The organism is Haloarcula sp. H-GB5 (assembly GCF_054850705.1).
On the sequence record NZ_JBTWBG010000002.1, the window covers coordinates 166,420 to 221,015 of the forward strand.

58 protein-coding genes (2 of these 58 only partly in view) are annotated in these 54,596 nt (G+C 63.7%); 37 read left to right on the forward strand and 21 right to left on the reverse strand.

All coding sequences use genetic code 11. The annotated features are described in order from the left end of the window. On the reverse strand, positions 1–414 hold the 5' end (the start) of the coding sequence (locus ACYJ11_RS08770; protein ID WP_461647510.1) for a helix-turn-helix transcriptional regulator. The gene continues 681 nt to the left of window position 1, outside the view; only the first 414 of its 1,095 coding nucleotides appear in the window; the start codon lies at positions 412–414; its stop codon lies off the left edge, out of view. Positions 415–568: 154 nt separating this feature from the next. On the opposite strand from ACYJ11_RS08770, the gene ACYJ11_RS08775 reads away from it, so the two are divergent. After that, a complete protein-coding gene (locus ACYJ11_RS08775) occupies positions 569–1,801 on the forward strand; it encodes a DUF7096 domain-containing protein (protein ID WP_188851983.1) in 1,233 nt (410 codons plus the stop codon). A 184-nt stretch (positions 1,802–1,985) separates the two neighbouring features. Here ACYJ11_RS08775 and ACYJ11_RS08780 read toward each other — a convergent pair whose 3' ends face one another. After that, positions 1,986–2,606 (reverse strand): methyltransferase domain-containing protein, encoded by a 621-nt coding sequence (locus ACYJ11_RS08780; RefSeq protein WP_461647511.1) that lies wholly within the window; start codon positions 2,604–2,606, stop codon positions 1,986–1,988. A gap of 115 nt (positions 2,607–2,721) precedes the next feature. On the opposite strand from ACYJ11_RS08780, the gene ahaH reads away from it, so the two are divergent. The 11 genes from ahaH to ACYJ11_RS08835 all read left to right on the forward strand — a co-directional run bounded on the left by ahaH (position 2,722) and on the right by ACYJ11_RS08835 (position 13,029). Continuing rightward, positions 2,722–3,054, forward strand: coding sequence for an ATP synthase archaeal subunit H (ahaH, locus tag ACYJ11_RS08785; protein WP_005536224.1), 333 nt, complete (start codon positions 2,722–2,724; stop codon positions 3,052–3,054). Then, on the forward strand, positions 3,041–5,269 hold the full coding sequence (locus ACYJ11_RS08790) for a V-type ATP synthase subunit I (protein ID WP_461647512.1): 2,229 nt from the start codon (positions 3,041–3,043) through the stop codon (positions 5,267–5,269). Before ahaH ends, ACYJ11_RS08790 begins: the two co-directional genes overlap by 14 nt. 218 nt (positions 5,270–5,487) lie before the next feature. Beyond that, complete coding sequence (locus tag ACYJ11_RS08795) at positions 5,488–5,748, forward strand: F0F1 ATP synthase subunit C (protein ID WP_004518385.1); 261 nt, start codon at positions 5,488–5,490, stop codon at positions 5,746–5,748. A 22-nt stretch (positions 5,749–5,770) separates the two neighbouring features. Next, on the forward strand, positions 5,771–6,355 hold the full coding sequence (locus ACYJ11_RS08800) for a V-type ATP synthase subunit E (protein ID WP_005536220.1): 585 nt from the start codon (positions 5,771–5,773) through the stop codon (positions 6,353–6,355). Continuing rightward, positions 6,352–7,425, forward strand: coding sequence for a V-type ATP synthase subunit C (locus tag ACYJ11_RS08805; RefSeq protein WP_170097609.1), 1,074 nt, complete (start codon positions 6,352–6,354; stop codon positions 7,423–7,425). The genes ACYJ11_RS08800 and ACYJ11_RS08805 overlap by 4 nt, the downstream gene beginning before the upstream one ends. Next, complete coding sequence (locus ACYJ11_RS08810; RefSeq protein WP_004593990.1) at positions 7,422–7,745, forward strand: V-type ATP synthase subunit F; 324 nt, start codon at positions 7,422–7,424, stop codon at positions 7,743–7,745. Before ACYJ11_RS08805 ends, ACYJ11_RS08810 begins: the two co-directional genes overlap by 4 nt. Before the next feature lie 2 nt (positions 7,746–7,747). Beyond that, entirely contained in the window at positions 7,748–9,508 is a 1,761-nt protein-coding gene (locus ACYJ11_RS08815; RefSeq protein ID WP_004964538.1) for an ATP synthase subunit A, read from the forward strand. Positions 9,509–9,510: 2 nt separating this feature from the next. Beyond that, positions 9,511–10,932, forward strand: coding sequence for an ATP synthase subunit B (locus ACYJ11_RS08820; RefSeq protein ID WP_005536214.1), 1,422 nt, complete (start codon positions 9,511–9,513; stop codon positions 10,930–10,932). Positions 10,933–11,025: 93 nt separating this feature from the next. Beyond that, complete coding sequence (gene cop3 / locus ACYJ11_RS08825; protein WP_170097607.1) at positions 11,026–11,778, forward strand: cruxrhodopsin Cop3; 753 nt, start codon at positions 11,026–11,028, stop codon at positions 11,776–11,778. 111 nt (positions 11,779–11,889) lie between these two features. Continuing rightward, the gene (locus tag ACYJ11_RS08830; RefSeq protein ID WP_421642814.1) at positions 11,890–12,582 is read left to right on the forward strand and encodes a V-type ATP synthase subunit D; all 693 of its coding nucleotides are present in this window, start codon (positions 11,890–11,892) and stop codon (positions 12,580–12,582) included. 54 nt (positions 12,583–12,636) lie between these two features. Then, positions 12,637–13,029, forward strand: coding sequence for a DUF6276 family protein (locus ACYJ11_RS08835; protein WP_461647513.1), 393 nt, complete (start codon positions 12,637–12,639; stop codon positions 13,027–13,029). Between the two features lie 119 nt (positions 13,030–13,148). On the opposite strand, the gene prf1 is transcribed toward ACYJ11_RS08835, so the two are convergent. After that, positions 13,149–14,405, reverse strand: a complete 1,257-nt coding sequence (gene prf1, locus ACYJ11_RS08840) for a peptide chain release factor aRF-1 (RefSeq protein WP_188977633.1) — start codon at positions 14,403–14,405, stop codon at positions 13,149–13,151. Between the two features lie 434 nt (positions 14,406–14,839). On the opposite strand from prf1, the gene ACYJ11_RS08845 reads away from it, so the two are divergent. Then, positions 14,840–15,658, forward strand: a complete 819-nt coding sequence (locus ACYJ11_RS08845) for a MinD/ParA family ATP-binding protein (protein ID WP_170097603.1) — start codon at positions 14,840–14,842, stop codon at positions 15,656–15,658. 53 nt (positions 15,659–15,711) lie between these two features. Here the strand turns inward: ACYJ11_RS08845 and ACYJ11_RS08850 are convergent, their stop codons facing one another. Then, a complete protein-coding gene (locus ACYJ11_RS08850) occupies positions 15,712–16,410 on the reverse strand; it encodes a helix-turn-helix domain-containing protein (RefSeq protein ID WP_461647514.1) in 699 nt (232 codons plus the stop codon). A gap of 132 nt (positions 16,411–16,542) precedes the next feature. On the opposite strand from ACYJ11_RS08850, the gene ACYJ11_RS08855 reads away from it, so the two are divergent. Continuing rightward, positions 16,543–17,334: an alpha/beta fold hydrolase gene (locus tag ACYJ11_RS08855; RefSeq protein WP_461647515.1), complete on the forward strand. Its 792-nt coding sequence runs from the start codon at positions 16,543–16,545 to the stop codon at positions 17,332–17,334. 65 nt (positions 17,335–17,399) lie between these two features. Here ACYJ11_RS08855 and argS read toward each other — a convergent pair whose 3' ends face one another. Both argS and ACYJ11_RS08865 read right to left on the reverse strand, forming a co-directional pair. Continuing rightward, on the reverse strand, positions 17,400–19,139 hold the full coding sequence (argS, locus tag ACYJ11_RS08860; RefSeq protein ID WP_461647516.1) for an arginine--tRNA ligase: 1,740 nt from the start codon (positions 19,137–19,139) through the stop codon (positions 17,400–17,402). A gap of 44 nt (positions 19,140–19,183) precedes the next feature. Then, positions 19,184–20,950 carry a site-2 protease family protein gene (locus tag ACYJ11_RS08865; RefSeq protein ID WP_461647517.1) on the reverse strand — a complete coding sequence of 589 codons (1,767 nt, stop codon included), beginning with the start codon at positions 20,948–20,950 and terminating at the stop codon, positions 19,184–19,186. 103 nt (positions 20,951–21,053) lie between these two features. Here ACYJ11_RS08865 and ACYJ11_RS08870 point away from each other — a divergent pair, with 103 nt between their 5' ends. Then, positions 21,054–21,944: a universal stress protein gene (locus ACYJ11_RS08870; protein ID WP_461647518.1), complete on the forward strand. Its 891-nt coding sequence runs from the start codon at positions 21,054–21,056 to the stop codon at positions 21,942–21,944. A gap of 61 nt (positions 21,945–22,005) precedes the next feature. Further along, positions 22,006–22,182 (forward strand): hypothetical protein, encoded by a 177-nt coding sequence (locus tag ACYJ11_RS08875; protein ID WP_188977646.1) that lies wholly within the window; start codon positions 22,006–22,008, stop codon positions 22,180–22,182. A gap of 52 nt (positions 22,183–22,234) precedes the next feature. On the opposite strand, the gene lysS is transcribed toward ACYJ11_RS08875, so the two are convergent. Both lysS and pyrH read right to left on the reverse strand, forming a co-directional pair. Then, a complete protein-coding gene (gene lysS, locus ACYJ11_RS08880; protein ID WP_461647519.1) occupies positions 22,235–23,872 on the reverse strand; it encodes a lysine--tRNA ligase in 1,638 nt (545 codons plus the stop codon). Further along, the gene (gene pyrH / locus ACYJ11_RS08885; RefSeq protein ID WP_005536188.1) at positions 23,873–24,559 is read right to left on the reverse strand and encodes a UMP kinase; all 687 of its coding nucleotides are present in this window, start codon (positions 24,557–24,559) and stop codon (positions 23,873–23,875) included. A gap of 419 nt (positions 24,560–24,978) precedes the next feature. On the opposite strand from pyrH, the gene ACYJ11_RS08890 reads away from it, so the two are divergent. Beyond that, entirely contained in the window at positions 24,979–25,227 is a 249-nt protein-coding gene (locus ACYJ11_RS08890; RefSeq protein WP_004518404.1) for a DUF7123 family protein, read from the forward strand. 95 nt (positions 25,228–25,322) lie between these two features. Then, positions 25,323–26,567 carry a site-2 protease family protein gene (locus ACYJ11_RS08895; protein WP_461647520.1) on the forward strand — a complete coding sequence of 415 codons (1,245 nt, stop codon included), beginning with the start codon at positions 25,323–25,325 and terminating at the stop codon, positions 26,565–26,567. 30 nt (positions 26,568–26,597) lie between these two features. On the opposite strand, the gene thiL is transcribed toward ACYJ11_RS08895, so the two are convergent. Further along, positions 26,598–27,464: a thiamine-phosphate kinase gene (gene thiL, locus ACYJ11_RS08900; RefSeq protein WP_461647521.1), complete on the reverse strand. Its 867-nt coding sequence runs from the start codon at positions 27,462–27,464 to the stop codon at positions 26,598–26,600. 96 nt (positions 27,465–27,560) lie between these two features. Between thiL and ACYJ11_RS08905 the strand changes: the two genes are divergently transcribed. The 4 genes from ACYJ11_RS08905 to ACYJ11_RS08920 all read left to right on the forward strand — a co-directional run bounded on the left by ACYJ11_RS08905 (position 27,561) and on the right by ACYJ11_RS08920 (position 30,222). After that, positions 27,561–28,595: a lysylphosphatidylglycerol synthase transmembrane domain-containing protein gene (locus tag ACYJ11_RS08905; RefSeq protein WP_461647522.1), complete on the forward strand. Its 1,035-nt coding sequence runs from the start codon at positions 27,561–27,563 to the stop codon at positions 28,593–28,595. A 115-nt stretch (positions 28,596–28,710) separates the two neighbouring features. Then, positions 28,711–29,172 carry a 30S ribosomal protein S19e gene (locus ACYJ11_RS08910; protein ID WP_188977655.1) on the forward strand — a complete coding sequence of 154 codons (462 nt, stop codon included), beginning with the start codon at positions 28,711–28,713 and terminating at the stop codon, positions 29,170–29,172. A gap of 87 nt (positions 29,173–29,259) precedes the next feature. After that, a complete protein-coding gene (locus ACYJ11_RS08915) occupies positions 29,260–29,604 on the forward strand; it encodes a DNA-binding protein (RefSeq protein ID WP_170097591.1) in 345 nt (114 codons plus the stop codon). Continuing rightward, positions 29,605–30,222 carry a DUF7411 family protein gene (locus ACYJ11_RS08920; RefSeq protein ID WP_461647523.1) on the forward strand — a complete coding sequence of 206 codons (618 nt, stop codon included), beginning with the start codon at positions 29,605–29,607 and terminating at the stop codon, positions 30,220–30,222. Positions 30,223–30,257: 35 nt separating this feature from the next. On the opposite strand, the gene ACYJ11_RS08925 is transcribed toward ACYJ11_RS08920, so the two are convergent. Next, complete coding sequence (locus ACYJ11_RS08925) at positions 30,258–30,923, reverse strand: RAD55 family ATPase (protein WP_461647524.1); 666 nt, start codon at positions 30,921–30,923, stop codon at positions 30,258–30,260. Positions 30,924–31,179: 256 nt separating this feature from the next. On the opposite strand from ACYJ11_RS08925, the gene hisS reads away from it, so the two are divergent. Together hisS and ACYJ11_RS08935 are read left to right on the forward strand one after the other, a co-directional pair. Next, positions 31,180–32,487, forward strand: a complete 1,308-nt coding sequence (hisS, locus tag ACYJ11_RS08930) for a histidine--tRNA ligase (RefSeq protein WP_461647525.1) — start codon at positions 31,180–31,182, stop codon at positions 32,485–32,487. A gap of 61 nt (positions 32,488–32,548) precedes the next feature. Then, the gene (locus ACYJ11_RS08935) at positions 32,549–32,971 is read left to right on the forward strand and encodes an SHOCT domain-containing protein (RefSeq protein WP_461647526.1); all 423 of its coding nucleotides are present in this window, start codon (positions 32,549–32,551) and stop codon (positions 32,969–32,971) included. 68 nt (positions 32,972–33,039) lie between these two features. On the opposite strand, the gene ACYJ11_RS08940 is transcribed toward ACYJ11_RS08935, so the two are convergent. After that, the gene (locus tag ACYJ11_RS08940; protein WP_461647527.1) at positions 33,040–33,546 is read right to left on the reverse strand and encodes a GNAT family N-acetyltransferase; all 507 of its coding nucleotides are present in this window, start codon (positions 33,544–33,546) and stop codon (positions 33,040–33,042) included. Positions 33,547–33,641: 95 nt separating this feature from the next. On the opposite strand from ACYJ11_RS08940, the gene truA reads away from it, so the two are divergent. The 6 genes from truA (at position 33,642) to ACYJ11_RS08970 (ending at position 40,157) form a co-directional block, all read left to right on the forward strand. After that, a complete protein-coding gene (gene truA / locus ACYJ11_RS08945) occupies positions 33,642–34,469 on the forward strand; it encodes a tRNA pseudouridine(38-40) synthase TruA (protein WP_461647528.1) in 828 nt (275 codons plus the stop codon). A 45-nt stretch (positions 34,470–34,514) separates the two neighbouring features. Continuing rightward, the gene (gene pepF / locus ACYJ11_RS08950) at positions 34,515–36,305 is read left to right on the forward strand and encodes an oligoendopeptidase F (protein WP_461647529.1); all 1,791 of its coding nucleotides are present in this window, start codon (positions 34,515–34,517) and stop codon (positions 36,303–36,305) included. Between the two features lie 148 nt (positions 36,306–36,453). Beyond that, positions 36,454–37,674 carry a proteasome-activating nucleotidase Pan2 gene (gene pan2, locus ACYJ11_RS08955; RefSeq protein WP_461647530.1) on the forward strand — a complete coding sequence of 407 codons (1,221 nt, stop codon included), beginning with the start codon at positions 36,454–36,456 and terminating at the stop codon, positions 37,672–37,674. Between the two features lie 320 nt (positions 37,675–37,994). Beyond that, on the forward strand, positions 37,995–39,209 hold the full coding sequence (locus ACYJ11_RS08960) for an outer membrane protein assembly factor BamB family protein (protein WP_461647531.1): 1,215 nt from the start codon (positions 37,995–37,997) through the stop codon (positions 39,207–39,209). Between the two features lie 42 nt (positions 39,210–39,251). Then, on the forward strand, positions 39,252–39,722 hold the full coding sequence (locus tag ACYJ11_RS08965) for a pyruvoyl-dependent arginine decarboxylase (RefSeq protein ID WP_461647532.1): 471 nt from the start codon (positions 39,252–39,254) through the stop codon (positions 39,720–39,722). A gap of 81 nt (positions 39,723–39,803) precedes the next feature. After that, on the forward strand, positions 39,804–40,157 hold the full coding sequence (locus tag ACYJ11_RS08970; protein ID WP_004593952.1) for a DUF5811 family protein: 354 nt from the start codon (positions 39,804–39,806) through the stop codon (positions 40,155–40,157). A 54-nt stretch (positions 40,158–40,211) separates the two neighbouring features. Here ACYJ11_RS08970 and ACYJ11_RS08975 read toward each other — a convergent pair whose 3' ends face one another. The 3 genes from ACYJ11_RS08975 to ACYJ11_RS08985 form a co-directional block, all read right to left on the reverse strand. Further along, positions 40,212–40,406, reverse strand: coding sequence for a hypothetical protein (locus tag ACYJ11_RS08975; protein WP_461647533.1), 195 nt, complete (start codon positions 40,404–40,406; stop codon positions 40,212–40,214). 70 nt (positions 40,407–40,476) lie between these two features. Beyond that, entirely contained in the window at positions 40,477–42,282 is a 1,806-nt protein-coding gene (gene infB, locus ACYJ11_RS08980) for a translation initiation factor IF-2 (protein WP_188977676.1), read from the reverse strand. A gap of 94 nt (positions 42,283–42,376) precedes the next feature. Further along, on the reverse strand, positions 42,377–42,937 hold the full coding sequence (locus ACYJ11_RS08985) for a plastocyanin/azurin family copper-binding protein (protein WP_461647534.1): 561 nt from the start codon (positions 42,935–42,937) through the stop codon (positions 42,377–42,379). A 202-nt stretch (positions 42,938–43,139) separates the two neighbouring features. Between ACYJ11_RS08985 and ACYJ11_RS08990 the strand changes: the two genes are divergently transcribed. Together ACYJ11_RS08990 and ACYJ11_RS08995 are read left to right on the forward strand one after the other, a co-directional pair. Continuing rightward, a complete protein-coding gene (locus ACYJ11_RS08990) occupies positions 43,140–43,379 on the forward strand; it encodes a PRC-barrel domain-containing protein (protein ID WP_004518435.1) in 240 nt (79 codons plus the stop codon). After that, positions 43,380–43,838 (forward strand): NOB1 family endonuclease, encoded by a 459-nt coding sequence (locus ACYJ11_RS08995; protein WP_004518436.1) that lies wholly within the window; start codon positions 43,380–43,382, stop codon positions 43,836–43,838. On the opposite strand, the gene ACYJ11_RS09000 is transcribed toward ACYJ11_RS08995, so the two are convergent. Genes ACYJ11_RS09000 through ACYJ11_RS09010 form a run of 3 tightly spaced genes read right to left on the reverse strand, consistent with a single transcriptional unit; the run spans position 43,835 to position 46,514 of the window. Then, positions 43,835–43,981, reverse strand: coding sequence for a CopG family transcriptional regulator (locus ACYJ11_RS09000; RefSeq protein WP_188977680.1), 147 nt, complete (start codon positions 43,979–43,981; stop codon positions 43,835–43,837). The two genes, ACYJ11_RS08995 and ACYJ11_RS09000, sit on opposite strands and share 4 nt — an antisense overlap. A gap of 56 nt (positions 43,982–44,037) precedes the next feature. After that, positions 44,038–45,180, reverse strand: a complete 1,143-nt coding sequence (locus ACYJ11_RS09005; protein WP_461647535.1) for a lysostaphin resistance A-like protein — start codon at positions 45,178–45,180, stop codon at positions 44,038–44,040. Between the two features lie 23 nt (positions 45,181–45,203). Beyond that, positions 45,204–46,514, reverse strand: coding sequence for a glucose-6-phosphate isomerase (locus ACYJ11_RS09010; RefSeq protein ID WP_461647536.1), 1,311 nt, complete (start codon positions 46,512–46,514; stop codon positions 45,204–45,206). 126 nt (positions 46,515–46,640) lie between these two features. Between ACYJ11_RS09010 and ACYJ11_RS09015 the strand changes: the two genes are divergently transcribed. Both ACYJ11_RS09015 and ACYJ11_RS09020 read left to right on the forward strand, forming a co-directional pair. Beyond that, on the forward strand, positions 46,641–47,183 hold the full coding sequence (locus tag ACYJ11_RS09015; RefSeq protein WP_461647537.1) for a hypothetical protein: 543 nt from the start codon (positions 46,641–46,643) through the stop codon (positions 47,181–47,183). 95 nt (positions 47,184–47,278) lie between these two features. After that, positions 47,279–47,746, forward strand: a complete 468-nt coding sequence (locus ACYJ11_RS09020) for a DUF5812 family protein (protein WP_461647538.1) — start codon at positions 47,279–47,281, stop codon at positions 47,744–47,746. Positions 47,747–47,768: 22 nt separating this feature from the next. Here ACYJ11_RS09020 and ACYJ11_RS09025 read toward each other — a convergent pair whose 3' ends face one another. Next, positions 47,769–48,083 carry a hypothetical protein gene (locus tag ACYJ11_RS09025; RefSeq protein ID WP_005536152.1) on the reverse strand — a complete coding sequence of 105 codons (315 nt, stop codon included), beginning with the start codon at positions 48,081–48,083 and terminating at the stop codon, positions 47,769–47,771. 100 nt (positions 48,084–48,183) lie between these two features. Here ACYJ11_RS09025 and secF point away from each other — a divergent pair, with 100 nt between their 5' ends. Together secF and ACYJ11_RS09035 are read left to right on the forward strand one after the other, a co-directional pair. Continuing rightward, a complete protein-coding gene (secF, locus tag ACYJ11_RS09030) occupies positions 48,184–49,071 on the forward strand; it encodes a protein translocase subunit SecF (protein WP_188851953.1) in 888 nt (295 codons plus the stop codon). Further along, positions 49,068–50,669 (forward strand): MMPL family transporter, encoded by a 1,602-nt coding sequence (locus ACYJ11_RS09035; protein ID WP_461647539.1) that lies wholly within the window; start codon positions 49,068–49,070, stop codon positions 50,667–50,669. The genes secF and ACYJ11_RS09035 overlap by 4 nt, the downstream gene beginning before the upstream one ends. 150 nt (positions 50,670–50,819) lie before the next feature. Here the strand turns inward: ACYJ11_RS09035 and rnhB are convergent, their stop codons facing one another. From rnhB to ACYJ11_RS09050, 3 genes are all read right to left on the reverse strand, one after another. Beyond that, positions 50,820–51,455: a ribonuclease HII gene (gene rnhB, locus ACYJ11_RS09040; RefSeq protein WP_461647540.1), complete on the reverse strand. Its 636-nt coding sequence runs from the start codon at positions 51,453–51,455 to the stop codon at positions 50,820–50,822. Between the two features lie 58 nt (positions 51,456–51,513). Next, positions 51,514–52,791, reverse strand: a complete 1,278-nt coding sequence (locus ACYJ11_RS09045) for a tRNA pseudouridine(54/55) synthase Pus10 (protein WP_461647541.1) — start codon at positions 52,789–52,791, stop codon at positions 51,514–51,516. Between the two features lie 66 nt (positions 52,792–52,857). Further along, positions 52,858–53,967 (reverse strand): mechanosensitive ion channel family protein, encoded by a 1,110-nt coding sequence (locus ACYJ11_RS09050; RefSeq protein WP_461647542.1) that lies wholly within the window; start codon positions 53,965–53,967, stop codon positions 52,858–52,860. A gap of 89 nt (positions 53,968–54,056) precedes the next feature. Here ACYJ11_RS09050 and ACYJ11_RS09055 point away from each other — a divergent pair, with 89 nt between their 5' ends. Beyond that, positions 54,057–54,596, forward strand: partial view of an undecaprenyl-diphosphate phosphatase gene (locus ACYJ11_RS09055; RefSeq protein WP_461647543.1) — the 5' portion only. 273 nt of this gene lie beyond the right edge of the window; the window shows 540 of its 813 coding nt (coding positions 1–540); its start codon is at positions 54,057–54,059; its stop codon lies off the right edge, out of view.

Below are 54,596 nucleotides of genomic sequence, written 5' to 3' on the forward strand. Positions count from 1 at the left end.
CGTCCATGTGAACTCGAGTATCAGTTGACCCTTTCGGTCTGACACCTCGTACCGACGGTCGACATCGGTAATCTCCATCCCGCGACCGGTAACCGTACTGGCCTCGTTTTTTGCCTCCCGGAACGCTGGCAGCCACTCTGCCCTGTTGCCTCCCTCCGCGAACTGCTCACCGATGTTTCTAAACGACTCAGTATCGTTCTCCTCAAGTGCGTAGGTGTCTGTTATCGTCCACTTGGCGTCGCCGTTCGATTGAATCTGGAGAGCGAACGTCGTATTCTCCGCGACCGGTGCCGGCGTCCCGGTCGTCTGCTGGGCGTGAGGAGTATCAATCGCCGCCGCTGTCGCATGCGGTGGGGTCGCCAACAGGGCAAACAGGACGAGGAGGAGGAGGGCACCTGATACCCGCGGGGTCATTCTCGTTCATCGATGAACGTTCTGGGGGCAAAACCCTTTCCATCCGAGAATAAAACGTCAGCGGGCGCTTTGAAAGGTCTAGTGTCCTCTCAGACGATTATTGAGGCATGGAGAATGGGGGGATTTTTGTACGGTGGGTGAGTATTTACGGCTGATGCGTCCCCTCCCTGCAGTCGGTGTGATCCTCCTTATGCTCGTCTCCGTGGCTGCCCCGGTGACTGGGTTCGCCTCGCCGACCCAGACCGCTGACGGCAGCGACCAGTTACCACAGATCACGGCCGTCGCAAATACGACGAACCACCTCGCTATCCCGGCCAGCGACGTCAGGTCGACGACGTACAACCGGTCATCGATCGATGTGGGCGTCGCGGTTGCAGCCGGCTCTAGTGATCTTCGGAGCGATTACGCGACGACGACCTTCGAACAGCAGTTCTTCCAGCGGGACAGCGAGACCGCTCGCGACCGGCTTGTTGACGAGACGTTGACCGATATCGAACGCCAACGAACGAGTCTGGAACGACGGAATCAGGCCGCAATCCAGCAATACGCCAGCGGTACGATAACCGCCACGGAGTTCCTGCGACAACGGGCACTGATCGACGCTGAGTCCCGACAACTGACCGACCGTCTTGAACGGGTTCGGACGGCCGCTGGCACTGCACCGGACTACTCGCTGTCACCGAACCAGCGCTTCCGGCTGGAAAACAACAGGGGCGTACTCAAGACGTACCGCGGTCCGATAAGCCAGCGTATCAGTGTCGAAACTGCCGGTGAAACTGAGCCGAACGCGGTGTACGTCGAGGTGTCCTCGGAAGGCTATATGCTGTCGACGGTCTCAGACGGCCAGTACGCGCGTGAGACGTATCTCGGACAGGACCGCGAACAGACGGCAATCGACCAGTTCGCCCGGACCAACGACTCCCTCGGTGCGGTCAACACGCGGGCGGAGAACCTCTACCCGTGGCTCTACAGCGAGCAGTACCCGTCCGTTCAGGCATACGGTCGGAGTGCGATCTACCAGATTCAGGCTGACCACTCGAACGGACAACTGACTGCGTATCTCGACGGTGGCACGACGAACGTCTTCTACGAGACCCAGCACCTCAAACTGACGACGGTCGACCGGTCGGAAGTCGCGACGAACGTGAACCAGTCAGTTCGCGTCCGGGTCCAGCAGTCCTTCGAGTCTGGGCCGCTGCTCGTAACAGTCGCCGACAACAGTACGGGATCCAGGGTGGATGCGACTGTCAGAATAAACGGTAAACGGATCGGGACGACTGTTACAGACGGCTCCCTCTGGACTGTCGAACCCCGTGGGGAGTACACGGTTACCGCAACCACACAGGACGGAGACCGAGTACGGGTTCCCGTCAGTGGGTCGGCGTAGCACGGAAAAAGAGCGGTTCTATAGTCGCTGTTACTCTGGTTCTTCTGCAATTGTTGTAATCGCCCGGCGACTCCCTGGTCGGGACTACCAAACACCTTTTTCGGGTTCGGGTGACCTTTGGTCACCACTCACCGCAAAAACGTGGGCGAAAAAGCGGCCACTCGCTTCGCTCGTGACCGAAGGATTACTCAGGCACTTCTGCAATCGTCGTAATCGCACGCGGACTGCCCGGTCGGGACTGTTGAATGTGATGTTCGAACTTCTCGAACCCGGCCTCGGTAAACATCCGGTCGGCCTCCTCCTCGTCGTAAAACAGCATGATGGCGTCGGCCATTTTCTGGAAGATAGTCGAGTTCGGGTAGTCGGGGCCGACGATGAGGACCTTGCCACCGGGTTTGGTCAGTCGGCGGCACTCCGCGAGCGCGTCGACGGGGTTGGGCCAGTACTCGATTGACCCCGAGGACCACACCGCGTCGAAGCTGTTGTCCTTGAACGGGAGCCGTTCGGCGTCACCGAGGTGGTAGCGTACGTCGCCGAACTTACCGAACTTCTCGAAAGCTTTCGAGAGCTGGTGGGGGCTCTGATCGAGCCCGTACACCGTATCGACGTGTTCGAGCAGTCCCTCGGTAGCGAAGCCGGTGCCACAGCCGACATCGAGGACCCTGTCGTCGGGCGAAAGGTCGAGCATCGCAATCGCCTCGTCGCGCATCCGTTCGTCCCAGATGAAGGGGTTGATCTGGTCGTACACCTTCGAGAGATACTTGTAGAACGTCCGCGCGCGGGCCTTGTTCTCGAGGACACCCATTACTGCCAGCTTAGGACTTGGCGGTCATAATTCCCCGGATTTCAGCCGATGTATCACACGGGGAAACTTCGCAACTACCAAATAGCCGCTCTGGCAACGCTCACATGATTAGAGAATGCCACGGCCAGAAGTTCTTGACAGGATACAGGAGGCCGAGCAGGAGGCCGACGAGATCGTCGAAGAGGCCGAACAAGACCGCGAAGACCGCATCGCGGAAGCTCGCGAGGAGGCCGAGGAGATACGCGAATCCGCGCGCGAAGAGGCAGAGGCGGCCGCCGAGGATCGTCTCGAAGCGGCTCGCGAAGAGATCGAGGCCGAACGCGAGCAGATCATCGAAGACGGTGAGACCGCTCGCGACGACCTCGAACAGCAGGCCAGTGAACAGATCGACGAGGTAGTCGAATACGTCACAGACCTGTTCGAGGAGGCGGTGCATGCTCAGACCTGAGAAGATGTGCCGCGTCTCGGTGACGGGGTCGAAACGCGCGATGGAGCAGACTATTGAGGCCGTCCACGACCTCGATATGCTCCACGTCACCGAGTATGATGGCTCCTGGGACGGATTCGAACCGGGCAACTCGCTTGCCGGAACCAACGAGGTTTCTGACAAGCTCGTCACGGTTCGCTCGCTACAGTCCATTCTGGACGTCAGTGAGGAAGACGCTGGCCCGACCCGAGTTGTCACCGACGAGGCGATCGAGGAGCAACTCGATGAGGTTCGGACGGCAGTCAACGAACTCGACGACCGGCGCGACGAGGTCCGTGACGAACTCCGGGCCGTCGAGGACCAGATCAACACGATGGCGCCGTTCGTCGCACTCGGCATCGATCTCGACCTGCTCCGTGGCTACGACTCGCTGTCAGTCGTCGTCGGCGAGGGTGACAGCGACGAGATCGAGGCCGTTCTCGCGGACAGCGACATCGAGACGTTCGAGCTGTTCACTGAGGACGGCGTCGTTGCCGTGTTCGCACAGGCTGACGAAGACGCCCTGCAGGACGCACTGGTTGGGGCGACGTTCTCCCGGCTCGAAGTGCCGGAGGGCGACGGCGACCCGACATCATATCTCGAAGAGCTGGAACACGAGAAACAACAGCTCGAATCGAAGCTCTCGACTGTTGAGGACGAACTCAACGAACTCCGCCTCGACCACGCCGGGTTCCTGCTCGCCGCCGAGGAGAAACTGGCTATCGAGGCCCAGAAGGGCGAAGCGCCACTCACCTTCGCGACGACGGAAAACGCCTTCATCGCCGAGGGCTGGATTCCGAACGAGCGCTACGAGGCGTTCGAGCGGGCCCTTTCGAGTGCTGTCGGCGACGCCGTCGACATCGACCGAATCGAGATTGCCGAGTACGACAGCGAGGGCCACGCGGAGTCCCACGAAGAAGTCGAGCGCGAGGGCGGCAACGGCGGCGAACCCGTCGGCAGTTCCGTCGACGCTCCTGAGCCGGAGAGCGAGAGCCAACCGCAGGAAACCGTCGCTGACGGCGGCGTCATCACCATGGGTGACGACGCACCGCCCGTCATTCAGGACAACCCGAGCGGTGTCCGACCCTTCGAGGACCTCGTCGAGGTCGTCAACCGACCGAAGTACGGCGAGTTCGACCCGACAGTCGCCTTCTTCCTGACGTTCCCGGCCTTCTTCGGGTTCATGATCGGCGACCTCGGTTACGGGCTGTTGTACCTGGCGCTGGGCTATGGGCTGTACTCGAAGGTCGACAGTGACGTGCTGAAGAGCCTCGGTGGCGTCGGTATGTGGGCTGGTGGGTTCACCGCGCTGTTCGGCGTGCTGTACGGCGAAGTCTTCGGGCTCCACCAGCTCGGTGAAATCGTCTGGGGCGGTCACCCACCGATGCACAAGGGTCTCCAGCCGTCCTACTCCGGCTACGCGCTGGCCTGGCTGACGATGAGCCTGCTCGCCGGGACGGTTCACCTCGCTGCGGGTTGGATCTTTGATTTCATCGAGAACCTGAGTCACGGCCTCTGGGACGCGATCACCGAGAGCGGGTCCTGGCTGCTGATGCTATTCGGCCTCTGGGCGTGGGTGTTCTCCGGCGCGAACGGCGCAGCGCCTGACTTCCTCTACACCGCCGAGGCAGGCGTCTTCGCCGGGAACCCGTATGCGTGGGGCTTCACGGGACTGCCAGCGATAAACCTCTTCACGATTCCGGGACTGGGCGCGCCGTTCTCGGCGTGGCTCGTCCTCTTCTTCGCTGGTCTCGTCCTGCTGGCGCTTGCCGACCCTATCGAGGTCGTCGAGTTCCTCAACGTGCTGGTGAACGTCCTGTCGTACACGCGACTGGCCGCCGTGTTGCTGGCCAAGGCAGGGATGGCTTTCGTTGTCAACCTGCTGTTCTTCGGAGCCTACTCACACCACGGTGAGTTCCATTTCCTCATCGGGCACGGGCCTGAATGGGCAATCTCCGAATACGGCGCAGAAGCGATCATGTTCCCCGGGCTCATCCACTCCGGGATCGCCGCCGCGCTGGTCGGGGTCCTCATCCTCGTGATCGGTCACCTGCTCGTGCTGGTGCTCGGTATCACCAGTGCCGGACTGCAGGGCGTCCGACTCGAGTACGTGGAGTTCTTCGGCAAGTTCTTCGAAGGTGGCGGGAAGCGGTACAACCCGTTCGGCTACGAACGCAACTACACGACTGAGGACTGATCGCGCGCTTCCTTTCTCTTCGGGCTAATCGTCGTTGTTTACTGCCTGTTTCGCCAATTGCACCGCGGGTGTCGACTGATACACGCTCACAACCGACTACAGCTGAGCCCCTAAACCGCCCGAACAGCACGCTGACGAACCGTTTTGGGAAGCTTTATGAACTACGTGGATTCACATACGCCTGTTCGGACACGAGCAATTCCAGAGACTACACATCCATGATCGAAACCATCGCACTCCTTGTCAACGCAGTACTGCAGGAAGGTACCGCCAGTGCTCCAGCTATTCCGGCTTCAGCCGGCGCAGCGCTCGCAGTCGGACTCGCCGCGCTCGGTTCGGGTTATGCGGAACGTGGGATCGGGGCCGCCGCCGTCGGCGCAATCGCAGAAGACGAGAGCATGTTCGGCCGCGGACTCATCCTGACAGTCCTGCCGGAAACGCTCGTCATTCTCGCGCTTGTCGTCGTCTTCGTCGTCTAACAACACTCCGTCTTTTCCAATAATGAGCCTTCAAACAGTCGTAGAGGACATCCGCGACGAGGCCCGCGCGCGTGCTCAGGAGATTAGCGACGCGGCCGACGAACGTGCCGAGGAGATTATCGCCGACGCCGAGGCTGACGCCGAGCAGATCCACGAGGAACGCGAAGCCGAGGTCGAGCGGACCATCGAGCAAGAGCGGGAGCAGCGACTCTCCTCCGCGAAGCTCGAGGCCAAACAGGCTCGACTTAACGCCCGGCGAGACATCCTCGAAGACGTTCACGGCGACGTCGAGGACGCGCTTGCGGCCCTCGAAGGGGACCGACGAGAGGAACTGACACGCGCACTGCTTGACGCCGCCGTCGATGAATTCGACGACAGCGACGAGCTATCGGTGTATGGCCGTGCGTCGGACCAGTCGCTTCTCGAGGATGTACTCGATGACTACGACGGCGCGACGTACGCCGGTGAGCGGGACTGCCTCGGTGGCGTCGTCGTCGAGAGCAGCGAGTCACGAGTCCGTGTGAACAACACGTTCGATTCCATTCTTGAGGACGTCTGGGAGGACAATCTGAAAGCAATCAGCGACCGCCTGTTCGAAGACCAATGAGTTCGCGAACGGGAACGAGCGGCCAGGGAAGCAACTACGAGTACGTCATCGCACGGGTTCGTGCCCGCAGCGCATCCCTGTTCGACGATGACGACTACCGGAAGCTGGTCCGCATGGGGACGGGCGAAATCGCCCGCTTCATGGAGGAAACCGAGTACGAGACCGAGATGAACGCGCTCGGCTCCCGGTACGACGGCGTCGACCTCGTCGAGTACGCGCTGAACCGCAATCTCGCGAAACACTTCGACGACCTGCTTCGCTGGTCCGAAGGGGCGCTGTACGACTACATCGCCCGTTACCTGCGGAAGTTCGACGTGTGGAACGTCAAAACTGTCATCCGCGGGCTCTACTCGGACGCGGAGCGGACCGAGGTCGAGGACGATCTCATCAGGGCCGGCGAGTTCAGCGACCGCCGTATCGAGGACCTGTTGAACGCCGGTTCTATCGAGGAGGTCGTCGAGCAACTCGACGACACCATCTTCGGCGAGTCGCTAGCCGAAGCGTTCGACGTGTACGAGGAAAGCGGCGTTCTCGTGCCGCTGGAGAACGCGCTCGACCGCGCCTTCTACGAAACACTGCTGTCCGGATTGCCGGACAACCCGGAGATTGACAGCCCGACCGGGCTGTACGTCGAGTTCCTGGAGACGGAAGTCGACTTCCGCAACCTCCGGAACGCACTCCGGCTGGCCCGCAGTGGCGCGGACATCGACCCCTCGGAGTACTTCATCGAGGGCGGCCAGTTGTTCGACGAACAGGAGGTCGCGCAGTTGTCGACGAACCTCGATCAGCTGGTCAGCGCCGTTCGCGAAAGCAAGTACGGCGAGGACCTCGATCAGGCGCTGTCGGCGCTTGAGGAGGCCGACAACCTCATCGACTTCGAGCGGGCGCTGGACGCAGCGCTGCTCGAATATGCCGACCGGCTCTCGAACCGCTACCCGCTGTCGGTCTGTCCGGTGTTGTCCTACGTCCTGAAAAAGGAACGTGAGGTCGACAACATCCGGGCCATCGCCCGCGGTCGCGAGGCCGGCCTCGGCCCCGACGAGATCGAACAGGAGCTGGTGATACTATGAGCCAGGAGATCGCTGTCATCGGAAGCCCGGAGTTCACGACGGGCTTTCGGCTAGCTGGCGTCCGCAAGTTCGCGGACGTGCCTTCCGACGAGAAAGACGAGCAGCTCGACGACGCCGTCGAGGAGATGCTCAACGACGACGACGTCGGCATCGTCGTGATGCACGACGACGACCTGTCGCATCTCTCACGCGGTGTCAGGCAGGACGCGGAGACGAGTGTCGAGCCGGTGATGGTCACGCTCGGCGGCGGCACTGGGAGCGGCGGACTGCGTGAACAGATCAAGCGAGCCATCGGTATCGACCTGATGGACGAGGACTAACCATGAGTCAAGCAACAGACACAGACGTCCGCGAGGACGGCATTATCGAAAGCGTCTCGGGACCGGTCGTAACGGCTCGGGACCTCGACGCCCGGATGAACGACGTCGTTTACGTCGGCTCGGAAGGGCTGATGGGCGAGGTCATCGAGATCGAAGGAAACATCACCACGATTCAGGTGTACGAGGAGACCTCCGGTGTCTCCCCCGGCGAACCCGTCGAAGGGACGGGCTCGCCCCTCTCCGTGGACCTCGGGCCGGGTATGCTCGACGCCATTTACGATGGTGTCCAGCGCCCGCTCGATGTGCTCGAAGAGAAGATGGGGTCGGCGTTCCTCGACCGCGGTGTCGACGCGCCGGGCATCGACCTGGAGAAGACCTGGGAGTTCACCCCTGAAGTCGAGGAAGGCGACGAGGTCGAGGCCGGCGACATCGTCGGCACCGTCCCCGAAACGCCGAGTATCGACCACAAGGTGATGGTCCCGCCCGACTCCGAGGGTGGCGAGGTCGTCGCCATCGAATCGGGCAACTTCAACGTCGAAGAGACCGTCGTCGAACTGGACAACGGCGAAGAAATCCAGATGCACCAGGAGTGGCCGGTGCGCCAGCAGCGGCCGACCGTCGAGAAAGAGACGCCGACGGAACCGCTCATTTCAGGCCAGCGCGTGCTCGACGGCCTGTTCCCGATTGCGAAGGGCGGAACGGCCGCCATTCCTGGTCCGTTCGGGTCCGGGAAGACGGTCACGCAGCACCAGCTCGCCAAGTGGGCTGACGCGGACATCGTCGTCTACGTCGGCTGTGGCGAGCGTGGCAACGAGATGACTGAGGTCATCGAGGACTTCCCGGAACTCGAGGACCCGACCACCGGCAACGCGCTGATGGACCGGACCTGTCTCATTGCGAACACGTCCAACATGCCTGTTGCGGCGCGTGAATCTTGCGTGTACACGGGCATCACCATCGCGGAGTACTTCCGCGACATGGGGTACGACGTGGCGCTGATGGCCGACTCCACCTCCCGGTGGGCCGAGGCCATGCGTGAGATTTCGTCCCGACTCGAAGAGATGCCGGGCGAGGAGGGGTACCCCGCGTACCTCTCCGCTCGCCTGAGCGAGTTCTACGAACGTGCCGGGTACTTCGAGAACATCAACGGCACCGAGGGCTCCGTCTCAGTCATCGGGGCCGTCTCGCCGCCGGGCGGGGACTTCTCCGAGCCGGTCACCCAGAACACGCTGCGTATCGTCAAGACGTTCTGGGCGCTGGACGCGGATCTAGCCGAACGCCGGCACTTCCCCTCTATCAACTGGAACGAGTCGTACTCGCTATATCGCGACCAGCTCGACCCGTGGTTCGAGGACAACGTCCGGGCCGACTGGCCGGAGACGCGCCAGTGGGCTATCGACACGCTGGACGAGGAAGCGGAACTGCAGGAGATTGTCCAGCTCGTCGGGAAGGACGCGCTGCCGGAGGACCAGCAGCTGACACTCGAGATCGCCCGCTACCTGCGCGAGGCGTGGCTTCAGCAGAACGCCTTCCACGACGTGGACACGTTCTGTGAGCCCGAGAAGACCTACCGCATCATGGACGCCGCCAAGACGTACAACGATGCGGCCTTCGAGGCGCTGGATGCCGGTGTCCCCGTCGAGGAGATCACCGACATCGACGCCGCGCCGCGGCTCAACCGTATCGGCGTGCAGGAAGACTACAACGAGTACATCGACGACCTCGAAGACGACATCGAGTCTCAACTGCGGGAGCTGTACTAACAATGAAAGAGTATCAGACAATCACGGAGATCAGCGGACCGCTGGTGTTCGTCGAGACCGACGAACCGGTCGGCTACGACGACATCGTCGAAATCGAGCTCAGCGACGGCGAGACCCGCCGTGGCCAGGTGCTCGAATCCGCGAGCGACTACGTCGCCATTCAGGTGTTCGAGGGCACCGAAGGTATCGACCGCGATGCCTCGGTTCGCTTCCTCGGCGAGACGATGAAGATGCCCGTCACTGAGGACCTCCTCGGACGGGTCATGGACGGGACCGGCCAGCCGATCGACGGCGGCCCGGAAATCGTCCCCGACGAACGCCGTGACATCGTCGGTGAGGCAATCAACCCGTTCTCCCGGGAGTACCCTGAGGAGTTCATCCAGACGGGCGTCTCGGCCATCGACGGCATGAACACGCTCGTCCGCGGGCAGAAGCTGCCGATCTTCTCCGCCTCCGGCCTGCCACACAACGATCTGGCGCTCCAGATCGCGCGACAGGCGACGGTGCCGGAAGAGGAGGAGGAAGGCGACGACGACGAAGGGTCAGAGTTCGCCGTCATCTTCGGCGCAATGGGTATCACGGCCGAAGAGGCAAACGAGTTCATGGACGACTTCGAGCGCACCGGCGCGCTGGAACGCTCCGTCGTCTTCATGAACCTCGCAGACGACCCGGCCGTCGAGCGGACGATTACGCCGCGGCTGGCGCTGACCACTGCCGAGTACCTCGCCTTCGAGAAGGACTACCACGTGCTGGTCATCCTGACGGACATGACCAACTACTGTGAGGCACTGCGCGAGATTGGTGCCGCGCGTGAGGAGGTCCCGGGTCGGCGTGGGTACCCCGGATACATGTACACTGACCTGGCACAGCTCTACGAGCGTGCCGGTCGGATCGAGGGCCGCGAGGGCTCCGTGACCCAGCTCCCGATCCTGACGATGCCGGGCGACGACGACACGCACCCGATTCCGGACCTGACCGGGTACATTACTGAGGGCCAGATCTACATCGACCGCGACCTCAACAGCCAGGGCATCCAGCCGCCGATCAACGTCCTGCCCAGCCTGTCGCGGCTGATGGACGACGGTATCGGCGAGGGCCTGACCCGCGCCGACCACGCCGACGTGAAAGACCAGATCTTCGCCGCGTACGCGGAAGGTGAAGACCTGCGTGACCTCGTGAACATTGTCGGCCGCGAGGCGCTGTCGGAACTGGACAACAAGTATCTGGACTTCGCTGACCGCTTCGAGGAGGAGTTCGTCGATCAGGGGACCGACACAGCCCGCAGCATCGACGAGACGCTCGAACTCGGCTGGGACCTGCTCTCGATGCTCCCGAAAGATGCGCTGAACCGCATCGACGAGGACCTCATCGAGGAGCACTACCGCGAGGACGAGACCGCCGAAACCGTCGAAGCCGAAGCCTGACAACGGCCCTATATCTCACGGCCGCTCGCAATTTTTACCATATATTTTGGGTATGCGACTGTTTAGCGTTGCCCTCCTACACTAGAACGCACTATGCCAGAACCAGGGAGTGAAGCGATATGGCTGTGGTTAGGTACAGCGGGCATGTTCCTCGGCATGCTCTACTTCATCGCGCGCGGCTGGGGTGAGACCGACAGTAGGCGTCAAAAGTTCTACATCGCGACAATACTCATCACGGCAATCGCGTTCGTGAATTACCTCGCGATGGCGCTTGGCTTCGGGTTGACGATCGTCGAGTTCGCCGGCGAGGAGCACCCCATCTACTGGGCCCGATACAGTGACTGGTTGTTCACGACGCCGTTACTGTTGTACGACCTCGGGTTACTTGCCGGGGCAGATCGTAACACTATCACCTCGCTCGTCAGCCTCGACGTGCTGATGATCGGGACCGGGCTGGTCGCGACGCTAAGCGCAGGAAGCGGTGTGCTGTCGGCCGGTGCGGAACGGCTGGTCTGGTGGGGCATCAGTACCGCCTTCCTGCTGGTCCTGCTGTACTTCCTGTTCAGCTCGCTGTCCGGTCGGGTCGCAGACTTGCCCAGTGACACGCGTAGCACCTTCAAGACGCTACGAAACCTCGTGACCGTCGTGTGGTTGGTGTACCCGGTGTGGTGGCTCATCGGGACCGAGGGGATCGGCCTTGTCGGGATCGGTATCGAGACGGCCGGCTTCATGGTCATCGACCTGACCGCCAAGGTCGGCTTCGGTATCATCCTGCTCCGGAGCCACGGCGTGCTTGACGGCGCGGCCGAGTCGACCGGTGCCGGCGCGACGGCCACGGCCGACTAACAACCGACTGCCGTTCGACGACCCCGTTTTTTGCTGCCAGCCCGATAGCGGCGGTGCGCGGACCGTAATAACTGAAAACCGTTAACTGCCTACGTCGAAAAGAGACCCGTAATGGCTAAGGACGTCAAACCCACGCGCAAGAATCTGATGCAGATCGAGGACCGCATTGAGCTGTCCGAGCGTGGGCACGACACGCTGGAGAAGAAGCGTGACGGCCTCATCATGGAGTTCATGGACATTCTGGACCAGGCGCAGGACGTCCGTGAGGACCTCGACGATTCCTACGATCGGGCCCAGCGCGCGATCAATATGGCCCGGGCGATGGAGGGTGACGTGGCCGTCCGTGGGGCCGCCGCAGCACTGAAAGAACACCCCGAACTGACGACCCAGTCCAAGAACATCATGGGTGTCGTCGTCCCACAGATCGAGTCCAGTAAGGTCCGGAAATCGCTGGACGAGCGTGGGTACGGTGTCATGGGGACTTCGGCCCGCATCGACGAGGCTGCCGAGGCCTACGAAGAACTCCTCGAAAACATCATCCTCGCCGCCGAAGTCGAAACAGCGATGAAGAAGATGCTCGAGGAGATCGAGACCACGAAGCGCCGTGTCAACGCCCTCGAATTCAAACTCCTGCCCGATCTCTACGACAATCAGGAGTACATCGAGCAGAAACTCGAAGAGCAGGAGCGCGAAGAGATCTTCCGCATGAAGAAGATCAAAGCCAAGAAGGAAGAAGAAGAGGACGCGCTCGCAGCCGAAGAGGAAGCAGAAGAAGAGCCTGAAGCGGTCACTGCTGACGACTGAACAGGGGGCCGTCCTGACCGGTATCGTTTTTGCGCTTTCCCGTTCCTGTTGAGTATGGCCTGTCCCGACTGCGGTGGCGACCTCGTTTCGTTCCCAGTCCCGTCTGACCTCCAGCAATATCTCCCCGGAGACGCACCGGGGGCCAGCGTTTGCCGGTCCTGTCTGGCGCTTCACCCGGAGACGGAGCCGCCCACTGATGTCCCGGACTTCACGGATCTTGACGGGGCGATTCCCGATGCCGACGGCACGGCGGTCCCGCTGCTGTTACTCGTCGGGTTGCTCGATTCGCTTGCGATGCACCGCGACGAGATCACTGCGCTGCTGGAGCGAATCGAGCGCGAGGGCGTCGACCCACTCTTGGCCTTGGACCGACTCGACGCCAGCTACGGCGAGGTGGCCCACGTCGACCTCGGCCGTCGCCGTCGGCAACTCGAACAGTTGCTGTGAATCGGCAGCCCAATCACTTCTTGAATTGCAGTAGAGGGAATTGACTGAACGTACTTCGGTGGTAATGATCGTGACGCCGCCTTCGTCGAAGACGTACCAGAAGTAAGAGAACGGGCGCGTTAGACGCCGGTCGAGTAGCGCAGCAGGCCAGCGACGCCGCCGAACGCGGTCAGTAGCTGTTCGCCTTTTTCGAAGTCAGTCGAGATGAACACCGTCTCGGTGCCCCGCTGGTCGGCCAGTTCCATCAGGTGGTCGATGGCGTCTTCGCGCTCACCATCCTCGGCGTCGACGGTGGCCCCACAGCGGGAGCACTCGTGGTCGTCGGTCCCGGCGCTACTGTTGATGAGTTCGTACTCGTCGTGGCCGTTCTCGCAGGTGTAGGCGACCACGTCTTTCCGGAGGTCTTCGGAGATGAGCAGCTGTTCGACCGCGCCCATGTTGAGGTTCTGGCGCGTCTGGTCGAACCCGTAGGTGGCCTTGTCACCGTTGTGGAGCTGCTTGAAGAAGTCCTCCATGAGCTCCTTGTCCCGGAGCATCTCGTGTTCGGCCAGCACGTCGTCGGCCGCGTCTACGAGGTCGTACAGCCCTGACTCGTCGGTGTAGGCCACGTCGAACTTCCCCAGCACCATGTCCTGTAGCTCGTGGTGGAGGTAGTCGCCGTCGAGGAACTCGTCTTTCGTCGGTGAGGGGCCGCCGACGAGGATGCCGTCCAGTTCGTGACGGTCGGCGACGAACAGGTCGTTGGCCATCCCCGCGACCTCCTGATAGAAGTTGTCGATGGCTTCCAGCCGGAGGCGGGCGAAACGCTGGGCGGACTGGCCACCTTTCCGCTGTTTGCCCGGGACCAGTGAGGAGGCGGACTTGACGGGTTCGACGCGCTTGCCCTTCAGCCAGCCGACGTTGGCCTCGCGCCGGTCGAGCACGATGAGGCCGAACAGGCCTTTGTCGGCCAGCATGTGCTCTAGTGGCTCGGTGAGGAACTCCGAGTCACAGTGATAGCGGAACGATTCGATGGGGTCCGGCGGGGATTCGAGGACCTTCGTCACCATGTCGGTCCGGCCGCCGCCGGTGTCGAACGCGCCCGAGAACACGACCAGTCCGTTGTCGGGTGGCCGGACGTCGTAGTATCGGAGTCGGTCCTTGATAGAAGTGAGTGCGTCCTGCACCGCTGTCCGCGTGTCCTTCGACTTGATGTTCGAAGCCTCTGAGTGCTCTTGCGTGACGTGAGCGACGACGTCGCTGATCAGCTTGTCCTCGGGGATGTAGATAGAGACGAGTTGGGTGCCCGAACCCTGGTACCCCTTGAGTTCCTCGATGACCTTCCGGAACTCGTATTTCTGCTTGTCAGATTGTTCCTGTTCCTGCTGCTCGCTCATTACTCTATGTTGGCCGAGGTGGCGTAAGAACCTGTTGACAGGGAGCGAAGGGCGTGCGAGCAGCGAGGGGCGCGAACGAAGTGAGCGGTCCTCGTGTCGGAACGGCGACCGACGGGAGCCGTGGAGGAAGTGAGAAGCGCGGCCTTCGGATGAGACGAGCGGGGGAGGGACGACCCGTGAGTAGCGAAGGGCGCGAACAAAGTGAGCGGTCCTCGTGCCGGAACGGCGACCGATGGGAGCTGTGTGAAAAGCAGCGAAACGAAGCGTCCCAGCACAACCGGGAGAGGAGGTAGAGCGGTCGATATTGCAGACGTACCCTTCTGTTGATCTGGGTGGCCGTACCCGACTCATCTGGGGGGAGCAGTCACGTAGCGGTTCGACAAATGACAGTCGCATTTATATGACTGCCTGCATTGTACCCAAGCAATCAGACTATGGCGGGGTATGTGTGTACGATTGCGGGCGGCAAGGGCGGCGTCGGAAAGACGACGACCGCGGTCAATCTCGGAGCCGTCCTGCAGGAGATGGACTACGATGTGGCTGTCGTCGACGCCGATCTGGGGATGGCGAATCTCGGCTCGATGCTCTCCGTGGAGCCCGAAAAGAGCCTCCACGAGATTCTGGCTGGCGAGGCTGCCGTGAGTGAGGCCCTGACTGATGCACCGGGCGGGCTCACGGTAATTCCGGGCGAACAGTCGCTGGAGGCGTTCGCGGACGCTGACCCCGCAAAGCTTCGGAAAGTAATCAAGACGCTCCGAAATGCCTACGACGTGGTGCTGATAGACACCGGGGCCGGACTGAGCCACGAAGTCGCCGTGCCGCTCGGGCTGGCCGATGGAATCGTCCTCGTCACGACTCCCGATGACGTTGCGGTGGGTGATACGGTCAAAACAGCCCAGCTAGCGAACCGTATCGATGGGACCGTTCTCGGCGCGATCATCAACCGTGCGACCCGCCACACTGACGTCGCGTCCATCGCCGAGCAGATGGAGTTCCCGCTGCTTGCGGTCATCCCGGACGACCCGCAAGCGACGACCGAGGAACCGCTCGTGCTCAACGCCCCCGAGAGCACGGCTGCAGACGCCTATCAGCGGCTGACCGAGGCGCTTGAGGGTGTGTTCTTCCACGGCGAGAGTCCCGAAGTGGACATGGAGACGATACTCGACGACGAGTGGTTCCGTGACGATACCGAGGACCACTCCGATGTCGACGACGACGAGGACTCAGGCGGCGTGTTCGGGCTCTTTAACTGACCTCTCCGCGCCCGCTTGCTGTTCCGGTCTCAGCCCGCTTCTCCGCCGGCGTTTCACTGTTTCTGGGTTTCCGGAAGCGGCGGCCACAGCGTTGCGACCGTTTCCTGAATGAGCTGGGTCTGTGCCCGGCGCAGTCGCTCGGAGAGCGACGACGCAGCGATGTCCAGTTCCTTTGCCACGGCGTCCAGTGATGCACGTCGCGGGATTTCGAAATACCCCATTTCGTACGCCGTCCGTAGCGCTTCGAGTTGTCGGTCGGTGAGCCCGTTCCCGGGCGGCTTCGGCTCCGCATCCCGGGTCAGTCGCTCCAGGCTGAACTCAGCGTTCTGTTGCCAGAACGAGGAAAACTCGGTGAACGCCGTTCGGTCGGCGAACCAGCCCATTTGCTCCCACCCGTCAGCAGTCACGGTTATCTGTTCGATGATGGCGTCTGCCGTAGCAAGTGCTTCGAGTCCGTCCAGGTCGTCGATTTGGTCGCCGAGTTGCTCCTCGAAACTCAGTGCCGGCACTGCCTGATATCGTCGAGTGTCGCCGGCCGTCCCGATGCGCGTCCACTCCTGCACGTCGTAGGCGTTAGTGAGTGCCCGCTCGACAGCCTGCCTGGAACCGCCGGTCACGGTTACAATGAACAGCGGACGACGGCAGTGGTTGTACTGGAGGGAAAGGGTAATCGACGTCTCTGGGACCGTCTCTGCAACCGACACGAGCGGCAACGCATCGCAGTATATCTGAAACTCTGCAATGAGCCCCATACGAACTCGCTCTACGTCGATGCTGAAGCACCTATCGGAACAGTGTGTCTGCCCCTGCTACACCCGCTCGTTTTAAACGGCCCAATCACTGAGAGAACGGCTTAGCCCGACGGCACTCGACCGTGTTGTTGTATGCAGCCAACACAACCGACAGACGAGATCGAAGTCGAATTCGAGCGCTACAGTGACGGCCAGCCACTCGTTCTCTTGCACGGTGGGATGGCCCCTACGGAGTACTGGGGACCGGTCGTACCGGCGTTCGAGGGATACGGCGCTGTCGTTCCCCAGCGGCCGGGGTTCGGTACCTGTCTCGACTCCGCCACGGAAACGAGCGCCGACGAGGTACTGGACCGCGAAGTCAAGTACGTTCAGGCGCTTGTCGACGCTGTCGACGGAGACCCGATCCTGTTTGGCCACTCCTACGGCGCACTCACTGCTATCGAGGCCGCGACGGCTACGTCAGTTGAGGCGGTCATCGCGTACGAACCGGCGGTGCTCCCCGGTGACTACCGGGCCGACGCCGATCTCGCCGACCGAATGGCGTCGCTCATTCAGGACGGAAAGCGAGAGGAAGCAGTGAAACGCTACATCGAACAGGTTCTCCACCCCGACGGTATCGAGGACCTCGACGCCTGGCTTGCGGAGTGGCCCGTCTGGCCAGATTGTGTCGCCCTCGCCGAGGAGGTCGTCCGGATGAACCGCTCTGTCGAACAGTACCGGCTCCCGGACCGTCTCGATGTCGACGCACCCACTCTCGTTCTCTCCGGAACCGACGGGCCGGATTTCCTCCGGCGGAGTGCGCGAAACATGCACGACGCACTGCCACGGAGCCGATTCGTCGAGTTCGACGGCGTCAGCCACAGCGGTCCCGGCGAGGCACCCGATCTGATCGCAGCTGAAGTCGACGCGTTCCTCGAAAAATAGCTCGGTCAGCCGGACTGATTCGCCGCTTATCGCTTCTCACATCGGATATTCGACGTGGGCCGGACCTACATCGAGGTCGGCGCTTCAACGCCCAGCGCGTCCAGCGCGTTCGCAATCGCCGTTCGGGTCCCGTCGACGAGCGCGAGCCGCGCGGCGCGGGTTTCTGGGTCGGCATCGAGTACCGGACACTCCCGGTAGAAGGCGTTGAACGTCTCGGCGAGGTCGCGGGTGTAGGTGGCGACGGTGTGGGGCGTCAGGTCGTCCGCGGCTGCCTCGATGACGGCGGGGAACCGAGCCAGTTCGCGAAGCAGATCGCGTTCTTCCGGCTCCGACAGCGGGTCGAGATCCGGCTCGTCGGGGATGTCGGTCTCCACGTCGCCCAAAATGCCACAGCACCGCGCGTGGACGTACTGCACGTAGGGCGCGGACTGGGCCTCGAAGTCCAGCGCACGGTCCCATTCGAAGGTGATGCCCTTGGTCGGCTGTTTCGAGACGATGTCGTAGCGCACCGCGCCGATACCGACCTGACGAGCGATCCGGTCGATGTCGTCCTCGTCGAGGTCGCCGCGGGTCCGGTCGTCGAGTCTCGACTCGACCTCTTCGCGTGCGCGGTCAACGGCTTCATCGAGCAGGTCGTCGAGGTCGATACCGGTTCCCTCGCGGGTGCTCATCCCGCCTTCCGGGAGGTTCACCCAGGAGTAAAACACCTGCCGGAGCTGGTCAGTATCGTTGTCGAGCAGTTCGAGCGCCGCCGAGAGTTGGTCGGCCTGGAGCTTGTGGTCTTCGCCAAGCACCGTGACGGCACGGTCGTAGGTGTCGAACTTCCACTCGTGGTGGGCTAGATCCCGAGTGGTGTACAGCGACGTGCCGTCGGAGCGCAGGAATACGAGGTTCTTCTCGAAGTCGGGCAGGTCAAGCTGCCAGGCGTCTTCCTCGTAGACGGCGCAATCGAGCGCTTTCAGGCGGTCGACCAGGTCGTCCGTGTCGCCGTTGCGCATGAACTGGGTTTCCTTGACGAACTCGTCGAACTCCGCCGGGAGGCGACCGAGTGTGTTCTGCATCCCGCCCAGCACGGTGTCGACCACCTCGGAGACTCGATCGTAGGTCTCTTCGTTGCCATCTTCGAGGCCCTGCAGAATCGACTGTATCTCGGTCTCTGCTTCCTCGACCTCCTCGGGGTCGCCGTCTTCGAGGACGGTGTTGCCCTTGCGGTAGTACCGGACCATCTCGTACTCCGGGGACTCCCGTTCGGGTTCGGGCAGGTCGTCTTCGCCGAAGGTCTCGTAGGCCCAGGTGAACACCGCTATCTGCCGGCCTGCGTCGTTGACGTAGTAGTGGCGGTCGACGTCGTAACCGGCGTAGTCGAGGACGCGAGCGACGGCATCGCCGATGATAGGGTTGCGCGCTCGCCCGACGTGGACCGGGCCGGTCGGATTCGCGGACGTGTGCTCGACGACGACGCTGGTGTCGCGGTCGGGAAGCCGCCCGAACTCGCTCTCTGTGACCGACTGCAGAGTTTCAGCGAAGTACGCTTCACTCGGGAGGAAATTGACGTACGGCCCCTGTGTCGTCACGTCGCTGACGTAGGTGAGGTCGTCGGCGTCGATCGTGTCGGCGATGTCGCCGGCGACGTTTGGCGGCGCAGTACCGACCTCGCCGGCCAGCCGGAAGGCGACGCTCGACGCCAGCACGGCGTCAACGTCCTCCGGTGGCTCCTCAATACCGAGGTCCTCGGCCGGTAGGTCGAGGGTTGTGAGTGCGTCGGCGAGGGCGTCCTCGACCTCCGCACGGAGCTGCAGGAACATACGCCCGGCTTTCGCGGCGGGGAGTAAATGGGTAACGAAACCCCTCAGGTCAGAAGCCGCGGCCCGAACACCATCAACAGGAGGCCGCTGATCATCGATACCGTGATCGCGATCGAGACGGCCGTCGTCACCCGTCGCCCATCAGAGACGGGCAGCCGCGAGACGAACGATTCGGTCGATGCCCGCAGGATGTGGCCGCCGTCGAGCGGGAACGTCGGAATGAGGTTGAACTGGCCGATGACGAGGTTGATCCAGCCGGTCCAGAACAGGACGTTCGCGAGCAGGAACACCGGCGTCGTCCCGAGCGCCCCGAGCGGGCCCTGAACAGTGTAGAAGTTCGTCGCGATCCCGGTGAAGCCGGCGAAGTTGTAGCCGAAGCCGCCGGCGACGCCGATGAACGGGAGCAAGAGCGTGCTGAAAATCCGCTGGGCGAACGAGAACTCGGAGACCGACGTGGGCGTGTCTGGGGAACCGCCGATGAATTCGAGGAACGCCGCCGCGGGGTAGGCGTCGATGCCGAAGTCACTGACCTGAATGCCGCTGATGCCCTGCTGGATGCTGACACCGATGATGCCGTTGTCCACCTGCTCGCTTTCGGCCATCGTTACCTCGTAGGTCTCGCGCTCACCGTCGACGTAGCCGGTGATTGTCACCTGGTCACCGGGTTCGCCGCCCTCGAGGGCCTGCATCAGCGCCGCCCCGCTGTGTGTTCGTTCCCCGTTGACTTCGGTGATAATCATGCCCTCGCCGCTCGGTGCTCCCTCTCCAGCGAGCGGGCCGTCCTCGGCGACTAGCACGTACGCGCCGAGGGCAGTCGTGACCGTCTCCCCGGATTCGGTTTCGAGTGTGGCTACGGGATGGTTTCGAGCCGCCTGTTCGAACTCACTGCGGGTCGCTACTGCGGTCCCGTTGACAGAGACAACCGTCTCACCAGTCCCAAGCGGCGCACTCTGGAGGGCTGCCGAGACGACGACGGACCGCTCGACGGTGACGGTTTCGGCGTCCTTGCGAGCCACTTCGACAGTCTGTGCGTCGCTTTCGGCCAGCACCGATTCGAGTGCCTGCTGGTTCTCGACAGACTGGCCGTTGACCGCCGTAATGACGTCACCCGACTCGATACCCGCATCGGCGGCGGGGGTTCCGTTGATCGGACTTCCGACCGGCACGCCGTCGACGACGGCGACAGCACCGGCGACCGGTCCGAACAGCAACAGAAGCGTGATGATCGCGAGCGCAAAGTTGTTGGTCACACCGGCCGTGTACATCCGGGTCTGCGAGCCGCGGTCGGTGCGGAGGAGTTCGTCTTCGTCGGGTTCGACGAACGCCCCGATCGGGATAATCGCCAGCAGGGCAAGCCCCATCGACTCGATGTCGATGTCCTCGACGCGACAGAACAGTCCGTGGCCACCCTCGTGGACGACGAGGCCAAGCAACAACCCGAGCACGATTTCCGGTGCGACTGACAGCGGGAGGAAGTCGTTCACGCCGGGAATCGCCAGCGCGTTCCGCGGTTCGTTCAGTGCGGATGGCTGTGGGTTGACGAGCGCCTGGTAGGCTCCGAGCGCAACGAGGAGGAACGAGCCGACCATCACGACGAGTCCGAACCCGACGCCGAGGTTCCCCCAAGCGCGCCAGAACCGCTTTGGCCGTGCAAGCCAGTCGAGGACTGCCTTGCCCTTCTGTGTGTGAATTGTCGTAATCGGGCCGCTAAAACGAATATATTCGGGGACAACGCCGCGGGTCCGTAGCGCCATCGCGAGGAGGGTGTAGGCGACAAGGCCCGCGAGGACCCACGTCAGCGTACTCACCATTTGTCAGAAAATAGGTTTAGCCAAGCAAGAGGGTTTGGTTTGGGACACACTGCTGGCACATAGCGGCCAACGGTCAAGTGACTCTGTGGTAAACACCCACACAATGTACGACCACGTGCTCATTCCCGTCGACGGGAGCGACGAATCCACGGCAGCCACACGGCGTGGCCTTGCACTGGCCAGGGACTTCGACGCGACTGCCGAGGTGGTTCACGTCGTTGACCAGCGAGCACGCAGGCTCACGCGAACGGACCGCGAGAGCGGGCGTCTCCGGGAACATGGCGAGTCGGTCCTCACAGAGATCGAATCGCTCGCCGCTGACGCCGGCCAGTCCGTCACGACGGAATTGCTGGAAGGAAAACCGAGTGTGCAAATAGCCGAACACGCTCGTGAAACCGACGCAGTACTCATTGTCCTTGGCCGACAGGGGATGACCGGTCTCGGGAAGCGACTCCTCGGTGGTGTCACCGAGCAGGTCTTGCACCGGACTGCGGTGCCCGTACTCGTCGTTTCGGATGATGCACGAATGGACGACTTCGATTACTCCCGGCTACTCCTCCCGACAGATGGCAGCGAGAACGCCAACACGGCGACACAACACAGTGCGACGGTTGCAGACCGGTACGATGCGACAGTCCACGTCCTCAATGTCGTCGATATCCAGGCCGCCGGCGGCGCGTTCAACGCTGGTGGCCTGAACGAGGCGTTCATCGAACGACTGGAAGACAACGGACGTGACGCCGTCACAGCAACCGCCGATGAACTCGGACAGATAGCTCCGGACGTATCAATCCAGACTGCTGTGGAACAGACGACCTCGCTCGATGGCGTTGCCGCCGGCATCCAAGAGTACGTCTCCGACAACGACATTGACCTCGTCGTGATGGCGTCACACGGCCGTTCGAACCTGAAACGCCAGTTGCTTGGCAGCGTTACGTCGCAACTGCTCCGAACTGTCGGTGTCCCCGTGCTGGTGACGCCCCGTTCGACCTGAGGGGTGGACGAACCACCCGTTCTATGTAGTGTGGAACCGTAGTACAAGGAGGTGCCGGACAATGCCAGAAACCTGCGGGATCTGTGGCGAGACGGTCCCGTTCGACGCTACCGTCCACGCGATGTTTCACACGCACAGCGAGACGGGCGTCATTGACGTGTACGTCTGTCAGGACTGCTACGACGAGCGGCTCGGACCGATGTTCGAGCAGGCCGACACGCAGGAACAGTCGCCCTGAACGCGCCCCTTCGATGGGGTGGTACAGTCTGGTAAGACCTGCTTACCCAGGCTCACTCGTTCCGACGGAACCGCTCCACAACGAACTCCTGATCCAGCTTCGCGATGAACGTCCCGAGCTGTGGACCTTCGGTATCGTCGAACAGCAGCCGGTAGCCGGCCGAAAAGAACTCGCTGATGTCGATGTCGTTTCGCTTTGCCGTCTCGTATATTTCAGACTGAATCGCCTCGCCGTCGTGGCCTTCGGCGATGAAATCGGCCAGCTCGTCCAGCGCGGCCGCCGTCGCGTCGTCGAAGGACACGTCGGGCATCTCCGCTCGCTTGAGTTCGTAGTTGAACTCGTTGTTCGTCAGGCTGGCCCACTCTTGAGCACGCTCGACGCGAGCGAGCGCCTGTTCGACGGCCCACTCTGGCGCATCGTCCGGGATGTGACCCTCTTTCCGGGCGATCTGCTCCCGCTGTTCCCGGTCGTCAGTCATCCCGAGCACGGCTGCGAACGTGTAGGGAATCCGAACCCGCTGTTCGCGCGGTTCGTCTACGACCATCGGGTAGGCCCGCTCGGCGAGTTCCATTTCGTCCTCGCTCCCGTCCGCCTCATCGAAGTAGCGCCGCTCGAACCGATCGAACTCGTCGACGAGCTGGTCGACGTTCTCGACGGAGAAGTCCCGCTGTTTCCGCGGGTCTTTCACGAAGAAGTACTTGAACACCTCCGGTTCGAGGATGTCGAGCACCTCGTCGACGGTGATGACGTTGCCCGACGACGAGGAGAGCGGCTCGCCGTCGAGCGTGAACCACTCGTACACCATCGGGACCGGCGGCTGGATGTCCAGCACGTTCTCGGCGACATCTTCGCCCGATGGCCAGGAGCCCTCGGCGTGGTCCTTGCCGAACGGCTCGAAGTCGACGCCCAGAATCTCCCACTGGCCGGGCCATTCGAACCGCCATGGGAGCTTCCCATCCCGGAGCGTCGCCGTCCCCTCGTGACCACAGCCCTCGATAGTCTGGTCGCCGGCTTCGACGTCTTCACAGACGTATTCGACTTCGCCGGCGTCGAGGTCGACCGCGGTGACGCCTTCGGTTATTTTCCCGCACTCTGCACACTGTGGCAGGAACGGGACGTAGTCGTCGTCGACCTTGTTCTGGTACTCCGAGAGCACGTCACGGGCTCGGTCAGCACGTTCGAGCACGCGGCGCGTGACTGCTTCGAACTCGCCGTCGGCGTACAGCTCGGTGTTCGAGACGAACTCCACGTCGACGCCGACCAGTTCGGCGCTTTTCCGGAGAAGGGTCGTGAAGTGAGCGCCGTAGGAGTCACAGCAACCGAAAGGGTCTGGAATGTCCGTGTAGGGCTTCCCGAGGTTCCGTCCAAGTGCGCCGGCGTCGACTTCGCCGAGACCGACGACGTTCCAGTCGAGGTCGGCGAGCTGGCGGGGGACCGCCCGGAGGCGGTCCTTGTCGTCGGCGGTGAACACCTGCCGGACATCGTGACCGCGGTCACGCAGGGCCTCAGCGACGTAGTAGCCCCGCATAATCTCGTTGAAGTGACCAATGTGGGGGACGCCCGACGGGGAGACGCCACCCTTGATGACGATCGGTTCGTCGGGGTCCCGTGCTTCGATGGCATCGGCGACAGAATCGGCCCAGAACGCCCGGGAACCGCCGCGGCCGACCTCGTAGAGGTCTTCCGCCATCTATGCCTCCGGGAGAATCTCGGACCCTTCGTACTCGCCGTCTTCGACCGCGCGCACGACGCGTTCGGGGTCAGTGCCGTCGAGCACTATTGTCCGGATGCCGGACCGCTGGATGATTTTTGCTGCCAGCAGGTCGACCGGTGCGCTGCTGCCGGCATCCATCTCGATATCGGCAATCACATCGACGAGCTCGCTCGCGCCGAGTTCGTCGAACCGCGTCGCGTCGTCGTCCTCGTTCGGGTCAGCATCGTAGACGCCTGGAACGGATGTCGCGTAGACGAGCAGATCAGCGCCGACGTACTCCGCGAAAGCGGCCGCCACGGCATCGGTGGTCTGTGCGGCGACGATGCCCCCGAGTACGGGAATATCTCCGCGACGGATGGCTTCCCGGCCCTCGTCGTAGCTCTCCGCGGGCGTCGGCGCGGCGCGGTCGTCTAGAGCAGCGATGAGTAGCCGGCCGTTCAGCCGCGTGACGGCGATGCCGAGCTGGTCGAGTTCGATCTCGTTCGCGCCGAGATCGCGGGCGCTGCCGATGTAGTCACGTGCGGTCGGTCCACCGCCGACGACGGTCCCGAGCGTGTGCCCCTGTGCATCGAGCGACTGGATGGCGTCGGCGTAGTCGGCGACCCGGTCCGCATCGAGATCCGGGGCCAGTACGCTTCCGCCAATGGAGACGACGACTTTCATTAGCCCGCCGTAACCGCGATGCACTCTTAAGGGTTGTCAAGCCCACTGGCTCCCGTCTCTATACTCGGTCCCTTCTGGTCCCCACAGCGACTGCTGTCGGCCGCACACCGGTAGGAATCTCCGTATGACGTGTGCCCGACGTGCTGACGCACGTCTGACAGACCTGCTGTGCTACCAGTGAATAGTGCTGTTTGTTGGGGCCACAAAGGGTGATATCTCTCTTTCACAGACCGTTCAAACCACCACGAGACTAGACCCAATTCGTCGGCTTAGAGGGCTTTGTAAAACGTCTAAAAGAATATGGAACGGTCGTAAAAAATGCGTTTTAGCTCGATTTGTCCTGAAAGTGACCGAAGTGGCCTGAAGGTTCCCCCCTTTATATACTCCCGGCGGGGTTACGAAGAAGTGAGGTGACAAAGATGAGCGCTACTGCAACGCCCTCCGGCGAGGAAGAGCCCTCCAAAGAAGAGCGACTGAAGTCGTTCCTCGCAGAGAAGGCAAGTGACGGCGAGATGTATTTCAAGAGCAAGTTCATCGCTGACGAAGTCGGTCTCTCCCCGAAGGAGATCGGTGCCCTGATGGTCAAGCTCAAGGACAGCGCGTCCGAGATCAACGTCGAAAAGTGGTCGTACACGAGCGCGACCACTTGGCGTATCGAACCGGCGTAGGCGACTGGTCCCCGTGTACAGTTTTCGGACGGAGTACCTGCTACCTATGTGATCGTTCGCGGAGTATTTGTGCCCGCATCGTTTACAGATAGTCGATGAGTGGCTCCGCCGCCGACCCGCCGTCGCCTGACCGACTGGCCGGCGTGTTCTCCGTCTCGTCAGTGCGGCGGGTGGACGGAACGGTCCAATATATTGGCGACCCGCTAGTGCCACCGGCTGCCGTCGCTGAGCAACTCAGGCCGGTGTTCAGACAGCAGGGCTACGACGTTCGGCTCGAAGAACTCGGTCCCGAATCGGCTGCGACGGCTGCCGCGACGAGCAATGGGGGCACTACTATCATCGGTGATCCGGACGCCGATGACCCGATTACTCCCAATGGTTCGTTGAACGCACGCCAGAACCAGTACGCGTTGATTGCGGAACCCATGGACACGGACTCCGGCGTCCCGTGGCTCAACATCGGGCTCCTGCTGGCGACTATCGCGTCGACGCTCTACGTCGGCGCGACTGCCTGGTACTACATTCCGGTCGCCGAGGATCCGCTTCGCGTGTTCGAGGCCTGGCCGTTCGTGGTCGCGATGCTGGGCGTACTCGGCATTCACGAACTGGGTCACTATGCCGCCGCCCGCTACCACGGCGTCGACGTGACGCTCCCGTATTTCATCCCGTTTCCGTCGTATCTCGGCACGATGGGGGCGGTCATCAACATCCGCGGGCGCATCCCTGACCGGACGGCGCTGTTCGATATCGGTGTCGCCGGTCCGCTGGCCGGCCTTGTCGCGACGACAATCGTCACGGTCATCGGCCTCTCGATAGACCCGATCACGGTCCCGGAACGGGTGGCAAACAGCGACACTGGCGTCATCATCACGTTCAATTATCCGCTCCTGTTCCAGGCGCTGGAAGCCTTAGTCAACGCGCTGGGGCTTGGGACCGAGGTCGGCCCCGGCGAGTCAGTCCATCCGATCGTGTTCGCTGGCTGGGCCGGGATGTTCTTCACGTTCCTGAACCTGCTCCCAGTCGGGCAACTCGACGGCGGCCACATCGTGCGGTCCATCGTCGGGCAGCGCCAAGAGACCGTCGCCGCTGCGGTGCCCGGCGCGCTGTTCGCACTCGCCGGCTACCTGTATTTCACCCGCGACCCGCCGCCGGTCGGCTTCGGCGTCTGGGGGCTGTGGGTGTTCTGGGGCCTGTTCGCTACCGGGCTCGCGTATGCGGGTCCTGCCAGACCAACCGTGGACACGACGCTGGACCGGCGGCGGACGCTGCTTGGTCTGTTTACGTTCCTGCTTGGACTGGCCTGTTTCACGCCGGTCCCGTTCGAGATCAGCGCGATCTGACCGGTAGCCCGTGTCGCGACTGGACCGCCCTCAGTGTGAGTACCCTCGGTCTGGCAGCGTCTCGCCATCGAGTGTCACGCCGCGTTCGGTGGCCGTGCCGATCCGGTGGAGCGGGCACGGTACTGCCTCTCTGGCTTCGGGCACGTCGGACTCGGGCAGCGTACAGACCAGCTCGAAGTCCTCGCCGAAGAACACACCCAGCTCCCTGCGCTCCTGTTCAGTCTCCGCAAGCGCGTCGACTTGCGCGTCTATCGGCAGTGGCTCCTCGATAGCGAAGCCACAGCCGCTGGCCTCGGATAACTGGTGGAGCGAGCGGGCCAGCCCGTCGCTCGAATCCATCATCGCCGTCGCGTGCGGTCGGAGCGCAACGCCCGCACGTACGCGGGGTTCGAACTGGAATAGCTCGTTCGCCTGGTCGGCGTCCCCCCGGTTGAACAGTTCGAGGGCGGCGGCCGACCGGCCGAGCGTTCCAGTGGCACAGACCGCGTCACCAGGTGAAGCGCCCGAGCGCCGGACCGGGTTGGCTGTGGAGCCGATGGCTGTCGTCGCGACAGTGAACTCATCGTGGCTATCCAGGTCGCCGCCGACGTACTCCGCGCCGACCGCGTGACACACGTCCTGTGCGCCGTCGACGAACGCCCCGAGTTCGTCCGCCTCGAACGACGGTGCGCCGTACGCGGCCACCGCCGCCGCTGCCTCGGCCCCCATCGCCGCAACGTCCGACAGCGAGGCCGCGACAGCACGCCAGCCGGCTGTGTAGCGGGTCGTCCCCGCCGGGAAGTCCGTCCGCTCGTGGAGCATGTCGGTCGTGATAACTTGCCCATCCACGACGGCGCAGTCGTCGCCTGCGTCGGGAAGCCGGTCGGCCATCTCGGCGAGTGCGGCCCGCTCGTCCATACCCCGTCGTCGGGTTCCCGGGGCAAAACCTCCGGGGATATCCGCCGGCGGGACAGGGTCGGTGGGTTGAAACCGGAGACTGCCAATTCCACCCACATGGATGGGAACCGGATGGCGACTGTCGTTGGGTTCGCGGCGGCGCTCGCCGTCCTCGCAGGGCTGGTGTGGCTTGTCGGCATCAGCGAGACCGTGGACGCGCTCGCGACGGCAGATCCGTGGGCGCTTCTCGCTGTTGCGGGCATCGCCATGCTCTGGCTCGTCTCGTGGGGGCTGGCGCTGTGGACGGTCCTGCAAGCGCTCGGCGCACCGGTGGCGCCACACACTGCCGTGCTCGTGTTCGTCGCCGCCGTGTTCTCGAACAACGTCACGCCCTTCGGCCAGGCCGGCGGCGAGCCAGTGAGCGCACTGCTCATCTCGACGGCCGCCGACACCGAGTATGAGACCGGACTGGCGGCTATCGCCACCGTCGACACAGTCCACTTCCTCCCGTCGGTCGGGTACGCCATCATCGGCTTCACGTTTGTCGCCGCCGGTGCTGTCCAGCTAACACGGAATCTGGCGTTTGCTGCCGGTGCTGTCGCGGTGCTTGCAGTCGGTATCCCCACTGTTGCTGTCGTGGGCTGGCGACACCGGAATCGCGTTGAGGCGGCGGTCATCCGGGGTGTCGCACCGGCGCTGGCCGCACTGTCGAGCGTCGTGCCCAGGTGGTCACCGCCGTCTGCGGAAAACATCGAGGCGCGAATCGAGGGGTTCTTCGCCGCTATCGAGCGAATCGCGACCGATCGGCGGACGGTCCTCCAAACCTTCGGACTCTCGGCGTTTGGCTGGATCTGCCTGTCGGCGTCGCTGTGGACGTCGCTGTACGCCGTCGGGGCACCAGTACCGGTCGAAGTTGTCCTGCTTGTCGTCCCAGTCGGGAGCATCGCCAGCGTCGTACCGCTTCCCGGCGGGTCCGGCGCTATCGAGACGGTGCTCGTGACGCTGCTCGTCTCGACGGCCCCGATTTCGGCCGCGCTCGCTACCTCTGCGGTACTGATCCACCGTGTCGGAAGCTACCTGTTGCCGACGATTGTCGGCGGCGGCGTCGCCGCCGCGCTCAGTGTCGACCGGGCCACGTCGCCTGAAGAGTGACCGCCACGATTCAGGATGGGAGTGAGAGCATCGCTGCCCTATGGGCGAGTGAACGGTTCACGCCCGCCGACTGCGAACGACGCGTTTAAATGACGGCGACGGGAAGAAATCTGCAATGGCTACACTCTACGACGTTCCCCCCGAGGAACTCATCGAGGCACTCACGGAGACGCTCGCAGACGAAGACGACATCGAAGCACCGGACTGGGCCGAGTTCACCAAGACCGGCGTCGACCGCGAACTCCCACCTGAGCAGGAGGACTTCTGGACGCGACGCGCCGCCAGCCTCCTCCGGAAGGTCGCCGTCGACGGTCCCGTCGGCGTCAACGCCCTCCGCTCCGAGTACGGCACCTCGAAGCAGGGGACGACCCGCTACCGAGTCCGCCCCCACCACAAGACCAAGGGCTCGGGCAACATCATCCGGACGGCGCTCCAGCAGCTCGAAGACGCCGGCTACGTCGAGACCAGCGAGAACGACGGCCGCCGTGTCACCGGTGAGGGCCGTAGCCTCCTCGACGACACCGCAGGCGACCTCCTGACGGAACTCGACCGTCCGGAACTCGAACGCTACGCATAACTAACGCCTTTCTCGCTGTTTTTCACCTACCCCGTAGCCCCTGCTCCGAAATCGTTTTCCGACCGACTCCAGTATTTTCACACAACTATGAGTGGCGACCCCAGCGATGAGGAACTCGAAGAACTCCGGAAAAAGAAGATGGAGCAGCTCAAGGAACAGCAGGGCGACGAGGGCGAGGCGCAGGAGGCGGCCAAGCAGCAGGCCGACGCCCAGAAGCAGGCAGTCCTCAAGCAGAACCTCACCGACGGCGCACGCAAGCGGCTCAACACGGTGAAGATGTCGAAACCGCAGGTCGGCGAGCAAATCGAACAGCAGGTCGTCGCACTGGCCCAGAGCGGCCGCGTGCAGGGCCAGATCGACGAGGATCAGATGAAGGAACTCCTCTCGGAGCTGACCCCCGACTCCAAGAGCTTCGACATCAAGCGCCGGTAGATGGACTGTGCCCTGTTGTACAGCGGCGGAAAGGACTCGACGCTGGCAGCGCTCTTGCTCGACCCCTTCTACGACGTAACGCTCGTCAGCGGCTCTTTCGGCGTGCGTGACACTGAGCCTGCACAGGAGAGCGCAACGGCTGTCGGTTTCGACCACACGACGGCCGGTCTGGACCCGGACGTGGCCCACGACGCCGTCGAGCAGATGTACGACGACGGCTACCCGCGAAACGGCATCCAGCAGGTCCACGAACACGCCGTCGAAACCGTCGCCCGCGGTGATTGGCTTGCCGATGCAGACGGTTTCGATACACTCGACGCCGTGGCTGACGGCACCCGCCGCGACGACCGGGTACCGACAGTGGATCGCCCGCTCGCCCAGAGCGTCGAGGACCGCTTCGGCGTGGACTACCTCGCGCCACTTTCGGGCATCGGCCGCGGCGCTATCGACGCGATGGCCGCCGACAAACTCGTCGTCGAGAGCGGCCCCAGCGCCGAGATTCCGAAGGCCGACTACGAAGTCGAACTCCGCACGCTCTTGCGGGAGCGCTATGGTGAGGGTGCTGTAGCCGATGTCTTCCCCGAGCACACGCAATCTCGTGTGCAGGGCCTGCGGTAGCCGTGTCGGGTGTCTGCTCTACGTAGTTCGCCATCTCAGGCGATATCCCGGGTGGTGTCCACCCTGATGCGGTCGGTGAGGTCGAGGCATATCGGTTCGGTGAGCGCGCGGCCCCCGCGGAACTTCGGGACGAAGAGCCTGTTTTCGATAGCGTCGTCGTTTCGCTTTGTTTCGAGGTCGAGTACGACGTCGCTCGTGTACTCCGTCCGGTGGCGTTGTGACGGCGTGGCGCTGTGTTTGAGCGCGTACAGGACCGCAACGCTGTCGGTCTGTGTGAGCCTGGAGTGCAGCGTTTCGAGGAAGGCCCGAAACTCCCCCGTGTCGGCGCGTTCGAGCGGTTCGACCGGGTCGACGACGAGGAGCGATTCCTCGGTGAGCTCCTCAGCGTGGGCGAGCGCATCGCTGACTGGAGCTTCCCGGTCCAGTTGGCTGACCGCGAGGTCGTCGTAGGTACCTCGCTGTGATCGCAGCGCTGACGTGACCGTCATGGGTGCCTGTTCGCCGGAGAGATACACCGTCTCCTGCCGGGCGACGAACTCAGAGAGAAACAGCTCTGCCTGGCTCGCCGGCTCAGCGAGCAATGTGACGAGGCTGCCAGCTGGAATACCGCCATCGAGCTTCCGGTCAAGTGCCCGAACTCCCGTCTCGAATCGTTGCGTCACTGTCTCACCCCGCGCGGCGTCCACCGGTTCACTGCCCATCCCATATAACGGGATTCAGTACCGCGTGGCTTTGTTGTCCACCGTCTACCACGGATCGTCTTCTACACAGTGGGTCTCTAGCCCGCTCCCTACGGGCAGGTGTTAGTCACGCCCGACAGTTATGGGTAGACCGCTGGCAAGAGCAGCGGTCGCCCCCTCTTAGCGACTCTCTACCGGTAGGTGTCAGCCGTCGATCTGTTGGTCGTGGCCAGCGTGAACAAACAGGTTCAAGCGAGCGCTCGCTGTAGACGCGGGTATGTACGACTCCGTCAAGGGCTTTCGCGATTTCTATCCCGAGGAGATGCAGGCTCGGCGGTGGGCCATGGACACGCTGGAAGACGTCGCACAGCGCTACGGCTTCCGAGAGATCGGCACGCCGGCGCTGGAACCGACCGAGATGTACGTCGACAAGAGCGGCGAGGAGATCGTCGAGGAACTGTACAGCTTCGAGGACAAGGGCGGGCGAGAAGTCGCACTCACGCCGGAGTTGACGCCGACCGTCGCGCGGATGTTCGTCGCCAAGCAGCAGGAACTCTCGAAGCCCATCAAATGGGTGTCGACGCGACCGTTCTGGCGCTACGAGGAGCCCCAGCAGGGGCGGTTCCGCGAGTTCTACCAGACCAACGTCGACATCTTCGGGTCGGCGGAGCCGACGGCCGACGCCGAGATCCTGGCCGTCGCCGTGGACATGCTCACCGACCTCGGGCTCACCGCCGAGGACTTCGAGATCCGTGTCTCCCACCGAGACATCCTCGCGGGCGTGCTGGAGTCCTTCGGGGCCGACGTGGACGTGCCCGAAGCGATTCGCGCGGTCGACAAGCGGGCGAAGGTCGACCACGACGACTACCTCGACGCGCTCGTCGAGGCGGGACTCAACTACGGCCAGGCCGACAAGTTCGACGAGATGCTGCAGATCGACGCCGCGGAAATCGAAACGCTCGCGGACCTCACCGGCTCCGAAGATGTCCGCGCAGCGACCGACAACCTGCAGGCGGTGCTTGACGCCGCCGAGGACTTCGGTGTCCGCGAACACCTCACCGTCTCGCTAACGACCGCGCGCGGGCTGGACTACTACACCGGCGTCGTCTTCGAGTGCTTCGACTCGACGGGCGAGGTGTCCCGCTCGGTGTTCGGCGGCGGTCGCTACGACGACCTCATCGAAGGCTTCGGCGGCCAGCCGACGCCGGCCGTCGGGTTCGCGCCCGGCCACGCCACGCTCCAACTCCTCTGTCAGCGTGCTGGCGTCTGGCCCGCCGAGGAGCTGTCGACGGACTACTACGTCCTGCAGGTCGGCGACACGCGCCCGACTGCGGCCCGCATCGCCCGTGACCTGCGTGAGCGGGGCCACGTCGTCGAGAGCGACGTTGCCGACCGGTCCTTCGGCGCGCAGATGGGGTACGCCGACGGCATCAACGCCGAAACGGTCGTCATCGTTGGCGAGCAGGATCTCGAAAACGACGAGGTAACGCTCAAGGAAATGGACGATGGCGAGCAGATCAGCGTCCCGCTCTCCGAGTTCCCCGGCGACCACGACCGGCCGACATTCGAAGACTTCGCGGAGTAGCGCGACCTAGCGGTCAGATCGTGACAGTAACTTTTTGCGACCAGCGTGTTGAGTGGACGACATGACGCTCCCCTCCATTGCCCTCCCGAGGTGGAAGCTCGTCGCGACCATCGCGATACTGTCGATGGGCTTTGCCATGCTCGCAGGTGCGGCCGGTCTCGGAAACGTGCTTGCTCCGATATTTATCATCCTCGGCTGGTTCATCCTGGCCCCGCTTGTCGCGCTTCTGGGAGCGAAACTACCGATGATCGAATCGCCGGCGGCCGAGCCGGATTCGGACGAAGCTGACATGACCACGGCTTCGGAATCAACGGTAGACCCGGTCGACCAGCTCCGGGAGCGATACGCCCGCGGCGAACTGACGGACAGCGAGTTCGAGCGGCGACTGGACCGATTGCTGGAAACCGAATCACTCTCGGCGAACAGCGGAACGGAAAACGAGGTCCGTGAAACCAACAGAGAAGTCAGCCTCGAAACGGAATAAGATGGAGTCCGGCCACTACTTTCGTGTGACCACGATCCCTGCCTGAGGCCGTTCGGGAGTCAGTCCGGTCAGAGCGCCCGTTCCATTTCCATCTCCACGCGCTCTTTGGCGATCGTCTCGAAGCCGACCGACTCGTACAGCGCTCGGGCGACGTGGTTCGTGTTCGAGACGGAGAGCCAGACGCGGTCGAGCCCGTTTTCCTGCCCGTATCCGAGGAGCACGCGGATGAGCTGTGAGCCGATACCGGCGTGCTGGTAGTCCGGATGGACAAAAATCGCCAGTTCCGAGGTGTCCTGATACGGGACGAGGACGGCGTGGCCGACAGCCCGATCCTCGTGCCAGACAACGACGTTCAGGCCGTCTTCGACAAGGTTCGGCAGCCAGTCGCGGATGTCCGCTTCAGTCCGGGGTGGGACGCCCTGTGACCGGGACTCAGTCCCGAAATCAGCATACATCTCCACCAGTGGGTCGATGTCGCCCTCATAGGCCTTGATTGTCACCGTCCGCCCGTCGTGGTCGGTGAACGTTTCGGGCGGGCGAGGGAAGTCGTGATCCGCCGCGGCGGCGTTGGACATGCTCCTGTCTTTGTCCTCAGGACGCCTAAGTTCGTCTATCCTTCCCAGCGACTGAGATTCGGGTGAGACAAGTGGCTCGCAGTCGACAAATCTGTATGCGCGCCTATCGCGTGGCCTACGACGGTCGACCGTATCACGGGTTCCAGCGCCAGCCCGACGTCGACACCGTCGAGGGGCGACTGCGCTCGGCGCTCGTTCGCCTCGGTGTCTGTGAGCGCGGTGAGGGGCTGCCCGGACGGTACGCGGCTGCAGGCCGGACTGACGCTGGCGTCTCCGCCCGGGCACAGACCATCGCCTTCGACGCGCCCGCGTGGCTCTCACCGGCGGCGTTCAACGGCGAACTCCCGGACGACATTCGGGTGTGGGCCAGCGCTGATGTCCCCGAGGACTTCCACGCGACCCACGACGCCGCCGAGCGCACCTACACCTACTACCTGTACGCGCCGCCGGACGCGGACCGACCCGGACACGAACCGGTCGATGACAGGCAGTGGGCCGACGCTGTCGACGCGCTCACTGGGACACACGACTTCCACAACCTCACGTCCGACGATACCGGCACTCAGCGAACCGTCGACATCGACTGGGCACGGGACGGCCAGTTCCTCGTCGTCCAGTTCACGGCCGGTGGATTCTGCCGTCAGTTGGTCCGTCGACTCGTCTCGCTCGCGGCGGCCGTTGCGGACGGCTCGGCTCCGCTGTCGAAGGTCGACCGCGTCCTCTCGCCGGAGCCTGTCAGCGGTCCCGACGGGATTCCACCGGCTCCACCCGAACCACTGGTGCTGACCGAGGTCCGGTACCCGGACGTGCGCTTCACCCGCGACGAGGACGCCGTGGCTGACGCCCAGACGGTCTTTGCACACCGTCGCGCGAACGCCCGAACAACTGCGCGGGTCGCCGACCACATCACCGACGGGCTGTAGTTCCCGAAACGAAGGCTTACTTCGGCCCCGTCCCAAGAGCGGGCTATGAGTTCGGTACCCGCACGGAGCGACATCGACGAGGCGTACAAGTGGGACCTCGACTCCCTCTACGCCAGCGACGAGGACTGGGAAGCCGCCTACGAGGAGGCGGAGGCGCTAATCGAGGACCTGTCCGCCTACGAGGGACGGGCCACAGAGGACGCCGCCACCCTGCTTGCGACCCTGGAGACGTACGAGGAACTGATGCGGACGGTGTCGAACGTCGCCGCCTACGCCCGGTGCCGCCGGGACGAGGACACGACGGACGACACCTATCAGGCACTGACCGCCCGCTCGCAGTCACTCTCCTCTGAGGCCAGTTCGGCGGCCTCGTTCCTCGACCCGGAACTGCAGGAGCTGGAGTACGACGATATCGAGGCGATGATTGACGAGGAACCGGCGCTGGAACCGTACGAGCACTACTTCGACGACGTGCTCCGGATGAAAGACCACACCCGCTCGGCCGAAGTTGAGAACCTGCTCGCCGAACTCGGCGAGGTCACCGGCGCGCCCGGCGAGGTGTACAACATGCTGGCCAACGCTGACATGACGTTCCCATCCGTCGAGGACCCCGACGGGGAGCAACAGCCGATCACGCTCAACAACTTCACGACGCTCCAGAAACACCCTGACCGCGACTTCCGCCAGCGCGTCTACGAGGCGTTCTACGACGAGTGGGAGACCGTCCGCAACGCCGTTGGCACGGCCTACAAGAACGCCGTCAAGACGGACGTGAAGATGGCCAACGCCCGCAACTACGACACCGCCCGCGAGGCCGCACTGGACGGCCCGAACGTCCCAGTCGAGGTGTACGACACGCTCGTCGACACCGTCCACGACAACCTCGATACGCTCCACCGCCACGCCGACCTCAAACGTCAGTCAATCGGTGCGGACGAGCTTCGGATGTGGGATCTTTACACCCCACTCGTGCAGGAGGAATCGCCCGAAATCGAGTACGAACAGGCCTGCGAGTACGTCACCGAGGCCGTTGCGCCGCTGGGCGATGACTACCAGTCCCGGCTCGCCGAGGGGCTGGACTCACGGTGGGTCGACGTCTACGAGACCGAGCACAAGCAGTCCGGCGCGTACTCCGGCGGTACCTACGACTCCCAGCCGTTCATCCTGATGAACTATCAGGACGACGTGGAGTCCATGTACACGCTGGCCCACGAACTCGGCCACTCGATGCACTCGGAGTACACCAGCGAGGAGCAGCCCTTCGTCTACTCCGGCTACGAGATCTTCGTCGCCGAGGTCGCGAGCACGGTCAACGAGACGTTGTTGACTCACCACCTGCTGGACACCGTCGAGGACGAGCGCCTGCGCCGGCATATCCTCAACGAGTACCTCGAACGGTTCCGCTCCACCCTCTATCGGCAGACGATGTTCGCCGAGTTCGAGCACCGCACCCACGAGATGTCCGAGGCCGGCGAGCCGCTGACTCCCGACCGACTGGACGACCTCTACCGCGAGCTGAAAGGCGACTACTACGAGCCGGCGGTGCTCGACGACCGCATCGCCCGCGAGTGGATGCGTATCCCGCACTTCTACCGTGCGTTCTACGTCTACCAGTACGCGACCGGCATCTCGGCGGCCGTCGCGCTCGTCGACGGTATCCTCGACGAAGGCGAGCCCGCCGCCCAGCGGTATATCGACTTCCTCCGGAGCGGGTCACGGCAGTACCCGCTGGAACTGCTGCGCGACGCCGGCGTCGACATGGCCAGTCCGGACCCCGTCGAGTCCGCGCTCTCGACGTACGGCGACTACCTCGACGAGTTCGCCGAGCTGCTGTAGGGCGGCACGCAGCGATTCGCCGTCTGTCCGGCTGTTCGAGCCACCGGCCTAACCGAACGCTACGGCCCCGTCTCGACACGGATAACTGTTTCACCCCCTGTGACCCGAAGGCACTTTGTGTCTCAACCGTATAGTACCGACCATCCAAATGTCGCGCAGTCCCTCGCTTCCGGAACGACCACGGTTGGAACTTGATCCCGATATGACGCCTGACGAGCGTCTGGAGGCACTCCGGGAACATTTCAAAGAGATAGTACAGGTCAACGAACAGCTGACTGAGCAGCTTGACGCTGCCCGTGACCGGCAACACGACCTCACGGACGAGGTCGACCAGCTCGAACGGGAAAACGAGACGCTCAAGACCTCCTCGCTGTACATCGCGACGGCCGAGGAGCTGACCGACGACGGCGTCGTCGTCAAGCAGCACGGCAACAATCAGGAGGTACTGACCGAAGTCTCGCCGTCCATCCGTGACGGCTTGGAGGCCGGCGACCGCGTCGCCATCAACGACTCCTTCGGCGTCAAGCAGATCCTCGACCCCGAAACCGACGCCCGCGCGCAGGCGATGCAGGTCGACGGCTCGCCGGACGTTTCCTACTCGGACATCGGCGGCCTCGAAGAACAGATCCGCGAGGTTCGGGAAGCCGTCGAGGAGCCGCTGGTCAACGCCGAGCAGTTCCGCGAGGTCGGTATCGAACCACCGAGTGGCGTCTTGCTGCACGGCCCGCCCGGCACCGGGAAGACGATGCTGGCGAAGGCCGTCGCCAACGAGACCGACGCGACGTTCATCAAGATGGCTGGCTCCGAACTAGTCCGGAAGTTCATCGGCGAGGGGGCGCGACTGGTACGGGACCTGTTCGAACTCGCTGCCGAGCGCGAACCGGCTATCATCTTCATCGACGAGATCGACGCCATCGCGGCCAAGCGAACGGAGTCGAAGACCTCTGGCGACGCCGAGGTCCAGCGGACGATGATGCAACTGCTCTCGGAGATGGACGGCTTCGACGAGCGCGGCGAGATCCGCATCATCGCCGCGACGAACCGCTTCGACATGCTCGACCGCGCCATCCTCCGCCCCGGCCGCTTCGACCGCCTTATCGAAGTCCCGAACCCAGATGTCGAAGGCCGCGAGCGCATCCTCGAAATCCACACGCAGGAGATGAACCTTGATGACGACGTGGACCTGGGTGCGTTTGCCACCGAGACCAACGGCCTCTCTGGCGCGGAACTGGCCTCGCTGGCGACTGAGGCCGGGATGTTCGCCATCCGCGACGGCCGGACGACGGTCCAGCAGTCCGACCTTCACGACGCCCTCGAGAAGATTGAGGCCGACGACGACGCCAGCAGCGTTCCGGTCGCGTTCGCCTAACCACCTTTTTCAGCGTCGGGGTCGCGCTGAGCGCGCGACTCGCTCTCTGCTCACGGGCGCAAAGCGCCCGTTCGCATGGTCAGCGGAACCGGAGGTTCCGCTCGACTCGAAAAACGTGGGCGAAAAAGGTCGGCCGCTCGCTCCGCTCGCGGCCGGAGAAACCGCGGCCGTTGGCCGCGGTATGCTGACTGGACGATGCTATCACTCTTGTTCTGTAGCAGTTTCGGCGTCTCGCTGGACCTGTTTGCACCGCTGTTGGTCTCACCGCGATAGCCCTTACTCCCGCCTGATTTAAGCCACCCCGCCCAGTATCGGTGCCCGTGACAGAGCGCGGACGGACGCGGCGGGCATTTCTGGGGACGCTCGCAGCGACAACAGTCGGGTCGGTCGCGGGGTGTCAGTCACAGTTCAATCCGCTTGCATCGACCGCGCTCGACGAACACGCCGCCACGCAGTTCCGGCAGGGGCTCCTGAATCAGGGGTATCAGGACACGTCGGTTCCGGACGCCGTTTCACGGGCCTGGGAACTGCCGACCAATCGCGGGGACCACACCGCTGCGAAAGGCAGTCCTGCGCTGGCACCGACAGGCGACCTGATTCTGGCCGACGATACCGGCCGCGTGCGGGCCATCGCACCGGACGGCGAGGTCCAGTGGGTGACGACGATTACACAGGCGACGCGTGGGAGCCACGGCACGCCAGCCATCGCCAACGACACTGCCTACATCGGGGCCTACGACGGCGCGCTGTCGGCACTGGATCTCGAAACCGGGCGGCGACGCTGGCGGACGGAACTGGGTGATGCGATCGGTGCGAGTCCGACCTACTACAACGGGTCGCTGTACGTCGCTGTCGAGCACGCGGCTCCGAGCGGCAGCGTCGTCGCTGTCAGCGCCGCGACCGGCGACGTGCAGTGGCGCGACAGCCGGCCAACCGACCACCCCCACTCGACGGTGGCACTGGACCGCGAGCACGGCCGATTGTTGTTTGGCTCCAACGATGGCTACTGCTACGCGTGGTCGTTTCCAGCCCTCGAACGTGTCTGGCGGTACGACACCGGCGGCGACGTGAAAGCCCCTATTGCCGTTGCCGACGGGACAGCAATCGTACCGTCGTGGGCCGAGACGGTCACCGCCGTCGACGTGACCGACGGCTCGGACCTGTGGACCTTCGAGGCCGACGCCGACGTGATGTGTGCGCCGGCGGTCCACGACGGCACCGTCTACGTTGGTAGCCACGACGACCGGGTGTATGCACTCGACCTCACAAGCGGTGAGGAGCAGTGGCGGTACGACACTGGCGGGTGGATCATCGGGAGCGTCGTCGCTACCCGGGACCACGTACTCGTCGGGTCCTACGACGGGCGACTGTACGCACTGGAGCGGGATTCGGGTGCGGTGGCCTGGACCACCGAAAACCGCGGCCACGTGACGAGTGCGCCGCTGGTGACTGCTGACGGCATCTACTATGCGGAGCGTGCGGTCGAGGGCGACCCGAACCGGCCTGGGATGTGCTACAGGCTCGTTCCGACATAACGAAGCGAAACCCCTTACCCCGCGGACCGTCGACAACCGCTTATGAGTACTATCCGGGTCGTGTGGGGGACTGCGACCGGCCCGACCGCGCTAGCCGCGTACGATGCGGCACTCGCTGAGGCGGGCGTCCACAACTACAACCTCATCTCGCTCTCGTCGGTCATTCCCGCCGAACCGACTATCGAGGTGGTAGAGACTGCGCCGGACCTGGGACCGCCCGGCGAAGCGCTAGAGGTCGTCCAGTCCTCGGCAACCGCCGCTCCGGGCGAGCGCGGCGCAGCGGGCATCGGCTGGGCCCGCAGCGAGGAGGGGCCGGGCATCTTCTACGAGGTCGACGGCACCAGCGAGGACGCGGTCCGGATGGAAATCCGTGAAGGACTGGCCGCTGGTCGGGACCTCCGAGACTGGGAGTTCGTCGAGGAGAACGTGTACGTCGAGTCGGCGTCCGACGAGGACGAGTACGCGAGCGCCGTCGTTCTCGCCACCTACGGCGAGAGCCACCCCGTCGTGTAGTGCGTGTGCCGACGGTGCCGGTCAGAACTGTGCTCGACACTGGGTTTTTAGTGCTCCCCCCCATAGAGACAGAGAACGTTCATGTACGGTAATACGTCGTTTGGTGGGGAGACGGAAGAAGTGACGCTGACCGCGGAACAGCGCGAGAACCTCCGCCGGGACCTCTCGAGCGTCGCCGCCCGGACCCGCGAACTCCTGCCCGGCGAGTTCGTCGTCGGCTCGGAAATCAGCAACAGCACGACAGGCCCACGGGCCACAATCGCGGTCCAGCCCCCGGTTGGGTCGGTCGTCAGTGCTGACTACACGCCCGAGGACCCGGAGAGCGCGAGCATCTCCGACGCTGAGCGCGACGACCTCGCGCAGGGTATCGCCGCCTCCGCCGCGCTGCAGGTCAAGCAAGTGATGGGCGACGACACGTCGCCGACAGCACAGTAACGCGCCGCTCTCAGTTTTCCGCAGAACGGTCACGGTGACGCGTAGCCGCCGGCATCAGGCGCGACCGCCGCTGGCGACTGGCGGATTGTAGAACAGCGCGTAGCCGATTGAGCCGGTCGCCGGGAGACTGCCGGCACTCAGCGCAGTCACGAAGCTGATCGAGGTGACGATTGCGCCGAGCGACGCCAGTAGCATCGAGAGGGCGATGCTGGCAAGCACGAGGTCGGGCATCGACGGGAACCCGGTCATTCGTGTCTGTACGGAGACACCCCTCCTAATTAAATATTATTACTCACGGGAACGGCACGCTGATGGCCGCTTACTTCCCCCAGAAGGGGTCGCGGTTCCGGTGCTTCTCCAGATACATCGACAGCGCCTCGCGCTCGTCGACAGAGATGTCTTCCTTGAGTTCCTGTTCGAGGATCTTCGCGTGCTTCTCGGGGATCTCGACCCAGAGGTCGTCCCCTTCCTCGATCTGGCGGCCGACAGTTGGCCCCTGAATCGAGACGGCCATGCGCTCGCCGGCGCGGGCCGAATCGACGTCCTCGCCCTCGTCCTGAATCGTTTTGAGGGTCCCGACGCGGTTCGCTTCGCCGCCGTCCCACCTGATGACGTTGACGTTCCGGCGGAGTTCACCGGAGAGGATTTCGACGCCGACGACGGCGGGATCGGACTGGCGGAAGGTGTGGTCCTGCAGAATCCGGAACTTCGCGGGGCGCGTGATGTTCTCCAGAATCTGCTCCTGCTGGGCCTCTTCGATGGCGGTGACGTGGTCGTCGTAGGATTCGACGAGCTGGTAGATGACGTCGTCCTCGAACAGTTCCACGTCCTCCTGTTCGGCGAGGTCCCGCGCGTCGTCGAGGACCTCGACGCTGAACGCCAGAATCGCCTGATTGGTCGGCTCGCCGGCAGTTTCGGCGACTCGCACGTCCCGCGGTGCGACCGCGCCTACTTCGGCCCGCATGACGGGAATCTCTTCCTCTTCGAGCGTACTGGAAAGGGCTTCGAGCGACCCGAGCGTGTCGGCCTTGATCACGACGCCTTCCTCCTGTGTCGTCACCTCGATCTCGGCGAGTTCCTCCTCCACCTCGGCGATGACCTCTTTGCGGTCGCGGTTGCGAATGACGCGGATCGGCGCGCCGGCCATCGCGTCGCCGAGCTCCGGCGCGGCGATCTTGACACCGTCGGCGGCCGCGACCTGCTCGACCTGCTCGAACTCCTGTTCGGTCCGGATCTCTTCGAGCGGACGCGGACGGAGCAGGGCGCGCACGTCGGTGACAATTGGCCCCTGTAGCCCACCGACGACGATGGTATCGTCGTTGCGGATGGTCCCGTCGTAGATGATGGCGTCGAGCGTCGTTCCGAACCCTTGGGTGTCTTTCACTTCGAGGACGGTCCCGACGCCAGGACCGCTGGTGTCGATCTCCATCTCCTCTTTCATGTACCGCTGAGACAGCCCCATCATCACCGTCAGCAGGTCGGGGATACCCTCGCTCGTCTCGGCCGAAACCGGCACGACACCGATGTTGGCCTGGAAGTTCTGGACGCGCCAGTACATATCCGCGGAGAAGCCGTTGTCCGAGAGTTCGCCGATAATCTCGTACAGCTTCTCGTTGAGGTCGGACTGGACGCGGTCGGACTGTGCGTCCATCGTCTGCTGGACCGGCTGCCCTTCGTTGGGGTTCCAGCCCGGGACAGTGTCGATCTTGTTTGCGGCGACGATGAACGGCGTCTGCGTTCGCTTGAGAATATCGATGGCCTCCAGCGTCTGGGGCTGGAAGCCGTCGTTGACGTCGACGACGAGGATGGCGATATCGGCGAGCGCGCCACCACGGGAGCGGAGCGTCGAGAAGGAGTGGTGGCCCGGTGTGTCGATGAACAGCAGCCCAGGCAGGTCGAAGTCCGTCGGGTCGACCAGATCGCCCGCGATCTCCGAAATCACGTCCAGCGGAACGGCCGTCGCGCCGATGTGCTGTGTAATCGCGCCCGATTCGCCGGCGGTGACGGCTGACCCGCGGATCTTGTCGAGCAGGCTCGTCTTCCCGTGGTCGACGTGGCCCAGAACGGCGACGATGGGCGTCCGCAGGGTGTCGTCGGTGGCTGTGGTGGGGTCCGTGTCAGACATAGATGGCTCCAGAAGTTGTCAGAACCGAGTCGTCGGTGGCAGTTAAGTTCGTCGTCATCAGACGCGCGCGACCGAACGTGGGGCTAAGCGGGCGTCACTCGGTTACAGTGAACGACCCCGTCATGCCGAGGCTCTGGTGGGGGACACAGTGGTACTCGTACTCCCCGGGAACCTCGAACGTGTAGGCGTACTCGTAGCCCGAACTGTACGTCTTCCCGTCATCTCCGGGCGTCCCGGACCAGTCGCTACCGGACGGCGTCGCAGTCGGCTTGACGTTGTGGCCGCCGGCCTCCCACACCCACAGGACGGTGCTTCCGACAGGGACCTCGAAGGATTCGGGCTCGAAGACGAAATCGCCCGGCGCGACGGCGACTTCTTGATCGGCGTCGACCGGCGTTTCGGTGGGTGTCGGTGTCTCAGTGGCCGTGGCAGTCGGTGTTGCCGTCTCAGTCGGTGTTTCAGTTCGGGTGGCGGTCTCCGCTGGCGTCGTCACCGAATCAGTTGGCGTTCCCGTCGCAGTCCGGGTCGGTACTTGCGTAGCGGTGGCTGTCTCCGTCGGGGACGGTTCACCGCTGTCGCCACCACTACAGCCCGCGACAGTCCCGGTGACGACGGCCGTGAGCGCGCCGAGGAACTGACGCCTGTTCCGGTCCATGTCGTACGCCTGGGGTGCCTGTCGCTTAGGGCTGCTGCCTGCTGTGACTGTGCCGATCCCGGTCACGGAGCGGCTTCACCGGCAATCTCGACACTCGCTGACGCATGGCTTCTATCCGTGACCGTCGCTATCGCCGGAGATCGTCGCTCACCTCTCGAACATCCCCGTGGCGTTTATGTAACCTCGTTCGGAACAAGGGGGTATGGCCGCGATACTTGCGGAAAACCTGTCGGGCAAAGACGTGATGGGGACTGACGGCGCTGAGATCGGCAGTCTCTACAACATCACGATGGACTTCTCCTCGGGCGCGCTGCACAACCTCGTCATCGACCCCGCGGAGTCGCTCCGCAACACGAACTTCGAGTACAGTGACCAGGGCCGCCTGCTTGTCCCGGTTGAGCGGGTCAAGGCGGTGAAAGACCACATGATTGTCAAACGCTAGATGTACGTTCTTGACTCCTCGGCATTTATCAACGAGTATCATACCGACGAGCAGATAGCGACGATTCCACTCGTCAGAGAAGAACTAGAAGACGAGGCCGCTTATCGCTTCGACGCCCTCGAAGGTTCGGGGATGCATCTTCATATTCCCGAGGACAACACTGTCGAGCGCATCGAGCGCGCCGCCAGCGAAACTGGTGACCTCGCGGAACTCTCAGAAACTGACATCCGGCTGATCGCAGCCGCGTTCGAACTCGACAGCCGTCTCGTCACAGACGATTACGCGATGCAAAACGTCGCGGAGAAACTCGACGTGGCGGTTGAAGTCATCGCCCGTGAGGGGATCTCCGAACAGCGCGAGTGGCTGTTCCAGTGTGCCGGCTGTGGCCGCGAGTTCGACGAGAACCGCGACCGCTGTCCCATCTGTGGTAGCTCACTCTCGCGAAAGAACCCGGCTTAGACGGTCTGTTCGTCCCGGGCTTCGAGCCCGAGGTCGACCAGCTGCGACAGCACTTCTTCCTCTGTGATGCCGTAGCGACGCGCAAGCGTTTCGATAATCCGCGCTTGCTCGTCATCACAGACGATGGTGAACCGCCGAGCCATGCCATCGCCTACAACAGTCGTTTGCATAAATACCCGTCAGACAGCAGTCAGACGGCTCAAATCGCCACATTTCCTGTAATCTCAATGTACAATGTGAGAAACTGGATGGCGTTGAACGCGCCGTGGATGAAGATCGGCACGAGCAGGTTCTCGGTCTTGAGATAGCTCAGGCCCAGCAGCGTCGAGAGGACGAACACCAGCAGCAATGAGAGGACAGTCTGTGTCGGCGTCCCGGTGCTGTACTGTCCGAAGTGAACGACGCCGAAAACGGCACTGGTGAGTATAATCGCCTGAAGACCACTGAAATCATCGTAGAGGTACTTCTGGATGAGGTTTCGGTAGATAAACTCCTCGCTCGGCGCGATAGTGAGAAACGCCAGCGGGATCATCACGAGCAGGAACGACGGGTCCTCGCGGGCCAGTTCCTCGACGCTGCTTCGCGCGGCTTCCAGCCCGAGTGCCTGAATGAGGTAACTGAAGCCAAACAGCGCGACCATGAGGACGACGACGCCGCCGACGCTGTAGCCGATGTCACGGAGGCTGGGTCGCCGCAGGTCCAGATCGGTCCAGGTCCGGTCCAGCCGGCTGGCGACGGCCGCCCCGAAACCGACGAAGCCGACGCCGATGCCGATAGTGAGCGTAACGTACGCGGGACCGGTGACAGTCCCACCGTCCAGCGCCGCGGCGCTGACCAGCCCTCCCGCCGCGACCCCGAGAACGACGAACTGGGCGAACACCGTGCCCACGAGGAAGCCGGCCAGCCCGATTCCTGTTGCGACCGAGAGCGCTCTGGCAACCGTGTACAGCCGGTCGTTCGGCACGTCGGTCGCCAGCGCCCAGCCCAGCGCAATCGTCACACCTCCGGCCAGCACCGTGAGATAGACCGCGATGCCGACGGTCGCCTCGACGCCAGTACGGAACTCCGGCCGGAAGAAGGCGACGAGCGTCGCGAGCGCTGCGATGACGGCCGCGCCTGTCGCGCCCAGCCCTGCCTGTCTACGGTCAAGTGCGCCGTGACGGACAAGTGAGAAAGCGAGCGCGGCGACGACGAATCCGCCGGCGGCGACCTGTCGGGCGGTGATCGGGCCGACAGTCGTCGGCGGTGTCATCCAGCCGACGACGCCAGTTTCTGTGGCGACGAGTACGACGAGACCGAGGCCAGCAACGAGAACACCCCAGTTCGCGGCAGTGTCGTCCATTATCGGCAGTCCGTTGCGCCGGCCTAAAGGGACTCCGTTTCGCCGATCCGCAGTCGCTCACGCTCATCGATGACCGCCGTCTCGTCGGTCGCCTCGCCGCGGATGAGCGCCCGCGTGGCGTTTTTGCCCCACTCGACGGCCGGCTGGGTGAACGTCTCCACGTCGGCGAGTTCGCCGACGAGGACGCAGGCCGCCTCCATCGCGTACAGCAGTTCTCCGACGCTCTCGGCGTCGAGGCGGTCGATCTCTACTTCCAGCGCCGGCCGGTCAGCCGCGGGCAGGCTCGCCACCGTCGCCTCGTACTCGGCGTCGATGAGGCCGCCGAGATCGGTTCCGGCGAGATACGACAGGTCTTCGTGGTCCGGATCGGGAATCGCCACGTCGGCGCGCTCGCGCGGTCGGACGAACGTGACGACCTTGTCTCGATGGCCGGCGCGGTACAGCTGGAGCTGTGAGTGCTGATCGGTCGCGCCCAGCGCCCGCGCCGGCGTCTGGCCTCTCCCGTCCTTACCCAGACTCTCGGCCCAGAGCTGTGCGAACCACTCGCCGAAGGACTCCAGTCGTTCGGCGTAGGGCATGACGGCGTTGACTGTCGCGCCCGCTTCTTCGAGTGCGTAGGTCATCGCGCCGTAGGCGTAGGCCGGCGAGTCGTACAGCGACGGCGCGAGGTCGTCAGCCGCCTTCTGACCGCCGGCAAGCAGCCCCTCGATGTCGATGTCAAGAATCGCCGGTGGGACGAGCCCGACCGCCGACAGCGCGCTGAACCGGCCCGGGACGCCCTCGGGAACCGGTAGCGTCGGCAGGTCGTGCTGGTCAGCGAGCGCCCGGAGCGGGCCGGATTCGCCCGTCGTGACGACGATGCGCTCGGTCCAGTCGACGCCACGGTCCTCGTAGGCTTCGCGGACGACGAGGAAGTTCGCCAGCGTCTCCGCCGTCGTCCCCGAACGCGAGACGACGTTGATAGCGGTGTCAGCGAGCGAAAGGCCATCGAGCGTCCGCTGGACGTGCTCCGGGTCAACGTTGTCCAGAACGACGTGACTGCCCGGCTCGTCGGCAAGTGCCTCTGTGATGGTTTTCGCCCCCAGCGCGGAACCACCGATGCCGACGGTGATGACCGATTCGGCGTCGGCGACCGGTGCGACGGCATCCCGAATCACCGCGGCGTCGGTTACTTCGGGGAGGTTCAGCGACGCGTAGCCGAACTCGTCGTCGTCCATTCCCTGCTCGATACGGTCGTGGGCCGCGGCCACCCGCTCGTCTAGGTCGTCCAGCGTCGCTCGCTCGACGCCCGGATCGGCGGCACTGGCAAGCGCGGCTCCGATATCGACGTGCATACTGGGGGTGTCGACGGGCGGATACAAACAACTCCCGGACGGCACGGCAAGCAGCGGACGCGGGTCAGTAGTCACCACTGGCCGGACAACACCGCGCTTAACCACACGCTTGCCTAAGCATCTGGTATGACAGACGCGACGGCAGAGCAGTCCGTCACAGCCGACGATGACAAGCCCGAACCGTACAACGGGCTCCCCGGCGCGTTCCCGTACGCGTTCCGGGCCAGTGACTCGTTGCTGTTCAAAGCCTACGTCCCGGTCGCGCTGTTGCTGTCCGTGGCGATTACGCTCGTGTTCAGCTTCGGCCTGATAACGCAACTCGCCGAAACCGGGAGCGTCCGCGGCGGAACGTTCACGTTTTCGCGGAGCTTCTTCCTGTTCATCGGACTGTTGCTGGTCGCGCCGCTGCTGGCCCCCGTCCTTTCTGTCGCCCGTCGCCACCGACGGACCGGGTCCTCGGTCGCCTACGATCGCGCCCTCGCCGTTTCGGCGTTCCTGTTCATCGGGTCGATATACCTCGCGCTGTTGACCTCCGCCCCGGCGGAGCTTCGCGAGCCGACACAGAGCGCTGTCGTCGGGTTCTTCTACTCGCTGCCGCCGATCGCTGGCGTCGTCCCGCCGCTGCTCGCGACTGTCCTGATGTATCTCACACACCGGCTGTTGAAGTAGCGGTGCAGGCCCCCGGCCGTCCGTTCTCCTGAGATGATACGACAGTCCGTCCCCGGGTCGAAACGGGCAAGAACGCCCGCCACGAATGTGTGTCTATGACAGCGATCGAAGGGACATTTCTTGTCACGAACGCCGACGCCGCGTCGGCGACGCTTCGGAACGTCGCGGACTCACAAGTGCTGACACTGTCGGACAACCCCGGCGTCGAGGCCGGCGAGGTAGTAGAGGGGACAGTCGAACCGGAGCCGCCGATGGAGGTCACGTACACCGTCACCGAAGTCGCCGAGCGGCGAACGATCCCCGTCGAGACAGCCGATCTCGCGCCGACGACACAGGCGACCGAAATCGCGGCCGAACAGGCCACCGGCGAGCTGACGACGGTCAAACGCGCCGGAGAGGGCGAGATACACGTCCTGACGGTCCCGGAAGACGAGACAGCCGAGGCCGCAGCGGATGTCGTCGACGACGAGGCGACCCTCTCGCGGGCGGCTCGGCTCGGCGTCGACCGTGTCGAGGTTCGAACCGCCGAGGGCGTCGTCAGCGTGCGCTACCTGCCGGACTGACGCGTTCTCTCACCCCTTCTTCCTATTCGGTCGGCCCGGCGGCGCTCTGGACTTGCCAGCCGCCAGCGACGCCACACGCCTCGCGCTCGGTGTACACGAACTCGGTGTCTTCGGTCACCGCTGTGCCGCCGTCGACGGATTCGACCCGGAGCGGGAAGTCTAGCGTGTCGCCACAGCAGCCGACACCGACGAACTCCGTCCATACGTCGCCCGGCGCGGCGGTGTCGTGTGTCTTCCCGAGGTACGCACGGAACGGCGAGCCGTCGATTTTGTCGCGGCCCCACCCGCTGAGGTCTGCCGGGTAGGAGAGTTCGACCCTGATTGCGCGCTCGGACATACCAGACCTACGTGATAGACTGCCATAGATGTACGGCACAGCGGATGTCAGCGGCAGTGATTGAGAAGGCTTATTCGGGCCCGTCTCACATCGTTCGGTCATGTTCGAGTTCGAGGTCCCGGAAGTCGATTACACCCGGTATTCGAACCGCCAACTGGTGGCGGTTCCGCTGGCGGTGCTCGTCCTCTCGCTCGCCGTTATCGGCGGCTGGTGGGCGGTCACCGGGGCACCAGTCGACCGGGGCATCGACTTTACTGGCGGGACGGAACTGACGATCGGGTCGAACTCCACGCTCACGAACGACGAAATCGCCGGAACGTTCAACGAACCGGTGGTCTCCATTCAGGGTATCACCACGACCTCGGACGCCACCTACGAGAACCAGTACGTCGTCACGTTCGACAACTCGGCCGACGTGTCGGCGGTCCGATCCGCTGTCCAGTCGACAGACGGGATGACGCTGCTGGGGAGCGGGACCACGTCGCCGCTGTTCGGGTCGCAGAACCAGCGCCTCGCCGTTATCGGCGTCGCTGTCGCGTTCGTGGGGATGAGCCTGCTCGCGTTCGCGTTCTTCCGGACGTTCGTCCCCAGCATCGCCATCGTCATCTCGGCGTTCTCTGACATCATGATCCCGCTCGCGATTATGAATCTGCTGGGAATCAAGCTCTCGCTCGGCATCGTCGCGGCCTTCCTCATGCTGATCGGATACTCGGTCGACTCGGATATTCTGTTGAACAACCATGTTCTCAGACGTTCAGGCGGGTTCTACGAGTCGACCTACCGCGCGATGCGGACCGGTGTGACGATGACGCTGACATCTATCGCGGCGATGGCCGTGATGGCCATCTCGGCGACGTTCTTCGGAATCGGGCTGATGGCCGACATCGGGCTGATATTGGTACTCGGTCTGACTGCTGACCTGATGAACACGTACATGCTTAACGTGACGCTGCTTCGCTGGTACAAGTACGAGGGGGTGAACCGATGAGCACACTTCGTGAGAACTGGCGCGTCGTCGCGCTGGTCGTCCTCCTCGTGGTCAGCGCCACGGCCCTGTTCGTCCCTGGAGTCCCGCCGGGAACGAGCACCGATGAGGGAACGACTGCCGGCGGTCCGCAGACAGAGAGCGCAACCCAGCTAACTAACCTCAACTACGGCATCCAGCTTAGCGGCGGGACCCGTCTCCGCGCGCCAATCGTGGGCATCACGGCTGAAGGCGTCAACGTGACCGCGAACGACGCGACCCAACTCGAGCAGACGGTGGCCGACGAACTCGGTATCGACACTATCGATATTCGGGTCCGCCCCATCAGCAACGACCGCCAGATGGGGGCCGTCGAAGTCGTCACTGAGAACGTCACCCAGCAGGAACTGCGTTCCGCGCTCGAAGCCAGCGGACATCGACCCGACACCGTCCGCGACGGTGTGACGCGGGAGACCCGCCAGGAGATGGTCGAGACGATCGACGAGAAGCTCCGTACCTCGGCGCTCAGCGGGGCGTCGGTCCAGATTGTCAACGTCCCCGGTGGGGAGCACTTCGTCAGTATCACCGCCCCTGACCGGGACCGCGAGGAACTCGTCGACATCCTGAACGAGCGCGGTGTGGTCAAGATCTACGCTGTCTATCAGGGTGGTGAGGACGACTCGTACGTTCGCGAGGAGGTCCTTCAGCGCTCTCAGATGGACGATGTCTCGGCCGCGGACAGGGAGGGCGTCGGCTGGGCGGTGTACATCACCGTCAGACGAGACGCCGCGGACGAGTTCTCCCAGCGGATGGTCGACGCCGGGTTCGGCAACGGCGCGACCTGCGAAAACTACAATCACTCGGATATCCAGCAGACCACCGGCGACGGCTGTCTGGTTCACACGCTGAACGGCGAGGTGGTCACAGCCCGCGGGGTGAGAACTGACCTCGGTGAGAGCTTCGCGAACGGGGAGTTCGCCAACGACCCGGTGTACGTAATTCCGATCAGTAACGAAGCTCAGGACCCCGCCGAACAGGCCAACGAGATCGAACTGAACCTCAAGGCGGGCCAGCTACCTGCGCCGCTCGACCTCTCGGAAGACTCCGGCGCGTCGCTGGACCCGGCGCTGGCCGAGCGCTTCAAGCAGAACTCGCTGCTGACCGGTCTGATCGCGGTCCTCATGGTCAGCCTCGTCGTCTACGTGCGGTACAAGCGGATGGAGGTCGTCGTCCCGATGGTCGCCACCGCGCTCTCGGAGGTGTTCATCCTCCTCGGGTTCGTCGCCTTCGTGCAGTATCCGCTGAACCTCTCGCATCTGGCCGGGTTTATCGCGGTCATCGGCACGGGGGTGGACGACCTCATTATCATCGCCGACGAGATCCTGCAGGAAGGGGAAGTCGAGACGGGACGCGTGTTCCAGAGCCGCTTCCGCAAGGCGTTCTGGGTCATTGGTGCGGCCGCAGCCACGACGATCATGGCGATGAGTCCGCTGATGGTTCTGCCCCTTGGCGACCTCTCCGGGTTCGCTATCATCACGATCGTCGGCGTCCTCATCGGCGTGCTCGTGACGCGCCCGGCCTACGGTGACATCTTGCGAAACCTCGTGCTGGACGAGGACTGAGGCCGTCGGCTGTACGCCTTTCACGAACTCCGCCACCGCGAGCACTTTGTCTCAGTTACACCCAACAGTATGGGCGGTTCCTATTTTCTGCCTATTACGCAGGACTAGTTCGTTCCGAGAACATCACGCTCGTTGTCGGCCTGTCCTCGTTCAAAAGTCGCCCAGCGTCGACTGTGACGCCGCCGCCAGCACATCGTCACACGTCGACCACGAGCGGCGAGCACACGCGGGCAGTTCGCCGTGGCGATCGACGTAGTCCGCCAAGAAGGCCCGCGTCGTCGGGTCGCTGGGGTAACCCGAACCCACGTCGCCGTACTCCGCAGCCAGTTCTGCGACGTGTGCGTCGCGGGCCACCTTCGCGATGATCGAGGCTGCACCAACCACCGTGTCCGTCTCGTCGGCCCCGTGTTCCGCGGTCACGGTCACGTCGGCGTCGACCGCGTCTGCAACTCGGCGACCGAACCGCGTCGCGTCGGTGTCGCCGGCGTCGACCGTGCCCGAGAGGTCGTCTCGGGCCACCGTCGAGAGCGCCGTTGCCTGTGCATCGACGGTCAGTGTGTTCATGTCCGTCTCGTCGGCGTCGATGCGTTCGACCGGGACCTCGGCGACACCGACGGCGTCTGCCGACTCGCGGATTTCCTCGTCGAGTCGCTCGCGTCGCTCCGGCTTGATGTCTTTCGAGTCGCCGACTCCATCGGGCAGGGTCACGGGGTCGGCTCTAACGGCGGCGGCGAACATCGATCCCAATACCGGTCCTTTCCCGGCTTCGTCGACGCCGAATCGCATGGCTGTCCCCTCGGTGGCGGCGCAAAAACAGCTTCCGATTGGACGGCGTCCCAGCGCGCTACTCTTTGAGGAACTCGTCAGTCGCAAACGGTTCGTCCTCGCCCTGCACGTCGATCACGTCGAGTGCGGTCACCACGGCGTCGGTGTCGAGCAGGCCGGCCAGACTCGGCTCCGTGCGCCCCTCGTCGCTGGAGACGAGTTCCTTCACGTACAGGCCGCCCTCGCCGTGGATGCGGAGTTCGGCGTGGCGGTCGTCGGTCAGTTCGCCCTCGGCGTCGTACACCGTCCGCGTCCGGGTGATATCGGCCCGTCGGTGGGTCACTCGCTGGGGCGTCTCCTGCTGGATGGTTGCCCCGTCCAGTTCTGCCAGTGCGTCCTGCAGGGCGTCGGCGTCGACCGCGTCGCCGAACTCCACGTCCATTCGGTAGGTCTTCGAGGCGTCCAGTTCCTTGACGCGCTCGACCATTTCGTGGGTCGCCAACTGGAGGTCCGTCACTTCGACCTTGCCGTCGGCGAAGGCGTTGATGTCGGCTTCGAGTTCGTCGGCGTCCACGTCGCGTTTGCGCGGCTCCATCACTTCGATGACGAACGGGCGGCCGGAGTCGAGCATCCGTGCGTCCACGTCCTCACGGCCGGCGCCGTGGAACACGGCCTCCTCGCCGTCCATCGCTTCACGGACGACGGGCGCGGACAGTTGCTCGACGCTCTCGTCGTAGCGGTAGCCGCTGCCGTCACAGCCGTCACAGGGCTCGCCCTGCCACAGCCCGGTCCCGTTGCAGTCGTTGCAGGGCCACTTCGTCTGGGGAATGTCGCGTTCGAGCTTGCGGTAGCGGCCGTAGACGAACGCTGAGTTGACGTGTGTCTCTACTTCGTCCGTTGCGAGGTCGAGCGTGAGCTGGACTGCTGGACGGCCGAACTCCACTTCCGCGTCGGTCAGGTCGCCGATCCGCTTCCCGACCTCGCGGTTGAGTTCGGTCTTCAGCGCTTCACCAGCGTCGGGGTCTAAGCCTACGTCTTCCCGGAGCAGTTCGTCGTTCTCTTCGAGTAGCGGCGGCACCTTCGTCCCGACCTGGTAGGTGTCGAACTCGTAACCGCGGACGGCGCTTGCGGCCTGCTCGGCCCACCAGTCGAAGCGGTCACACTCACCCTCACAGACCCAGCAGTCCTCGCTTTCCTCGAAGGGGTCGTCGTCTGCAAGCGCGAGCGTCACCCGCAGGGCGTGGCCCCGTTCGGCATTGGCCAGCCCGAAACTCCGGTCGGCGAAGAGCCGGCCGAGACAGGAATCACACAGCGGCCCGGTGGCAAGCGCCGCACGGGCGTCCTCAAGTATGCTCATTGCCTGAGCCGACGCGTCGCCCCCGTAATTGCGTTTCGACCTCTCGGTCGTGGGAGAGAGTCGGCCTCACTCCCCGGTAACGGTCTCGTCATCCGCGCCCGTCGGCGGCGATTGGTCGAACAGTTCGCCCGGAATCTCCTTGGCCGAGATGGAGATCGACCGCTGGGGGAACGGGATATCGATATCCTCTGCCCGGAACCGCTTGTAGATCGCGCTGTTGAGTTCGTGAGTCGCCCGAGCTGTCAGAGCCGGATTACTGACCCAGCACAGCAGTTCGAAGTTCAGCGCTGAGTCGCCGAACTCCCGGAACCGGACCCGCGGGTTCGGGCGCTCCTGTACGAGGTCCTCGGCTTCGGCCAGTTCCAGAAGGATCTCCTCGACCCGGTCGATATCCGTCCCGTAGGCGACGCCGACGGGGACGCGAATCCGGCGCTTGCGCCGCGGCGTCGACTCGTTGACGATGGCGGCGTTGTTGAGTTTCGAGTTCGGGACGGTGACAAGGATATCATCGCGGGTGCGGATGACCGTCGACCGGACGGAGATATCCTCGACGCGGCCGCGTTCGCCAGTTTCGAGAACGACGAAATCGCCGACTGCGTATGTCCCGTCGAGGTACAGCGACAGCGAGCCGAAGAAGTTCGCCAGTGTGTCCCGGGCCGCCAGCCCGACGATGATGCCCATAATCCCCGCCGAAGCCAGCAGCGGCGTCACGTCGATGTCCCACAGAATCAACAAAAGTAGGACGCCTCCGCCCGAGATGAGTGCGCTCCAGACGTTCTGGAGGATGGGGACCATCTGGCGGTCGATGTATGCTGAATCTGTCGCGATGGCGGACGCCTGACGACCGATTCGAAGCAGTGTCACCATCCAGACGATGACGACCAGCGAGAGCGTCCCGGCCTCCAGCGAGACAGCGATGGCCGGGCGAATGTCGTAAATCTGCGCGCCGGCGTACGCACCGCCGAGGCCGACTGTGACGTACACGGCGGTGTGAATTCCACGGAAAACTATGTCGTCGATGTCGCCCTCGATGTGAGGCGTGACCCGCTTGAGCAGTCGGTCACCGAGGACGCGGATGACCAGTGCGAGCGCGACGCCGCTACCGACGAGCACCAGAAACCCCTGCCAGGCTGGCAGTCCTGACAGCAGGTCTACCACCTCGCTTCCCAGTTGCATACCCCCGCTTGGACACCGGGGCTATATATACTGCCACGTCGACGGCCCGAACCGAACGGCCTTTGTCCCGCGGCGTCCGCTCCGTGGGTATGAACCCGATTCTCGTCGCTATTCTGCTGGGCCTGCTGCAAGGGGTGCTGGAGTGGATTCCGGTCTCCAGCGAGGGCGGCGTTGCCCTCGCGTCGACGGTGGTCACAGGCGTCTCACCCGCTTCTGCGACCCGCCTCGCACTCTTTCTCCACGCCGGGACGGCGGTCGCGGCCACGGCCTACTACCGCACCGAGGTCCGAACTATCCTCCATTCGATCCGGGAACTCTCTCGCCGGCCGTTCGCCGACGAGACGGCGGATCTCTCGTTTATCGTCATCGCGACGGCGGCGACCGCTGTCACCGGTCTCCCCGCGTATCTAGCTCTCGACGCGGCCGTTTCGGAGCTTGAGGGTGGTCTCTTTCTGGCGCTGGTCGGCGGCCTGCTCGTCATCACCGGCCTCCTCCAGCGCTTCGCCGCGGCGCTGTCACTGGGCGAGCGTGAGGTTCCGGACGGGCTCGACGCCGTTCTGGTCGGCGTGTTGCAGGGACTGGCCATCCTCCCTGGCGTCTCCCGGTCCGGGACGACGGTAAGCGCGCTG

Coding starts and splice junctions, on each gene's coding strand:
- ACYJ11_RS08895 (WP_461647520.1), top strand. CDS start 25,323: ATGAGTGGCTCCGCCGCCGACCCGCCGTCGCCTGACCGACTGGCCGGC.
- ACYJ11_RS08815 (WP_004964538.1), top strand. CDS start 7,748: ATGAGTCAAGCAACAGACACAGACGTCCGCGAGGACGGCATTATCGAA.
- ACYJ11_RS08995 (WP_004518436.1), top strand. CDS start 43,380: ATGTACGTTCTTGACTCCTCGGCATTTATCAACGAGTATCATACCGAC.
- ACYJ11_RS08890 (WP_004518404.1), top strand. CDS start 24,979: ATGAGCGCTACTGCAACGCCCTCCGGCGAGGAAGAGCCCTCCAAAGAA.
- hisS (WP_461647525.1), top strand. CDS start 31,180: ATGTACGACTCCGTCAAGGGCTTTCGCGATTTCTATCCCGAGGAGATG.
- truA (WP_461647528.1), top strand. CDS start 33,642: ATGCGCGCCTATCGCGTGGCCTACGACGGTCGACCGTATCACGGGTTC.
- ACYJ11_RS08940 (WP_461647527.1), bottom strand. CDS start 33,546: ATGTCCAACGCCGCCGCGGCGGATCACGACTTCCCTCGCCCGCCCGAA.
- ACYJ11_RS08985 (WP_461647534.1), bottom strand. CDS start 42,937: ATGGACCGGAACAGGCGTCAGTTCCTCGGCGCGCTCACGGCCGTCGTC.
- ACYJ11_RS08790 (WP_461647512.1), top strand. CDS start 3,041: ATGCTCAGACCTGAGAAGATGTGCCGCGTCTCGGTGACGGGGTCGAAA.
- secF (WP_188851953.1), top strand. CDS start 48,184: ATGTTCGAGTTCGAGGTCCCGGAAGTCGATTACACCCGGTATTCGAAC.
- ACYJ11_RS08910 (WP_188977655.1), top strand. CDS start 28,711: ATGGCTACACTCTACGACGTTCCCCCCGAGGAACTCATCGAGGCACTC.
- ACYJ11_RS08800 (WP_005536220.1), top strand. CDS start 5,771: ATGAGCCTTCAAACAGTCGTAGAGGACATCCGCGACGAGGCCCGCGCG.
- prf1 (WP_188977633.1), bottom strand. CDS start 14,405: ATGAGCGAGCAGCAGGAACAGGAACAATCTGACAAGCAGAAATACGAG.
- ACYJ11_RS08835 (WP_461647513.1), top strand. CDS start 12,637: ATGGCCTGTCCCGACTGCGGTGGCGACCTCGTTTCGTTCCCAGTCCCG.
- rnhB (WP_461647540.1), bottom strand. CDS start 51,455: ATGCGATTCGGCGTCGACGAAGCCGGGAAAGGACCGGTATTGGGATCG.
- ACYJ11_RS08845 (WP_170097603.1), top strand. CDS start 14,840: ATGGCGGGGTATGTGTGTACGATTGCGGGCGGCAAGGGCGGCGTCGGA.
- infB (WP_188977676.1), bottom strand. CDS start 42,282: ATGTCTGACACGGACCCCACCACAGCCACCGACGACACCCTGCGGACG.
- ACYJ11_RS09020 (WP_461647538.1), top strand. CDS start 47,279: ATGACAGCGATCGAAGGGACATTTCTTGTCACGAACGCCGACGCCGCG.
- ACYJ11_RS08920 (WP_461647523.1), top strand. CDS start 29,605: ATGGACTGTGCCCTGTTGTACAGCGGCGGAAAGGACTCGACGCTGGCA.
- cop3 (WP_170097607.1), top strand. CDS start 11,026: ATGCCAGAACCAGGGAGTGAAGCGATATGGCTGTGGTTAGGTACAGCG.
- ACYJ11_RS08965 (WP_461647532.1), top strand. CDS start 39,252: ATGAGTACTATCCGGGTCGTGTGGGGGACTGCGACCGGCCCGACCGCG.
- ACYJ11_RS08975 (WP_461647533.1), bottom strand. CDS start 40,406: ATGACCGGGTTCCCGTCGATGCCCGACCTCGTGCTTGCCAGCATCGCC.
- ACYJ11_RS08795 (WP_004518385.1), top strand. CDS start 5,488: ATGATCGAAACCATCGCACTCCTTGTCAACGCAGTACTGCAGGAAGGT.
- ACYJ11_RS08780 (WP_461647511.1), bottom strand. CDS start 2,606: ATGGGTGTCCTCGAGAACAAGGCCCGCGCGCGGACGTTCTACAAGTAT.
- ACYJ11_RS09035 (WP_461647539.1), top strand. CDS start 49,068: ATGAGCACACTTCGTGAGAACTGGCGCGTCGTCGCGCTGGTCGTCCTC.
- ACYJ11_RS08935 (WP_461647526.1), top strand. CDS start 32,549: ATGACGCTCCCCTCCATTGCCCTCCCGAGGTGGAAGCTCGTCGCGACC.
- ACYJ11_RS08870 (WP_461647518.1), top strand. CDS start 21,054: ATGTACGACCACGTGCTCATTCCCGTCGACGGGAGCGACGAATCCACG.
- ACYJ11_RS09050 (WP_461647542.1), bottom strand. CDS start 53,967: ATGCAACTGGGAAGCGAGGTGGTAGACCTGCTGTCAGGACTGCCAGCC.
- ahaH (WP_005536224.1), top strand. CDS start 2,722: ATGCCACGGCCAGAAGTTCTTGACAGGATACAGGAGGCCGAGCAGGAG.
- ACYJ11_RS08855 (WP_461647515.1), top strand. CDS start 16,543: ATGCAGCCAACACAACCGACAGACGAGATCGAAGTCGAATTCGAGCGC.
- ACYJ11_RS08805 (WP_170097609.1), top strand. CDS start 6,352: ATGAGTTCGCGAACGGGAACGAGCGGCCAGGGAAGCAACTACGAGTAC.
- ACYJ11_RS08830 (WP_421642814.1), top strand. CDS start 11,890: ATGGCTAAGGACGTCAAACCCACGCGCAAGAATCTGATGCAGATCGAG.
- pepF (WP_461647529.1), top strand. CDS start 34,515: ATGAGTTCGGTACCCGCACGGAGCGACATCGACGAGGCGTACAAGTGG.
- ACYJ11_RS08820 (WP_005536214.1), top strand. CDS start 9,511: ATGAAAGAGTATCAGACAATCACGGAGATCAGCGGACCGCTGGTGTTC.
- argS (WP_461647516.1), bottom strand. CDS start 19,139: ATGTTCCTGCAGCTCCGTGCGGAGGTCGAGGACGCCCTCGCCGACGCA.
- ACYJ11_RS08990 (WP_004518435.1), top strand. CDS start 43,140: ATGGCCGCGATACTTGCGGAAAACCTGTCGGGCAAAGACGTGATGGGG.
- pan2 (WP_461647530.1), top strand. CDS start 36,454: ATGTCGCGCAGTCCCTCGCTTCCGGAACGACCACGGTTGGAACTTGAT.
- ACYJ11_RS09025 (WP_005536152.1), bottom strand. CDS start 48,083: ATGTCCGAGCGCGCAATCAGGGTCGAACTCTCCTACCCGGCAGACCTC.
- ACYJ11_RS09010 (WP_461647536.1), bottom strand. CDS start 46,514: ATGCACGTCGATATCGGAGCCGCGCTTGCCAGTGCCGCCGATCCGGGC.
- ACYJ11_RS08775 (WP_188851983.1), top strand. CDS start 569: ATGCGTCCCCTCCCTGCAGTCGGTGTGATCCTCCTTATGCTCGTCTCC.
- ACYJ11_RS09000 (WP_188977680.1), bottom strand. CDS start 43,981: ATGGCTCGGCGGTTCACCATCGTCTGTGATGACGAGCAAGCGCGGATT.
- ACYJ11_RS08875 (WP_188977646.1), top strand. CDS start 22,006: ATGCCAGAAACCTGCGGGATCTGTGGCGAGACGGTCCCGTTCGACGCT.
- ACYJ11_RS09015 (WP_461647537.1), top strand. CDS start 46,641: ATGACAGACGCGACGGCAGAGCAGTCCGTCACAGCCGACGATGACAAG.
- ACYJ11_RS09005 (WP_461647535.1), bottom strand. CDS start 45,180: ATGGACGACACTGCCGCGAACTGGGGTGTTCTCGTTGCTGGCCTCGGT.
- ACYJ11_RS08915 (WP_170097591.1), top strand. CDS start 29,260: ATGAGTGGCGACCCCAGCGATGAGGAACTCGAAGAACTCCGGAAAAAG.
- ACYJ11_RS08925 (WP_461647524.1), bottom strand. CDS start 30,923: ATGGGCAGTGAACCGGTGGACGCCGCGCGGGGTGAGACAGTGACGCAA.
- ACYJ11_RS09045 (WP_461647541.1), bottom strand. CDS start 52,791: ATGAGCATACTTGAGGACGCCCGTGCGGCGCTTGCCACCGGGCCGCTG.
- ACYJ11_RS08850 (WP_461647514.1), bottom strand. CDS start 16,410: ATGGGGCTCATTGCAGAGTTTCAGATATACTGCGATGCGTTGCCGCTC.
- ACYJ11_RS08865 (WP_461647517.1), bottom strand. CDS start 20,950: ATGGTGAGTACGCTGACGTGGGTCCTCGCGGGCCTTGTCGCCTACACC.
- pyrH (WP_005536188.1), bottom strand. CDS start 24,559: ATGAAAGTCGTCGTCTCCATTGGCGGAAGCGTACTGGCCCCGGATCTC.
- thiL (WP_461647521.1), bottom strand. CDS start 27,464: ATGGACGAGCGGGCCGCACTCGCCGAGATGGCCGACCGGCTTCCCGAC.
- ACYJ11_RS08905 (WP_461647522.1), top strand. CDS start 27,561: ATGGATGGGAACCGGATGGCGACTGTCGTTGGGTTCGCGGCGGCGCTC.
- ACYJ11_RS08970 (WP_004593952.1), top strand. CDS start 39,804: ATGTACGGTAATACGTCGTTTGGTGGGGAGACGGAAGAAGTGACGCTG.
- ACYJ11_RS08810 (WP_004593990.1), top strand. CDS start 7,422: ATGAGCCAGGAGATCGCTGTCATCGGAAGCCCGGAGTTCACGACGGGC.
- lysS (WP_461647519.1), bottom strand. CDS start 23,872: ATGGCGGAAGACCTCTACGAGGTCGGCCGCGGCGGTTCCCGGGCGTTC.